Below are 57,671 nucleotides of genomic sequence, written 5' to 3'. Positions count from 1 at the left end.
AATTGGACGGCAAAGGTAAGTGTGGAGCAGTTAATTCCAAAAAGAAAATCAAAGAAAAATGAGATTTTACTAAGATTAGGTACCTCCACGGTGGAAAAACCCCGCTATTCCCATGTTTTCCGACTGCATTGCTGCTTTGCCGGATGCAAAAGTCAGCATTTTTTACCAGTAAAAAAGTAGAAACACCGTCACCAATAGCAAATTACTGAACCAGTTTACCGCATCGTTGGTCATTAATATCCAGCCCCGCTGCGGAGATTGGGCCTTTGCAAATAGCGGCTGGTCGCTCCAGCTACCATTGGGCATTATGTATTTTGCCTGCCACAAACTGCCCAAAACAGAATCGAGCAGCATGCCGGCAAAACCAACACCTGCAACGAGTATAATTTGAGAAAAGGAACTATCTGTTCCAATCCATGCCAACGATGCTATGGCCGCCGCCCCCAAAGCACCGCCTACGGTGCCCTGCCAGCTTACACCACCCGATACTCCGGCAGTTAGTTGTTGCCAGCGTACAATATCCACCACCCTTCCGCCAGCCCACTGGCCTATTTCACTGCTCCAGGTATCGGCATTGCTCATGGCCAGCGAAATCCATGCTGCCCACAATAGCACCTCTTGTCCTGTGGTGGCGTGTAGCAGCAGTAAAATGGCCGCAATGCCTCCGTTGGCTATTACCTGAACCCAATCACGTGGCTTACCCATTTTAGCGTCGCTATGGCTGCTACGGGGCAGTTTGCCTAAAGCCGTACCTGAAATGAAAAAGAACAAGAGCCCAACCGATAACCAAAGTCCGCCCTGCCACCAAAAAACCCAACCGAGCATGGCCGCAGCTGCCGCTCCGGATAAATTCAGCCAGCCCTTGCTATAAGCCAGCCAGCCGGCTAAACAACCCAGCAAAACGCCAATCCAAATATTGGGTACGTACTCCATCATAGGCATACCACAATGCTACAGAAATATTTGGCGAAGTACATGAGGGCTAATAACGAAAAAGACGCCCCTTTGGGAGACGTCTTTCTTATTTGGTTAAACATTTTTATTGAACCACTTAGGCAAAAAGAAGGACTAAGCAACATGAAAAAGTTTCGCCTGTTGCTTCGTGAATTTGTTGCTACACACCAAACATCCAGCCGTGTGCATCGGCTTCGTGGCCGTAGCGGATGGCGTTGAGTTTGTTGAGCACAGCAGTTGCCACGGGAGCGTCTTCGGGGTTGAAAAACATGTCGGTTTCTTTGTAGCGCAGTTCTTTTATCTGACTGATAGTAGCAGCAGTACCTGCACCAAATACTTCGGTGAGTTGGCCCGCCTGATAGGCTTCCAGTAATTCTTCAATGGCAATGGGGCGTTCTTCTACTTCGACTCCCATTTCTTTCAGCACGGTGATAACACTGTTGCGGGTTACACCGGCCAAAATGGTACCTGCTTCCAGGCTTGGGGTAAGTGCTTTGCCATTGACAATAAAAAACACATTCATTACCCCAATTTCCTGCACATAGCGGTGCTCCAGTGCGTCGGTCCACAGCACCTGGTCGTAGCCTTTGGCACGGGCCTTGGCTGTAGGATACATAGAAGCCGCGTAGTTACCAGCAGTTTTGGCATAGCCTACGCCACCGGGTACTGCACGTACAAAATATTCTTCCACATATATCCGCATAGGAGCGGTAAAATATGGTCCTGTAGGGCTCAGAATAATCATAAATGTGTACTTCTCCGAAGGGCGTACGCCAATGGCATCGTCGCTGGCAAACATGAAAGGGCGGATGTACAAAGCATGGTCAGGGTACTGCGGCACCCAAGCTTTGTCAATCTCAATCAGCTGGCGCATGCCTTCAATGAAAATTTCTTCCGGCACGGTGGGCATTTGCATTCTTTCGGCGCTGATGTTGAAGCGGTGAAAGTTGTCCATGGGCCGAAAAATGGCCACTTCGCCACCCGGGGTCGGATAGGCTTTGATACCTTCAAAAATGGACTGACCATAATGCAACGCCGCGTTGCTGGGGTCGATGGAAATAGACTGGTATGGTTTGATTTCGGGCTGTTGCCAGCTACCATTTTCATAGTGCACAATGAACATGTGGTCGGTAAACATCCGGCCAAAAGGGATTTTTTCGAGGCTTACACCTTCGAGTTTGCTTTTCTCTGCAAGGGTTACTTTTACATCTAATGCTGCAATCATCTTTCAGCGTTTATTTTTGTCAAAGAAACAAAATGCCTACCAACCAGCCGTCATGAGTGAGTCAAAGAGTGAATTTCAAGAGATAAGATTGCCAGACATGATTCTGGCTGACATGTTTGGTCAGCACCTGGTTTCGATAGAGGGCGACTACCAGCCCGTAGCCCGTGCCAGCACAGCCGCCGCAGTAGCACCACCGCCTGCCGCCCCCGCACAAAAGTCTGTGCTGCCTGTGCCGCCTGCACAAGCAGCCGTTCCAACAACCGAGGATCCCAAACCTGCTCCTGTGGCCCTGCCAATGCCTGTTGCTGAGCCGGAGCCAACGCCCGTTGAGGTTACACCCGCATCATTATCATTGCCGCCGCATGCCGTGCTGGGCAATTTTAAGCAGCAGGTATTGCTGATACTGAACGAGCCAAATGCCGTGCATTGCAAAGACGCAGACCTGGAGTTTTTGCAAAAAGTAATTGCCTCTGTGAAACTGAGCATGGATCATATTGCCATCCTCAACACCCATGGCAAACAGGTAACCTACCCCGAACTGAAAGCACAGCTACCGGCCAAAGTGGCCCTGTATTTTGGGGTAGAGCCGGTGAGCATTGGTGTACCCATGCGCATTCCCTACTTTCAGGTGCAACCATGGGATGATTGCCGCTTTTTGTATGCGCCTTCACTGGCAGAAATCAATGGTAACAGCCCCGCACAGGTAGAACTGAAAAAACAATTGTGGATGGCTTTGAAAAAGATTTTTGGATAACGAATGAAAAGACTTGAGACATTACATAAACCTGTAAACGTTACTCCCGTTACCTCAAATATTGTTTTGTAAATTTTCAGCAGTCATTTTAAAGAACCAGCCGTTTTCATGCAACTCATTTTCGCCACCAACAATGCCCATAAAGTAGCCGAAATACAACAGGCCATTCCTTTTGGTATTCAGGTATTATCGCTAAAGGAAGCAGGCATTGTGCAAGACATTCCTGAACCGCACGACACACTCCAGGGCAATGCCAGCGAAAAGTCGGGGGTGATATTGGCCCTTACGGGAAAAGATTGTTTTAGCGAAGACACCGGACTGGAAGTTGATGCACTGCATGGAGCCCCCGGCGTACGCAGTGCCCGCTATGCCGGCGAAAAAGCCAGCTTTGCAGATAATGTGACTCTGCTATTGCAAAAAATGCAAGGTGAAGCCAACAGAAAAGCCCGTTTTCGTACCGTTATTTCACTCCGCTGGAAAGGCGAAGAACATTTGTTTGAAGGCATTTGTGAAGGACAAATAACCACAGCAGTGCAAGGTTCCGGCGGCTTTGGTTACGACCCTGTATTTGTGCCCGATGGCGACAAGCGCAGCTTTGCGCAAATGACCTTGGAAGAAAAAAATCAGTATAGCCACCGTGCAAAAGCCGTGGCCAAATTGTTCGAATTTTTAGCTCATCTGTAATTGCCTGTTATGCCCCGTATTAAAATTCCGCAACTGAGCCACTACCCTTTTAGTGTGGATATACCCGTTCGCATCAGCGACCTCAATTATGCCGACCATGTAGGCAACGATTCCTTCCTGTCTATCATGCATGATGCAAGAATGTTGTACCTGATGTCGAGGGGCTATTCGGAAATGAATGTAGAAGGATTTGGACTGATTATGGCCGATGCCTGTGTAGAATACAAGGCGCAATTAAAGTATGGCGATGTAGTAAAAGTTGAAGTCGGCCTCGACGATTTCTCCAGTGTTGGTTTTGATGTGTATTACCGCCTTACCGTGCAGCGCAATGGCCAGCCGAAGATTGCTGCACTGGGCAAAACAGGCATGGTGCTGTTTGATTTTCAGGCACAAAAAATGGCCCCCATCTCCGCAGAATTGAAGGCCAAATTGATTGGTTAATTTTTTACTTCAGGGCATTATGGTTCATTCCAAATGCGCCAGGCAGCTTCTGCCTGACCTACGAGCATGTCGTAGCCATTTTTGGTAGCAGCACCACGAATGGCTCCTTCTTTCATAAACTGCGTTTGCTCGGGGTTGTACACCAAATCGTACAATAAATGGTTTGCACCCACCGCATCGTAAGGAATCACAGGCTTTTCCAACACATTCGGGTATGTACCCAACGGTGTTGTATTGATGATGAGCGGATGTGAATGCACTACTTCAGGCGTCAGCCGGTCGTAAGTGAGTGTAGATCCATCATGCAATTTGCGGCTCACTACTTCGAAAGCAATGCCCAATTTGCTCAGCACATACATCACCGCTTTTGATGCACCACCATTGCCCAATACCAATGCCTTTACGTGCTGCTGTTGCAGCAAAGGCTGCAAACTATTTTCAAATCCAATGTAATCGGTATTAAAACCTTTCAGCCTGCCTTGCCGTATGCGAATGCAGTTGCATGCCTGCAAGGCAGCAGGCAATCCACTGGTATCGTGCAGGTATTGCAGCACTTCCTGCTTGTACGGAATGGTTACATTCAAACCTTCCAGCTCCGGGTGATTTTGCAACAACTCTGGCAACTTGCCAATACTGGAAATTGGAAATAGTTCGTAGCGGCAATCTATTCTCCTTTCTATTTCAAACTTGCGGGTGAAATAATTTTTGGAGAAGGAATGTGACAGTGGATAACCAATTAGTCCGAACAGGCGCATCAGGCTTTTTCCTTATCGAGGTAGAGGTTAAAAGTATCGCCCCGCAAACCAATCCGCATGGCTTCCAAAGGAATTACTTCAGAAGGCGCAATATTGCCGAGGTTTACGTTGCAGCCAATAAGTTCGAGGAAGTATAATTGCTGTGCTTTTTGCGGCGCTTCCCAAATGATTTTTTCGGCAGGAATCTGTGTCAAAATTTCCTGCACCAAACCTTCACGTACTTCGCCACTGCCGCGGTAAATGCCTACGTTACCAGCCTCACGGGCTTCAGCAATTACATAGCTGCTGCCAGCTTCGAGTTCGGCCCGCATCAGTTCAATCCACTTGTACGGAGGAATGATATGAGCAGCATCTTTGCTACCCACTTCGCTCAGCACTTTGCCATGCTTGGTGAGCTTTTCAATGTAACCGCATTTTTCAGCATGCGGAATGGTAATGCTACCATCAGAAACTTCAATCCAATCGATACCATAATCTTTAATGACTGAAATGTAATCCTCGAACTGATTGCGAATGGCAAATGCTTCGAACAGCGTACCACCAAAGTAAACAGGGATATCGTAAGACTTATAGGTTTCAATTTTCTTGCGCAAATCAGGTGTAACGTACGAAGTGCCAAAACCGAGTTTCACCACATCTACATGCGGGTAGGCAACACTCATAAAGTTTTTCACTTCTTCTATACTCAGGCCCTTGTCCATGACCATGGTAATGCCGCAGCAACGAGGTTTTACAAACCGGTCGGGCATTTGTGAAAGGGTAAAATTCATACTGGTTGTTTTAATTTGAACGGCTGCAAACCTAAGCCAAAAACGGGGTGCGGCCGCATGACAATCATCAGGGTTTATGCACACAACAATGCCCCCATAACGAATGAAATATGCGTTAGAATGCAGCCTCATTTAGCGTTTCCCTTTTTTCTTGAGATAGGTATTTGCCAGATCTATCACCTTATTCATTTGCAATAAACCCGGCACCAGATCGGTCATTTTTTTAAACCCCTGTGGGTGAACGGATAAAGCGTTTTCTAATTCAAGCAGGGCTTCTTTTGTTTTACCCAAACCAAAAAGCGCCGCACTGGCACTGTATAAAAACTGTGCATTGCCCTTCGTTAATTCATAGGCCGCCCGGCTTTGTGACAGTGCTTCTTCAAAAAATTCTCCCTGCAGCAGCACACCAATTAATGCCTCCTGACCACGCAGGTTTTTGGGTTTGGCTTTTACTACGGCTGCATAGTGTTGCGCCGCTTCTTTCAGCTTATCAAGTTGCAAATAGCAATCGCCCAGCAGCAGATTAAAATCGGGCTGGTTGCGATGAATACGCATCACCGAATCCATTTGCCGGATGGCTTTATCAAACTTCGATTCGCGGTAATAAGTGATGGCTATTTTGTAGTGAATACGGGTATCATCGGCATTGATGTGACTGGCTTTGCGATAGTTGAAACGGGCCAGTGGAAAGTTGCCGAGCTTGTGGTAGCAGTGGCCGATGGCTTCATAAATTACATCTTCAGGTCTGCTTAGCTCCAGCACTTTTTCTAAACTCTCAATGGCATCCTTGTATTTGCGAATGCGGATATAGGCATCGCCCATATTGCGATAAGCAATGTCCAGTTTATCATCAATAGCCAGCGCATATTGATAAGCGTCGATGGCTTTTTCGTAGAGTTTTAGCCCTTGATAGGCAGCTGCCAAATTGAACCATGCCAGTTCATTAAAAGGATGCTCATCGGTAATCCATTGGTGCAGGCGAATGCTTTCTTCGCTGCGGCCGGTAAAGTCGGCCCAGAAGCAAATTTTGAGCAGGGCCTCTTCATTGTTAGGATCCTCTTCGAGTATCAACTTCAAACAGTCGAACACCTTTTGAAAATCTTCATAATCATCGTACACATCAGCCAGTTCAAACAACAATTCAATTCGTTCTTCGCCACTGAATAATGCCAGACTTTCCTCCAGCAGTCGGGCTGCTTTTTCGGGCTGCTCCAGTGCCAGATACGCATCTGTTTTCAATATGTACAAAGAGATGTCGTTGGCATCGTACAACTCCGCTTTTTCCAGCACTTCCAGTGCTTCTTCCACCCGCTGCTCGGCTATCAGAAAATCGGCCTTGCGAAACATGAGCGGTGCGGCAAAAGGAAAATGTTCGAGGCCAATGCTGGCGGCTTCCAGCGCTGCGGGTACATTTTCCTGGTCGTCGAAATAATTGATGATGCGTTCGAAATCCTCCTCTTCTAAAAATGAGGCAGCCCGGCCCAGCTTAAGGTTGTTGTATGCCTTCAGCAGTTCCTGCATTTCTTCTCGTTCTCGACGGCTGGAAAAATTGGCCATAGGGGTTGAAGTAAGTTGTTTTAAAGCTACAGGTAAGCCTTTATAATATTCAGCGGCCTAATTTCAGTTTTATCCACTTTCTCACAACAATTTCCAGCGGGTGACGTTATGTTAATTGACATATTGCTAACTTTTCACTTACTTTTGCCGAAATGCGCCTGAAACTAAATATTACCAGCAGCTTTGCACTCTCAGCAGTTTTACTGTTGGGCATGGCTGTTTGCTCTCAGTTTCATTTGTACGCTGCCAAGGGCGGAAGCAAAGAGAAAAAAGGCTATGTATTGAAATTCAAGACGTTTGATACAAAAACAAACTTCCAGCGCCAGTTCACCCTTCAGCCCGGAGTGCAGTACAAAGGCAGTTTCAATCAGGTAATTAAAACGCCGCAATCCACTACGCTGCAGTCTATTATTACTTACCAAAGAGGAAACACAACATTCATTTATCCTTATCAACATAAGGTTTCGGTGCCGAAGTTTAAAACACCAGAACCAGTAAGAAATTAAAAAGACCGCTGTTGCGGTCTTTTTTTATGAGGTGCAGTTAATTGAATTACTGTTCAAATGTCAGCAGTTTTACCCCCGACTTAGGCATTTCAAATTGTGCCGCATTTACCATGGTCATTTGTACACTTTGGGCCTGATAGCTTACTGTAACACCATTGGGATTGGTGATTTCGTATTCCAACACCAGCCCCGGCAGGCTGACAAACAGAGGGTCGTAGCCGTGGGCCATCATGGTAAGGTCGGTGCAATAATAGACAACCACTTCGCTGCCATCGGCCATTTTACCGGTAGCTTTTTTACAGGTGTATCCGGCTATTTGCTTCAGCGTTTCTTCTTTAGTAAATACAATGCCATCATACCTTTTGTGGTACTTTTTCCAGTTGGCCCCCGCCAGTTCCAGCAGGTATTTTTCGTTGCCGCTTTGTTTAATAATAAAGCCATTGCCTGATTGTGCATCGTACACGGTACTTTGGCTGCGCAGCGGGCTTTTAAAATCGAGCTTGGCTTTGTTTGATTTTACAAGCAGGGTTTGCGTAGCGCCGTTGAAAGCGCTGGCTACTGAAGGATTATCGCCACCTTTCAACACCGATACAGAATATTGAACAACGCCTTCGGTCATTACTTTTTGCGCCCACAGTATTTGTGTACACATCAGAGCCAATCCCAAGGTTAGGTACTTTTTCATGAATAGTATTTATACAAGTAGACAGCAAATTAGGGAAAATGTAAAACGGCATCTTGCCAATTAACATGCTATCAAGAAAAAGCCGCAGCAAGTATACTACCCGCTGCGGCTTTCCTATTTGTAGAACAGGTTTATTTTTTACCCTGTTTTTTCTTCATTTCTTCCATTTTTTGCTGCGCTTCCTGCATGCTGGCTAAGCGTTCCTGCCACTTCGATTGCTTTTTGGGCTTGGCTTTATTGGCGGCTATTTGTGCCAAAATTTTATCGTGATTGATAACATAATTCTGAATCACAAATTGCAGAATAAGCGTAATAACGTTGGACACGGTATAGTACCAGGTAAGGGCCGAGGGCAGCTTATTGAAGATGAACAACATCATGAACGGGAAGATGTAGGGCATGTACTTCATCATGGGGTTGCCGGTATCGGGCGTGGTGCTCATACTATAAATACTGATGAGCAGACTGGTGATGGTAGCTGTAATGGTAAACAAGCTTACATGTGCTCCGTAAAAAGGAATACTGAAGCCCATATTAAGTACAGAATCATAGCTACTTAAATCGCTGGCCCACAAAAAGGGAATGCCCCGCATGTCGATATTGCTGTTGAAAAAGCTGTACAGCGCAAAGAAGATGGGAATTTGAAACAGGGCCGGAATACAACCACCCAGCGGGTTTACACCGGCTTCGCGGAAGAGCTTCATTTGCTCCATGCTGATGGCCTGCTGATCGCCATTGAGGCGGGCTTTCATGGCATCAATCTCGGGGCGGAGGGCTTTCATTTTGGCACCACTCAGGTAGCTGCTGTAGGTAAGCGGTACTATGAGCAAACGGATAAAAATGGTGAGGAGCAAAATAGTCCAACCACCGTAGCCGCCCATGGTGCTGCCCAAAAAGTCGAACACCGGCAAAATGAGCCAGCGGTTGATCCATTTTACAAAAGCAAATACACCACTGCCAAGGTCTACAATATTGTGCATGCCATTATCGTAAGCTTTGAGCACTTCGTAATCGTTCGGGCCATAATATATTTCCAGCGGAATGGTAGCTGTAGCACCGGCTGGCACCGATGCCTGCGCCGTCATTTTCATAGTAGCCACGGTGTTGCTGTCCTGGCCTTCGGCAGGAACTACCACATCTGCTTTTACATTTTTTAGTGGTTGACTGGCCAGTATAGTGCTATTAAAAAACTGCTGCTTCAAACCAAACCACTGGGCCGGCAGTTCCAAGGCTTCACTGGCTCCTTGCATGGCACTCGTATAGTCGTACTCACCCTCGGTTTGATACACCAGGCGGGTTTGTGTTCTTTCATAATCTGCTTGTGCTTGCTGGCGGTGTGCCACAGTGTTCCACTGTAGATTGAGCGTTTGGTTCGACACCAACTGATTGGCTCCATTCAGTACAATCTCTGCTTTGATGCGGTAATCGCCGGGGCGAATGGTGAACTTATGGGTAATACTGGTATTGGTAGCGCTGCTGGCAGTAAATGCTACTGTTTCGCTGCTGTCGGCATTTTTACGAACCGCTACCTGACCAAAATAAAGTTTGTTGCTTTCGGTAGACTGCCCGGGCAATGTATTGATGGCGTAACCGAACGACTCATCGGCAGTACCGCCCATTTGTACAGGCTTGCCATTGGGTCCGGCAAACTTTTTGAGTTCAACGGCACGTACCCAACCGCCCTTGCTGCTAAAGCTGGCTTTGATAACATCGTTTTCTACCACTACCAAACTATCTCTGCTGCCGGCTGCAGCAAAAGCACCTGCGGAAACGGAATCCCTCATTTGTGCCATGCGAACACTGTCGGCTTTCCACTGAGCGGTATCAACTTTTGGCTTCAGCGCAGCAATACTGTCTTCCTGCCGTTTTTTAAGTTCTGTAACTGCTTGCTGATTGCTGCTGACATACCAGAAGTAGCCCATGAACAACACCGCCAGTAATGCAAAACCGATGACGGTATTCCGATCAAATCCCATATTCGTTTATTAAAATGAGCGGCAAAGGTAACGGCTGACACCCACATAATGATGACCACCCAAACCTTAACCTTTGGTAAAAAGAAAACCGGCCGAAGCCGGTTGTTATTGCTGTAAAAGTTTGCTCAACAGTTTATGCTTCCTGTTTTTTAGCTGCAGCCGGCCGGTTGGCCTTGGTTTCGCTAAACTCTTTGGCGGCCGCCACAAAATGAACGAACAAAGGCGCTGGTGCTTCCACTGTACTTTTTAGTTCGGGGTGATACTGAACGCCGATAAAAAACGGATGCCCAGGCAACTCTACTACTTCGACCAGCCCGGTTTCGGGGTTGAGGCCACTCAGCGACATACCCTTTTGCTCAAAAGCATCGGCATATGCACTGTTGAACTCCCAACGGTGGCGATGCCTTTCACTTATCATTTCTTTACCATCATAAATTTTGGAAGCCAAAGAACCTGCTTTGAGCTGGCAGGGGTAAGCGCCAAGTCGCATGGTGCCGCCCATGGCTTTAATTTTCTTTTGCTCCTCCATCATGTCGATTACAGGGTCGGTGGTGGCAGGCATCATTTCGGTGCTATGCGCATTGGCAAGTCCGAGTACGTGGCGGGCAAATTCTATCACGGCCATTTGCATACCGAGGCATATGCCAAAGAAGGGCAAACCACATTCACGGGCATATTGTATAGCTGTGATTTTACCTTCGATGCCCCGCAAACCAAAGCCCGGTGCCACCAGCAATCCATCGAGATGGCCCAGCTTTTCTGCAGCATTGGTTTCGGTCAGGTGTTCGCTGTGGATATTCACCACATTTACCTTGCACTCATTCATAGCGCCGGCGTGTACAAATGCTTCCAATATTGATTTGTATGCATCCTGCAGCTCTACATATTTGCCAATCAGCCCAATGCTTATACTGGCTTTGGGATATTTCAGTTTATCGAGAAACTCTTTCCAGCGGCCCAGCTCGGGCTCTTTGTACTCGGTGATTTGCAGTTTTTTCAAACAGATTAAATCCAGTTTTTCCCGCATCATGGCCAACGGCACTTCGTAAATGGTGGGTGCATCAGCTGCTTCAATGACGGCTTCTGTTTTTACATTACAAAACAGGGCAATCTTGCGGCGCAGTTCAAAGTTCAACGGCTTTTCGGTACGGCAAACAATGATATCCGGATGCACACCTTCCTGACTTAGCAGACGTACGCTGTGCTGTGTAGGTTTGGTTTTCAACTCCTTGGCAGCCCGCAGATAAGGAATGAGCGTAAGGTGAACTACCAGACAATCTTCTTCGGGCAGCTCCCATTGCAGTTGGCGAACGGCTTCAATAAACGGCAGGCTCTCAATATCGCCCACGGTGCCACCTATTTCAGTAATTACAATATCGTATTCGCCTTTTTGCCCCAGCAGCAGCATGCGGCGTTTTATTTCGTCGGTTATGTGTGGCACTACCTGTACGGTTTTACCCAAATAATCGCCGGCACGTTCTTTATTAATTACCGTTTGGTAAATACGGCCTGTGGTAACGTTGTTGGCCTGGCTGGTAGGAATATTGAGGAAACGTTCGTAGTGGCCAAGGTCAAGATCGGTTTCGGCACCATCGTCGGTTACAAAGCACTCGCCATGCTCGTAAGGGTTGAGTGTGCCCGGATCTACGTTGATGTAGGGGTCAAATTTTTGGATGGTTGCCCGTAAGCCACGTGCCTGCAGCAATTTGGCCAAACTGGCAGCAATAATGCCTTTACCAAGAGAGGAGGTTACGCCTCCCGTTACAAAGATGTACTTCGCCATAAAAAAATATTGCCCATCACCTGTTGGTACATTTTTGCAAAAAAGAATGTGCCGCGAAGTGTGGGGTTCGCTAATAATGATTTCAAACTTGACCCGGGGGAAATATTAGAGGTCGTGCAAACATACACGATAAACCTGCTGGTACAAAATGACGAAACAGCCACTACCCTTTTGATGTGTGAAAAATGTGTGTTGAACCATTTGAATAGTTGCGAAGAATAACGCAATGCCATTTTCAGGGTGAAAAAATTCTGTTGACTACAGTTATTCCAAACAATTATAGCCGGGTGGCTGTATTGTGCATCTAAAACGTTTACTAATGAAATATCTCCTGCTGAGTGGCGCCTTGTTTTTTGCCGCCCTGTTGCAACAAGTGTTTATGCCGAAGGAAGAAAGTCCGCAAGCCATACTCGATCGGGTGGCGGCTTCGGTGGTTTGCTGTGGCCCCGATGAACCGATCCAAAATACAGATGCCCGTTTTATGGCCATGGTAAATGACCCGGGATTTGCCGGCCTGCACCAAAGCCCCGCAGCTTTTACCTACGAAAATGCGTTGGGCGGCATGATTGAATTTGGCACCGCCGATGGCAAAGCTGCCCAGGCGTACGCCATTGATGCCAAAGTAAAAACCAATAAATACCTGATTGTAATTCAGGAATGGTGGGGGCTCAATGACCATATTAAAAAAGAAGCAGACAAATATTACACCGCATTGGATGGTAAGGTAAATGTTTTGGCCGTAGACCTCTACGATGGTAAAATTGCTGCTACTCCAGACAGTGCCATGAAACTCATTCGGGCTGCGCTGAGCAATACCCGCAAAGAAGCCATTATCAAAGGAGCACTGGATTTTGCCGGGCCTGCTGCAGAAGTTTACAGCGTAGGCTGGTGCTTTGGTGGTATGATGAGTTTGCAAACAGCCATCATGGCGAGCAACAACATGAAGGCCTGCATTATGTACTACGGCACGCCAGAAAAAGACAAAGCCAAACTGGCCAGCATTCAGTGTCCTGTGTTGGGCATTTTTGGCACACAAGACAAAAGCATACCCAATGAAACTGTGGATGCATTTGCCAGCAACATGAAAGAAGCCGGCAAAAATTTCAGCCTGCTGCGCTACGATGCAGTGCATGCATTTGCCAACCCCAGCAACCCCGGCTACAACAAAACTTTTGGAGATGAAGCTTTTAGCAAAAGCGTTGCCTTTTTGAAAAGCAATATGTAACGGACATGTATGTACGAAAAGCGGCGAACAAAGTTTGTTCGCCGCTTTTTTATGTTCGAATGATTGAATGTCTACTTACCTATTTTTTCATAACTGGTGATGATACCCCGAATGAGTGATGAGCTGAAACCCTGATGTTCCATTTCATTCAACCCCACAATGGTGCAACCTTTGGGCGTGGTTACCTTATCAATTTCATGCTCCGGATGATTGCCAGTTTTCAACAATAAATCTGCCGCACCCAATACCGTTTGTGCGGCAATGAGTGAAGCTGTTTTGGCATCAAAACCAATTTCGATACCGCCCTGAATATTGGCACGAATGTAACGCAATGCATACGCCGTACCACAGGCGCCCAGCACGGTGGCGGCATCCATCAGTTTTTCATCTATCACAACTGTGCGGCCCAGCTGATCAAATAACTGTTGTACATAATTGAGTTGTTTGGCATCGGCACCGGCATTGCTCAGGCAGGTCATGCTTTGCTGTATGGCAATGGCCGTGTTGGGCATAGCCCTAATAACAGGCACGGGCTTGCCAATAGCTTTTTGCAACTGCTCCGTCCACACACCGGTAATAACAGAAACCAGTACATGTTTTTTGGCATTGAGTACCGATTTAAAACCTGCCAACACTTCGTTGTAGTTGTACGGCTTTACGGCCAGTATAATGATGTCGCTTTGCTGTACGGCTTTTTTATTGTCGCTCAGCACCTGGCAGCCTTGCTCTTGCAAAGCTTTCAGCTGTTGTACATTTCTTCGGGTAATGCTGATAGCCGATGGCTTACAAAAGCCACTGCTAACGAGCCCTTGAGCGATGGAACCTCCCAGATTGCCGCCGCCGATGATGGCGATTTTCATAAATCGATTGCTTGTGATTGGTGATGGCCAAATATACTGGCTAAAAAAACAAAGCCCGGCTGACGCATCAGCCGGGCCTGTGTAAAGCAGCAAAATGAGATTAATACAAGTAAGCCAAGGCTACCTTATCGTTGGCGTTGAACGGACGGTTTACATTTTTGCCGATGCATGCCAGCATCCAGCTGTTAGGATCGGGGCCGCTTGGTGTACCAGGAATGAGGATAGCACCCACAGTTGATGCACCTTCATTTACAGCAGAACCACCGCAGCTGTACTGACGGCTCATGTAATCGGTGTGGCGGAAACCAATACAGTGACCAATTTCATGCGCCAATACAGATGTAATTGAATTGATATCCCAGGCATTAGTTTCAAGATAGTTGCTGTTGACCAATACACTGTTATACGGATTGCCCTTAGAAGTTGGGAAGCCGGCCGAAGCAAGGTAGGAAGCACTGTTTGGAGCCTTGCTAATAACAATATTGCCGCCCGATGTTACACGGCTGAAGGTGATCCGCAGTCCTTCAGCATTGTACCGACTAATAACATTGTTAATAGCGGTTACATAGCGGCTGGGTAAAGTGGTTGCAACCCGAATGGTAATGTTGCGGGGCAAGCCGGTTACTAAATTGGTGGTACGGTACTGTTCTTCGTTGGCTACACGCAACAGCGAACCGCCTTTACCAGCATTGTTCAGTTGATCGTTGGTAAGTACAATGTCACCTTCTACCAAAAAGCCTTCTTCATGCTTTTGTACATTGGAAGTACCAAAACCAAGAGCGGCAATTTTGGCCAGCGTGGCATCACCAATAGGTTCATCAGGGCTGTTGAGTGTGTTGTCTTTGGCGCAGGAGGTAAGGAGGCCGGCCATGAGGCCCAGCGTCAGCAGTCGGGATGTTAACTTCATACGTGTTGTAGTTTTAGATTTCCAAAATAGGCATCTCGCCAGCGGAAAAAAACTTTAGAAAAAAAATTAAAAAAAGCAATATCCCCTTCCGTGTATCGCTGAAAATTATCGAAGTGAATGGCATCAAAAATCGGGTTCATTAAAATTTCGTTAACACCCCTTTTCAAGTTCTACACATTAAGAAAATGCAACTAAGTATCGATAAATCAATAAGTTGCGAAATGTCAAATTTTGATTTTTTCGTATGTATTTACGAACACTCTCCATTTTTGGAAAAGGGTAAGGATGCGTTTGGCGGGTAAATGGAAAACCGCATCTTTGGAAGAACACATGCGTCAATACCGGTCATATATACTTTCACTCCAGCTCTTGCTTACCCTGCTGATGACAGGCCTGGCAGACAGCATGGCACAAACATTTTTGCCCGATACGCTGGCCGAAACAAAGCCGCTGAAAAAACTGTCGCAGGCACTGCAACAACGAAGTAAACTAGATGGAGCTGTACTTATTTATGTTCAATACAATCAAGCGGATAGTTTGCTGCGTTGGTTCGCCGATAAGCCAGTGCAAATGCTGGCACACGATACCAGCTGGAAAGTAATGACCTTGCAAATGCCTGCTTACTTGCTTATTTCATTATCAAAGCAGCCATCAGTTCAATTTATACAAGCAGCCAACAGAAGAGCCAAACCCGAACTGAGTGTGCCCGGCTTCGATCCATCGGCCAATGGCATAGCACTGGCTGCCACCCGTTTTGCATCGAGTAATGGTACAGGCATTCGAGTTGCCATTAAAGAAGAACGTTTTGATACACTGGACATAGACTTTAGCCAACGCTTTTTTACCACAGCAAGAACGGCTACCCGCAGCACCAACCATGCCAGCATTATGGCCAGCATGCTGGCCGGCAGCGGTGCATCTTCCATCACAGGAAAAGGGGTAGCTCCTGCAGCGACTATTACCAGTACCAACTTTGATGTGCTGATCCCGGAGCCACTCGATTTTTACAACACAAATAAAATCAGCATTCAAAACCATTCCTATGGTGTAGGTATCGAAAACGAATATGGTATTGATGCTGCTGCTTACGATGCCAGCACCGCAGCACTGCCTTACTTGCTGCATGTATTTAGTGCAGGTAATTCGGGTACACAAAGCTCCGCATACGGCCAATACCAAGGCATTGCCAATTGGGCCAACCTTACTGGCAGTTTTAAAATAAGCAAAAACAGTTTGGTATTGGCCGCCACCGATTCTTTCAACAAAAGAGAAATAGCCAGCTCCCGTGGCCCTGCCTACGATGGCCGTATCAAACCTGAATTATCGGCCTTTGGCGAAGATGGCAGTTCGGGCTCTGCTGCACTGGCAGCTGGCGCTGTGGCTGTATTGCAGCAATCAATTCAACAACAATTAGGAAGCCTGCCAGATGCAGCGCTGGTGAAAGCCATCCTCATCAACAGCAGTACCGATGTTGGTGCAGAAGGCCCTGACTTTAGTGAAGGCTACGGACAGTTGAATGTATATAACGCACTACGCATTGCTGCCGGCAAGCAGTACTACACAGGCACCATTCTTGCTGGCGACACAGTTCGTATGAAGATACCCGTAGCTACCAATGCACAACGCCTGGCTGTTACCCTTTGCTGGACAGACCCCGCAGCAACACCTGGCAGTACCAAAGCACTGCAGAATGACCTGCAATTAATGCTTCGCCAACCCAACCAACAGGTTGTACATCCGTGGATATTGAATAGTGCGGCACATGCCGATTCGTTGCAGCAACCCGCCACACGTGGTATTGATAGCCTCAATGTAGTAGAGCATATCAGTCTATTGCAACCAGCTACCGGTGAATATGAAGCCATGATTGTAGCACCAACCAACGTATCCGGCACACAAACATTTGCATTGGCATGGCACAGCAATAGCAACAACGAGTTGGAATTTACGCATCCGACGAATACTTACCATGCCGACAGCCGAAATGGCGTAACCATTAGATGGGAGCACAGTTTTCCGCAAGGCCAAACAGGGGTGTTATCGGTAAAAAATTTGGCTACGCAAAACACCAGCCTTATCAATAACAACATAGCTCTCGATAGCAGATTGCTCGTTTGGCGACCTGCTGCGAATGCAGTTTATCCTGCACAATTACAGCTGCAGGTTGGCCAGCAAGTGCTGTTGTCCGACAGCTTTTGGGTGCATAAGGGATTACAGCCACGCATTGGTTATGTATGTGGCGATACGCTGCTGCTCTATTGGCAACACATTGCACTAGCCAGTAGTTATCGCATTTACCATGTACAAAATGGCCAAATGCAAGTGCTTAGCACAACTGCAGATACGTTATTTCGCATCAGGCGTTCTTCATTGGAAAAGGACTGGCTGGCTGTGGCGCCGGTTTTTGGCAACCAGCAAGGCAACCGCAGCTATGCCATCAATTATCTCAATCAGCAGGTGGGTTGTTATATTCAGCAGTTTACAGCTACGGCAGGCAATAACAATGTGCTGCTCCAAGTACAACTCGGCACCAACTTTGGCATTCAACAACTGCAATTTGAAAAAGTAAAAAACGGCCAAGTGACTGTGCTGTCCAGCATTGCCAATATCAGCAGCAATAATTTTACAGCTGAAGATGCACAACCGCTGAGTGGAGAAAATTACTACCGCATCAAAATTACTTTGAGCAATGGCAACGTAGTTTACTCCGCTATTGAAACCGTGTACATGCCGGAAAGCAATGGTTTGGCAGTGTACCCCAATCCGGTGTTATTAGGCCAGCCCATTCGCATCATCAATACCATGAGCGGAGAATTTCCTATAGCTGAACTTTATGATTTTACCGGCAGAAAAATCAGCAGCACTCAATTAGAAAGTTTTATCAATACCATCAATACGGCATACTTGCATCGTGGTATTTATCTCCTGAAACTTACCCAGGCCGGCAAAACCATCAGTGTAAAAAAGATAACGGTATTGTAGTGCTGTTACAACCTACGAAGATAGTTCCGCACATAGTCACCCACGCCTTCTTCTAATGAAGTGAACGGTTCATCATAACCGGCTTTGCGCAGCTTATCCATATTGGCTTCGGTAAAGTATTGATACTTGTCGCGGATATCTTCCGGCATATCTATAAAGACAATATTCGGTTCCAAATCCATCCCCCGGAAAGTAGCCGCAGCCAAATCGTAAAAACTGCGGGCCTGCCCGGTACCAAGGTTGTACAAGCCACTGCCTAAGCCCCCTTTAGGGGGTTTGGGGGTTTCTAACATCCACGCAATCACCTTCACCACATCTTTTACATAAATAAAATCCCGTAGCTGTTGACCGTGCTCAAAATCGGGGCGATGGCTTTTAAATAATTTTACCTGCCCGTCTTTTTTTATCTGATTGAATGCATGCCAAATCACCGAAGCCATGCGGCCTTTGTGGTATTCATGCGGGCCGTATACATTAAAAAATTTGAGGCCTGCCCAAAAGGGTGGCGCACCTGCAGAGTCCGGCGTATGGGCGCCATCATCTCTCACCCAGCCATCTTCATCCTGTGTATTCAATCGCACATCGCCTACTTTTTCCAACACCCACTTGTCAAACTCATTTTTACTGACGCCATAAGGATTCAACGGCTTCAGCAAAAAAGGCAATTCATGATTGTCATCGTAGCCTAACTCGCCAGATCCATACGTAGCAGCACTCGATGCATAGATAAACGGAATTTGCTTTTCGGTACAGTATTGCCACAGCATTTGGCTATACTCCACATTCAATTCTTCATGAATGGCATAGTTAAATTCAGTGGTATCTGTACGAGCACCCAAGTGAATGACTGCCGCTACTTCCGGCTGGTGCTCATTGAGCCAGAATGCCAGGTTGTACCGCTCCACCACATGGTCATAAGCAATGCTTTCCCAGTTGGCCCGCTTGTCTTCTCTGCCAAAATCATCCACCAAAATCAATTCTTCGTACCCTAAAGTATTGAGGTAACGAGCCATTTCGCTGCCGATAAAACCAGCGGCACCGGTAACAATGATGTATGGAACTTGCATAGAGATGTACAATTAATACGGACAGCAAAAATGAGATTAAGTTTTGATACAGCAGACATACTACCAAATACGTATTTTACAGCATTCTGTAGCCACTACTTTTGAAGCATGACGAACACACCCAAATCCATTTGCATAGTGGAAGACAAGGATGACCTTCGGGAAGCGCTGAGCATGATGATAAAGCTAACGGATGGCTATCAAATGGCTGGGGCATTTAAGAATGCAGAAGAGGCGTTGCTGTACATACCAGAGGTGCATCCGGCAGCGGTACTTATGGATATAAACCTGCCCGATGCCAGCGGCATACAGTGTGTGGTAACCTTAAAATCAAAACTGCCAGAAATGCTTTTTTTGATGTGTACGGCATACGAAGACAACGATAAAATTTTTAGTAGCCTGAAAGCCGGCGCCAGTGGGTACATTTTAAAAACCGATGGCCCAGCAAAAATTGTAGAAGCGCTGGACGAACTATTTGCCGGTGGCAGCCCTATGAGCAGCAGCATTGCCCGCAAAGTGGTGGCCAGCTTTAGTGGCTTGCCGGCAGGCAATCATTTGGTACAACGCTTATCCGAAAGAGAAGAAGCTGTGCTGCACTGCCTGGCTAAAGGATTGATGAATAAAGAAGTAGCCGACAGTTTACAAATCAGTCAGGGTACAGTAAAAAAGCATATCCAACACATTTATGAAAAGCTACACGTAAACACCCGTGTAGAAGCCGTGAACCTGTATCTTGGAAGAACACAATAAACATTCAACAGCGTATAACCATATTACGTATTTGCAGTATTGTATTACTGGCCTGTTGCAGCAGCATGCTTGCATGGCCGCAGCCATCAGCTACTGATTCGCTTCGCAAAGTATACATGCATTGCGCCGACAATACTTGCAAAACACAAGAAGCCTTACAACTGGTGGAGGTATGGATGGATGTAGACAATATGGACTCAGCACAGCATTGGGCCAATGAGTTGTTTTCCATTTTACCAGCCGATAAGCAAGACGTAGTGCATTACTACTACAACAGCCGGCAAAGCGAAATTTATTACTACAACAACTTTCCCCGATTGGGATTGCAAAATGCTGAACGAGGTTTACAAATAGCCATGGCGCTTCGCGACAGTATTTTTATTGCAGATGCCTACAACTTCAAAGGGTTGTTTTTAATGAACCTCAACCGGCTGAATGAAGCCATCGCGTCTTTCAGGGAGGGGCTGCAATGGTCAACGGGAAAAAAACATCCGCCAACCTATTTATACCTCACACAACACTACCATTTGTTGGGCAACATTGCAGAAGCATTGCTCAAAAACAATGAAGCCGCCACATCATTACAATTTGCCCATGCCTCATTAAAAGAATCCATACTTAACAATCGGCAGCGGGCCATCAGCATTGCAGAAAATCAGTTAGCTGCCTGTCACGATGCGTTGGGTAATGCCGACTCTGCATTATACTACTACAAAGCCTGCATTGCCGGCATCGATAATGATACAGATGTGTTGCTGTTGAACTATGCCACCATGGGCAAACATTTTAGCCAACAGCAACAATTTAAAGATGCTAATCAAGCGTTTCAGGAAGGCCTGTTGCTGCTCACGAAACACCCAGATATCAATAGCTATTTCAGCATTGAATTTTTGGATAAAGCCATTGCATTTTATACCTATAGCAAACAAGATAAACCGCTACAGGACTGCATCCGAAAGAAAATGCTCATCCTCGAAAAAGCGCAGGCTAACTATAACGTACAGATAAACGAAGTGATGGAAGCTGCGTTGAAAAATGAAACGCAACTGCTCAATCTCAGAATAGCCAATGAAGCTCGTAAAGTAAAACTCGATCAGTATAAAATCATTGCTCTGTCAACACTGCTTGTTTCGGTTCTACTCATCTTTTTATTGTACCGGAACCGGTTGCTGAAAAAACTGGAACTGGCCAAGCTACAAAACAACATTCAGCAAGACCTGCATGATGAGTTGGGTGGTAGTCTTAGCATCATTCGCATATTGAGCGACCTGATGAGCAGCAAAAAATTATCGCAGGAAGAGATCGCCAGTCTTTCACAAAAAATAAGTGGCACCGCCAGCGAAGCAGCCCAAAAAATGAATACGCTGATTTGGGCACTCAACACCGAAAACGACTCAGTCGCCAACCTGTGCGAATATACCCGGCAGTATAGCATTGCCTTTTTTGAAGGCACAACCATCGATATTCATTTCGAAGAGAAACTGTCGCAACCCAACAGTAATATTTACGGTACTGCCCGCAAAAACATTTTCCTCTGTATCAAAGAATCACTGCACAATGTATTGAAACATGCCAACGCCAGTGCAGTCCATATCCGATTTGAAACTACCAATGCTCAACAGCTGATTGTAACCGTATCAGACAACGGAAAAGGGATGCAACAAAACAATCAATTTGGCAACGGCCTTAAAAATATGCAGCAGCGAATGGCTGCCATCGGGGGTACTGCCAGCTTCACCAACAATGCTGGCTGCACCGTTGTGTTTGAGTGTTCCTTGCACTAAAGTACTCACTAGGTAAAGACATCACCCCTACGCATACTCCCTATTACGTATTGCCAGCGGGCACACAATACAGGATTTTTACAAGAGACTTTTTTACCCTTTATCCTGAATACCCAAGCCAACGCACCGCACATGAGACTTCTTTTACTCCTTTCCGTTTTGATGGTTCGTTTTTCAGCCATTGCTCAATCCAACTTTAGCAGCACCAACTTTCGGGTAAGCCAAAGTACTTACACCGACATTAGCAGCACCGGCACCGCCATTGCTATGACCAACAATGAAGCTGGAGTGAGTACCACCCCTCAAAACATTGGCTTCAATTTCCAATTCAACGATTCTGTATTTACGCAGTTTCGCATACACGCCGATGGCATACTGCGCCTTGGTACCGAAGCACCTGCTGCCGCTACCAATATTAGTGTAAGCCCGGCCAATTCTCATGCCGCAGTGTTCACATCTACTGCTGACAGTTTTCAATACGTCATTCTTCCATTTTTCACCAACCTCGTAGCTGCAGGCTCACCGGCATTCCATGTACAAACCAGCGGTGTGGCCCCCAACAGAGTATGCACCATACAATGGAAAAACCTGCGGGATGCCGACAATTCGAACGGCGCTGTGTTGCATCAATTTACGCAACTGGAGTTTCAGGTAAAACTGTATGAAGGAAGTAACGATATTGAATTTGTGTACGGCAGCTTTATCCCATCTGCCAACACCCTCAGCACCCGCAATGCAGCCGTGGGTATAAAAGCAGGCAGCAATAGTTTTGCAGCCAATTACAAAGGGGTAAATACAGCCCCATTTAGTGCCATGGTTTCTTTTAACCAACGCAACAATGCCCGGCTGGCCAATGGCGTGTTATTCAGAAGAGATGTACCGCCGGCTAACGGATTTACACAGCGTTTTTTTGGCAGAATAGTGAATGACATTTCGGTGGCCAACTTGTATGCAGACAGCGTAAGCCAGGTCACCAATCAATCGGGCAATAGAATTGAAGCATTGGTAAAAAATGAAGGAACTGCTGCAGCCAGCAACATTGTTGTAAGTCTTCAAATAAGCGGATCCAATACGCATACAGCTTCGGTAAATATTACCAGTCTTGCAGCAGGTGCTACACAATTGGTAAGCTTTCCTGCATTTAGTACCAGCAACCCTGGTATGCAGCAAATACAAGTTTCTGTAACGGCAGATGCCGATGACAGAACAAGTAACAACATGCTTGCTGCTTCGCAAAAGATTTCGGCTGGTCACCAACAAACTCCGAATCTGAATAACGCAGGATTTGGCATTGGCTTTAATGGTGGCACTGGCTTTATGGCCACGAAAATTTATGGAACCGGCACCAGAAAAATCAGACAAATCCGCATCCCATTCAATACCTACCGAAACATTGTAAACATGCGGGTATATGAAGATGGAGGTGCTGGGGGTTCTCCATCATCCTCCGCACTTATTAGCAGTAGCAACTTTTTTACTACCAACGAAAACAGCATCATTATTTCATTTACCAACGCTGCAGCAAGTGTAACTGGCGATTATTACATTGCTGTACAGCAAACAAGCACCAGCAATATGGGATGGCGTAGCACGGCTGCACCTCCCATTCGTACCAACAGATTGTACACCAGCTCCACAGGCGCAGCATGGGCTGCTCAGGTAGACACTTTGCCCTGGCAGCAACTGTTGGAAGTATATGAAGAAACCACCGGTCCCGATGTAGGTATTGAATACCTCACAGCACCCGGCTGCAACTACAGCAATGCAGCTGACGTGACAGTAACGCTACGAAATTTTTCAACTAGTGCAATTGATTTTGCAGCTACACCAGTTACAATAAGTGGCAATGTTCGCAACCCACAGCAAACGGAGTCGCCTTTCTCATTGATCAAAAACACCGGCACATTAGCAGCTGGTGCCAGTGAGCAAATTACGGTACTGAGTAACTATGATTTTACCAAGCGGGGCTACCATTTATTTAGCGCCAAAACAACACTGCCCGGCGATGTAGAAAATGGCAATGATAGTCTTCGTTTCTTTTTGGGTAATCATGTGCCTGTAACCAGATCCATTACCGATTCTGTGTGTCCGTTGACGCCCATCACACTTACCGGCCCTTCTTACCTCGCCAATCTTCAATGGACCTTGAATGGTACGCCTTCATTTGGCACAACGCTTAACGTGAGTCCTATACAAACAACTACTGTGTATGTGCAAGGCACAGACTATCGTGGCTGTGTATTGCAAGACAGTGTAGTGCTGTTGGTAAAGAAAGATTACGGTGCTGCCGCAAAGCCTGTTATCCTGTTTGGCGACACACTGCTCAGCCATCGCAATGCATTTAAAGACACTTTGCGTGTAACCAAGCTGGCTGGCCATAGCATACGTTGGCTGGGTGGTTTTGGTACCGTTTCTGCAGATAGTTCATTGCTGCTTACACAGGTTGCGGGTTTGCAAAATGCCAAAGTATCCGTTGCATACATCCGCGATAGTGATGGCTGCGGTACACTGGGCGATACTCTCACCTACCGCTATGCTACAGGCCTGCTGCACAATACCAACGATATGCAAGTTGTATGTGATACCAGCTATTACGATGCAGGTGGTAGCACCGGTATCACTGGCAATAGTATTACCAAAGTATTTACACCGGCTACTGCTGGCAAAAAAGTGAAGTTCACCTTGTACAATACCGATTTGGCAGACTTTGCCAGCATCATGGTGTATGACGGAAGTTCAACAGCTTCTCCACGCATAACAGCAATTGATGGCAGCAAAAACGGAAATACAGTGATGGAGTTTATTGCCTCCAATGAAACAGGAGCACTTACCGTTCAATTTACCAGAGGAACATTCAACACCAGTGGTTGGTGGGCCGGTCTCACCTGCCACACACCCGAAGTGTACCGCAGTGTACAAAACGGTTTGTGGACTGCTGCCAACACCTGGGAAAAGAAAATACCCGGCGGCAATTTTGTACCTGCAACGAGAGCACCATTCAAAGCTGATGACAGCATTTTGGTACGACACGAAGTGTTGCTCAATGAGAGTGTACAAACAGATCAGCTGATTATTGAGCCAACGGGTCATTTACGTTTTGAATCGCCAACCAGCAATTTCATTTCGATGAACCTGTTTAAAACAAATGAACAGCCCCCTATTGAAGTAAAAGGAAAGCTGTCAACAAATGCCCCTACACAAATTTTTGGCGCCGATAAAATGATTGTAACCGGCGAACTGGCCAACGAAGGAAAGATTGATCTTGATTCGGTAATGATGGTAGGCACCAGCTTGCAGACCTTGGGTAAAAGCGGCGGCGGCGCAGGCATCATCAAACGATTACACCTGAACAATGCAGCTGGTGTACAAGTAGCAGGCACCCAAAATGTACTGAGTATTCGCTTTGTGCAAGGCTTACTCAATACCACAGCACAAGCATACATTGATGTTACAGGCACCGTGTTTGATGCAAGAGATGCTTCGCATATCAACGGCCCTGCGGGTGTTACCATCTTTGGATCCGGCGATCGTTTCTATCCCATTGGCAGCAATGGTCAATATCGGCCTGTAACCATCACCAACAGCAACACCAACAGTTTTGATAATTCAGAAACCATTGTGGTAGAAGCAAAAGCTGGGGGTCCTGCAGCAAGAACATTGCCTGCTGGCATCAGCAACGTTTCGCAAGTGCGGCATTATCGCATCACCCGCATTGGCAATAACGGCAGCGATTATCAGGTTACATTGCCGTATGGAAGTGATGACGGCGTAAATGATCCATCCAACCTCACCATCTTAAAAGATGACGGTGCAAATGCATGGATTGACATTGGCGGTACGGCTACAGGTGCTGCACCAGGCACCATTACCAGTGGTTCATTCAGCAGCTTTAGCGATTTTGTATTGGCCAATAAAACAGGTGGCACCAATCCGTTGCCCGTTACATGGGTAAGTTTTTCTGCAATAGCCAAGCAAAAAGATGTACAACTGAAATGGCAAACAGCTAACGAAAGCGATTGTAAAAAATATATCATAGAAAGAAGCAACAACGGCAATCAATTTGTAGCTATCAGCCAGGTTGTGTGCAACAATAATAGTAGCAGCACATACGAGTACACCGATGTACAACCCGGCAATGGTACATGGTACTATCGCATTCGCCAGCAAGATGTGGATGGAAAGCAGTTGTTGTCGCAGGTACAAAAAGTACAGCTCAATGCCAACAGTAGCATACAGGTGTATCCTAACCCTGCTAATGCATTTATCCGGATTGCAGGATTATCTGGTACTGAAAAAATTACGCTGATTGATGCTGCCGGTAAAATTGTATTTGCAACAACCGTAGCAGGAAACGCACTGCAAATACCTGTATCACACTTAAGCGCCGGGCATTACAGCCTGCACATGCAAAGCAAAAACAGCATAGAAACACAAAAAATAGTGATTGTCCGATAACAAACAACCCACACCATTTTCATGCACACTACACCTGTAGTAGCAGCAAGCATGCACAATGCTTATTGCTACTACAGGATGCTTACCCGCCAATATTTTTCCTGCTGATTTTTCAACTCCAACACTCTTTTACCATGCGTACATTTTGGTTTGCATCCTTCTTGTTGTTGCTTGTCATCAATAGTATTGGTCAAATACCACAAGTATTAAAAGACATCAACAACCGGTCATTTTCATCGGGGGCTTCTAGTTTTACCACTGTTGGCAATGTGGTGTTTTTTGTGGCGGAAGATCCAGACAGAGGACGATGTTTATTTAAAACAGATGGCACCGCAGAAGGCACGGTGCTGGTAAAAGATTTGATACCGACCCAAACTACCGACCCCAATATTCAATCGTTGACAAACGTAAACGGAACATTGTTTTTTACGCAGAGTAGCCCAACGAGTTCGATACGATTATGGAAAAGTGATGGCACAGAAGCAGGAACAGTAATTGTAAAACAATTTACCGGCGTTGCGCCATCGCTTCTTACCAATGTAAACGGCACACTTTTTTTTAGAGCCACTACCTCTACTACAGGACAAGAATTGTTTAAAAGTGATGGCACCGATGCCGGAACCGTAATGGTAAAAGACATTACAGCCGGCAACATCGGCACTGCCATGGACAATCTGGTGAATGTAAACGGCACATTATACTTTACTGCCAGCACTACTGTCAATGGCAGAGAAATATGGAAAAGTGATGGCACAAGCGCAGGAACCGTTATGGTAAAAGACATTATTGCCGGTAGCACCACGTCTAATCCGCAGAACCTCACCAACGTAAATGGCACTTTGTATTTTTCTGCTACCAACGGCGCTACAGAAAATGGCCAAGAGCTTTGGAAATCGGATGGTACAGAAGCAGGAACAGTGATGGTGAAAGACATACAAACAGGCGCTAATTCCTCATCGCCAGGAGCACTTACTGCCGTATATGGCTTACTTTATTTTGCAGCCAACGATGGCATCAACGGCAATGAACTTTGGAAAAGCGATGGTACAGAAGCTGGTACAGTTTTGGTAAAGGACATCAACACTGCCGGCGGCAGCAATCCAGACAGAATAACAGTAGTCAACAATCACATCTTTTTTACAGCTACAGATGCAGCCGCCAACAATAGTCTTTGGAAAAGTGATGGCACAAATGCAGGAACGATACAATTACCGGTTGACGCCGTTGTCAACACTTCCCCTTCATTTCTTATCAATGCTGGTGGCACTGTTTTCTTTCGGGCCACTGTGAGTGCAGCTATCGGGCAGGAGTTGTGCAAAAGTGATGGCACTGTGCAAGGCACCGTATTAGTGAAAGATATATACACTGGAACTACAACAAGTAACATAACGCCTATGACTGCATTGGGTAGTAACGTAATATTTGGCGCCAACGATGCAGACTTTAATATTGAACCACGCATTAGCAACGGCACTGCACAGGGCACTACATTATTAAAAGACATCAACGCAAGAACAGATCAATCTGCAGCAAATCAACTTATCACCCTAGGCAATGAAGTATTTTTTATTGCAAATGATTATCGTAAAGGCGCTGGTGTTTGGAAAAGTGATGGCACAGAAGCCAACACCCGTTTTGTAAAAGAACCTGCTGTATTATCCCCACCTCAAATAAACTTCAATACGCCTTCCTTCATTACCAACATCAATGGTACTGTATACTTCTCTTGGACTGGCGAAGTACAAGACATGGAACTCTGGAAAACAGATGGTACCAGTGAAGGCACGGTTCAGATTAAAAACATCAATCCATCCGGACATTCAGAGCCGAGAGAATTCTTTGCCTTCAATGGCGCAATTTATTTTTCTGCTGCTACTGCTGCAGAAGGCAGAGAGCTTTGGAAAACCGATGGCACAGATGCAGGAACCGTATTGGTAAAAGACATCAATCCGGGTACAGCCAACAGTACGCCCATCAGTTTTACCATACTCAACAATCAGCTTTTTTTGTAGCAACCTCTGCTGCCAATGGCCGTGAACTTTGGAAAACAGACGGCACCAGCAATGGCACTGTAATGGTAAAAGACATGAACGAAGGAACGGGAGACGGCATTTCATTTACATCAGGAAAAGTATTGTACGATTTTCAGGGAGCCCTATACTATACGGCTACCAATGGTGCGGCCAATAGCGGATTTGAAATATGGAAATCGGATGGCACAGCCAACGGCACCATTATGTTGAAAGATATCAATCCAGGAACCGCATCTAGTCAGCCGGGACAGTTTCTTGCAGCTAGCAACGTATTGTATTTTTCTGCTACCGAACCCACTACAGGCAGCGAATTGTGGAAGACAGATGGCACAACTGCAGGTACCGTTATTGCACTAGATATGATACCCGGAACAGGCAGTGGTGGTGCAGGATTAAAGTTGATTAGAAACGATACTTTATATTTCACCACATCTAATGGCACCAAAGGTTCAGAACTGTTCAAAACAGATGGCACACCTGCCGGCACTTTTTTGGTAAAAGATATTGTTCCCGGTGCCACAGGTTCTTCGCCAGATCTGTTGACCATTGCGGGCAACGACATTTATTTTATAGCCACCACAACTGCCGAAGGCCGGGAGCTTTGGAAAACTGATGGCACTGCTGCAGGCACCAATTTGGTGCTGGATATTTTCCCCGGCAGCTCCAGCTCCAACATCAACAATATGGTTGCTACAAATACTCATCTTTTTTTTACTGCCAATACGCCGCAATACAGCCTTGAAGTATGGACAGTACCCTTTGCAGCCAGCAACGACGAAACACAATGGACAGGCAATACAAGTACCAACTGGTTTGACGCCAGCAACTGGAGCAATGGCCTGCCCGACGCTGGAAAGCATATTGTGATTCCTGCCGGCAGACCCCGCTATCCCATTATCACAGCAAACACAACCATCAAAAAAATGACTGTGTCGCAAGGTGCTTCCGTACAAATTGCAGCGGGCATTCAGGTACTCTTCGGCAGTAATTAGTATACCATGCTACAACGGGTAGTTGGTACATTCGCTGCAAAAGGAAGCTCCTATGGAATTGTGCCCGCATCGTTATTTCATCATCCACAAACCCCGCAACATGGTTTCGCAATTTGTGAGCAGCCATGATGTGAGGCTGTTGGGCGATTTAGATTTCGATTTTCCTGAAGGCACCCACGCCATTGGCCGCTTAGATAAAGACTCCGAAGGCCTGCTGCTGCTCACCACCAACAAACGCATCACCAGGTTGCTGTTTGAAGGCAGCACCCCGCATACACGTAGCTATTTGGTGCAGGTAAAGTATGAAGTGCCCGATGTAAAAATTGAACTGCTGCGGGATGGCATTGGCATAAGCCATACCAACGATAGCATTTATACCACACAACCCTGTTTGGTAGAACGCATTGCTCATCCTGAAATTTACATCAGCAATGCAGGTGAGTTATCCTTTTATATTCCGCACAGTTGGCTGCTCATCACCCTCACCGAAGGCAAGTTTCACCAGGTACGCAAAATGGTAAAAGGCATTGGGCATCCTTGCAAGCGACTCATCCGCATCAGCATCGAAAACCTTACGCTGCAAGGTTTACAGCCCGGCGAAGTAAAAGAACTGACTGAAGAGGAATGCCTGGAAAACCTGTGCATTCAACTATAAAAAACGCCTGTCACTTTACAGCAACAGGCGTCATTGTTTTACCAGTTCATATTTTACAACGCACTCAATGCATGCTCACTCTCGTGCCCCTTCAGCAGGTTGGCAATAGCATTGTCGTATTTTTCTTTCCAAGCCTCAATAGTACCCCAGCTGGCGGCGTCAACAATTATGTCGCCGCTGGTTACTTCACCAATAACCTCGTAGTGCTGGCCATGGCTTTGCAGGGCTTCTTCCAGCGTAGCCAAAGCATCCTTTTTTACGGTTACCGCTACACGGCTTTGTGCTTCACCAAACAGGAAAGCATCTTTGCGTACTGATGCATTTGTGTTGACATCAAAACCAAGATTGTTCCAGAAAGCACTTTCGCACAAAGTGATAAACAAACCACCTTCACTCACATCATGTGCACTGCTAATGAGTTTGTTTTTGATGAGGTCGGCCAATACTTTTTGCAAATGGAATTCTTCTTCCAGCTCAAACTGCGGTGCAGGACTAAACTCTACGCCATGCATTTTATGCAGGTATTCGCTGCTGTTGATGTCGTTGCTGCTTTTACCCAGCAGTACAATCACATCGCCTGCCTGCTTAAAGTCAAGCGTCATTTTATCGTTCACATTTTCCAGCAGGCCTACCATACCAATGGTGGGTGTTGGATACACCGGTCCGTCGGGGTTCTGGTTGTAAAAGCTCACGTTGCCACCCGTTACCGGTGTATTGAATTTTCTACAAGCATCGCCCATGCCTTTAATGGCGTTTACAAACTGCCAGTACACTTCGGGGTCATAAGGATTACCAAAGTTGAGACAGTTGGTGACACCCAACGGCTCACCACCACTGCACACAATATTGCGGGCAGCTTCGGCTACGGCAATCATGGCTCCTTTGTATGGATCGGCAAACACATAGCGGCTGTTACAATCCGTGGTTACTGCGAGTGCTTTATTACTTGGCTTGGCCAGTACCACAGCCGCATCACTTGGCGCATTGGTTTGGGTATTGCCCGTACCTACCATGCTGTCGTACTGTACGTACACGGCACGTTTGCTGGCAATGTTGGGGATGGTCACCAGCTTTTCTGCCACCGCTTTCAAATCAGCAGGTTCGGCTACAGTTGATTGATCAAAAGCATTGACCTGTGCCAGGTATTTTGGCTCGGTGTATTCACGGGTGTATTGTGGCGCACCGCCGCCCAGTACCAATATTTCCGCTTCAATCTGTGCTTCCAGCTGGCCATGCATGTAAAAGCTAAGCAAACCATCGTCAGTCACTTCGCCAATATTGCTGCAGGGCAGGTCCCATTTTTCAAACACCTTCAAAATGGCCTCTTCCTGACCTTTTTTTGCCACCAGCAACATACGTTCCTGGCTTTCGCTCAGCAGCAGTTCCCAGGTTTTCATATTGGCCTGGCGGGTAGGCACTTTGTCGAGGTCGATGCGCATACCGCTTTTGCCCTTGGCACTCATTTCGGCCGTAGAGCAAATAATGCCAGCAGCACCCATGTCCTGCATGCCTACCACGGCACCGGTTTTTATTACTTCCAGGCAGGCTTCCAGCAATTTCTTTTCCTGAAAGGGGTCGCCCACCTGCACGGCCGGCAGGTCTTGAGCACTCTCTTCGGTAATGTCGGCACTGGCAAAGCTGGCACCACCGATGCCGTCTTTACCCGTAGCGCTACCCACAAAAAACACGGGGTTGCCCACGCCTTCTGCTGTGGCACTCACGGTTTCACCCGCTTTTACAATGCCCACACTCATGGCATTTACCAGCGGATTGGTGTGATATTTCTGCTCAAAATAAATTTCGCCGCCTACGGTAGGTACACCAAAGCAGTTGCCATAGTGTCCAATGCCATGCACCACGCCGCCCAGCAACCATTGGGTTTTCTTCTCGTTCAGGTTGCCAAAGCGCAGGCTGTTCAGCGCAGCAATGGGGCGTGCACCCATGGTAAAAATATCGCGGTGAATGCCGCCCACACCTGTAGCAGCTCCCTGAAAAGGTTCGATGGCACTGGGGTGGTTGTGGCTTTCTATCTTAAACACCACGCCCCAATCATCGCCAATGTCCATCAGACCGGCGTTTTCTTCACCCGCAGCTACCAGCATACGGCCACCGTCGCGGGGCAGGGTTTTCAACCATTTGATGCTGTTTTTGTAGCTGCAATGTTCGCTCCACATGCCGCTGAAGGCGCAGAGTTCATTGAAGTTGGGCGTACGGCCCATTTTTTCCTTAATCAGTTCATATTCCGCTTCCGTAATCCGGAGTTGCTGAAGCGTGGCGCTGTTTATTTCCATGAAAAAGTTTGTGAAGGCTCGATAATGAGCCGCAAATGTAACCCATGCCAGCGGGAATGCCGAAGGGTAATTCGGCGGGGCTGTGGACAGCTGTGCATATCCCGGCTGCGGTTCGCTCCCTTTCACACTCCGCTTCGCTGCGGCCCCGACCGAAGCGTCGGGGCTGGCCCCTGCGGGGCCATGTTTCAGGCAGCGCAGCCCTTGGGCACAACCGCAATACCGGACCTCAGAAAACTAAGCACTCCTTTTTTGTGAGGAACAAACCCGATTCGATTCTTGCAAATAAAATTCCAACAATTGGGCTCTTAGCCAAGGTTTAATACCCATGTACTGGAAAACAGAATTTTATAGAATGTACCTTTTTTTGTCTTCTAAAGACTTTATGTAGGCGACTATCTGGCCAATCTGTTCGGTGGAAAAATCATTATTCCAAGGACGCATGCCTTTTTCAGTTTTTCCGAAATAGATTGTAGTTAAAATTGCCTTATCACTACCTCCGTGAATCCAAATATTGTCTGTTAAGTCAGGGCCGATGGAATTCCCCTCTCCTTCTCTTCCATGGCAGGGAGTACAATTGTCTTGAAAAAGTATTTTGCCTTTTGCCACACTCCCTTTTGCTTTTATTACCTTATATACTTCGGTGTTTGGGTCTTCAATCATTATTTTCCACTGTTCTCCTCTTTCATTAGATTCCTTTTCCCACTGTGCTATTTTTAGTTGCAATGCTTCACTTGGTGGTATTTGATTTAAATATGCAATCAATGCCAATATTTCTGGCAAACCCTTTAATCGAATAAAATCCTTTGCCAAAGCATCTTTAACTGTATTTGCCTCACGAATCAGTTGCCACCAGTCATCTGGATTTTTCTGTGATACTTCGTACATAAATGTTGACTTATTCAAAGCGGCATTTTCCAGATGATCAAGTGAAATTTTTATTGAACCCGGCTTAATCGCCTGAGGAGTAGTTAGATAGTTATACAGCCAAGACAAAGGATACTTTCCTCCAAATCCATCCAAACTAATGATGCCAGGCAAATTACTCTGTGAAAATGAATGGCACTTAATGCAATTGTCTCTTCGAAACACATATTCTCCATAGCTAACCAAAGGATTAGCTGAAGAATCAGAAACACTGATGCCATTTCCAGCACCCTCAGATTTATTGATGAATCCAAATGACATGGATATTCCACCAATAAAGAGTATTACAAAAAGGAACTTTGCCATACTTCAAATATATATCAACATTTCAGTGATGCCCCACAGTCAAATACCCTACAAGCAAAAGAGTTTATAAATATTGTCTGGTCTGCTTTAATATTGTTTTGATTTCAAAAAAAAGTGTAAAACTCCTATTATGTTTTTCGGCGAATACAGCTTGTATTACATCATAACCATAGTGCTGCAAGCCGTTTGTGTTTGGCACTCTATCAAAAAAGGCACCCAACAAAAATGGTTGTGGATCATCATTTTTCTGCCGTTCATCGGGGCACTCATTTACATTTTTTCAGAAATGTTTAGCCGCGGAGATTTACAGCAAGTTCAATCTGGCGTTGTTACCGTCATCAAGCCTACTGGCCATATCCGCAAGTTAGAAGAACGGCTGCGCTTTGCCGACACCTTTCAAAACCGCATTTTGCTGGCCGATGCTTATCTGCAAGCCCGCATGACGGTTAAAGCCATTGACATTTACGAAGCCAGTCTTACAGGTAACTTTTCAGAAAACGAGCATGTACTGATGCAGTTGTGCCTGGCCTATGCCAGCATACAGCAATACGACAAAACCATATCTGCTGCTCAAAAAATTTTACAGGTTCCTCAGTTTGCACGCAGCAGCGCCCATGTGGCCTATGCCATGGCACTTGGTAAAGTGGGACAGGTACCGGCAGCAGAAGCAGAGTTTAAAAAAATGAGCGGCAAGTTTGCCAACTACGAAGCCCGCTATCAATACGGCATGATGCTCAACGAGCATGGCAGAGAGCAAGAGGCCCGTCAGATTTGGCAACAAATGGCAGATGAAAAACAACACCTCTCCGGTACGGAGAAGAAATTTCAACGCCAATGGATCAATGCTGCGCAACAAGCACTTCGATAGTAAGCAGTCAAACACATACAAAAAAGAGCAACCGATATGGTTGCTCTTTTTTGCTGATTAGCGTTTCATCAGTTTGAATACTTGAATTCGGCCATCGGTCTGCAGCACTTGCAACAGGTAAAGCCCTGCAGGTAGCTGTGCCACATCTATCGTCATTTGCGCAGCGGTTACCGTATGTTTTTGCAGTACGGCACCGGCAGCATTGCTCAGCAGCAATTGCCTTGCATTAGCTAAACCGGTTACCAGCACTTTGGCTGTAGCCGGGTTGGGCAATATTGCTATCTGACCAGCATTGCCATTACCCGAAAGCACCACCACATTACTGTAGCTCACTTTGCCATCTTTATCCACCAGCTTCACTCTATAGTACCATTGGGTGCCGGCAGGTTTGCCAGTCACGTATTGGTATTTACGCAGTGTATTGCTGTTGCCAGCGGCAGCAACCTGTGTCAGTTTTGTAAAGCTGGTACCGTTGTAGCTCAGTTCTACTTCGAAGTAAGCTGTTTGCTGCTCCGTAAGCGTAGACCACTGCAGCAATACCTGCTGGTTGTTTACGCTGGTCTGCAGTTGTAAGCCCGTAGCGGGCAGCGCAACACCTAATACCATGTTGTAAATTACTGCATCGCCCGGTACACCTGCTGCATCTATTGCAGTGTAACCAAAACTGGTAGACAATACGCCCAGCTGGTTGAAACGGATGTTCAACTTGGCAGGATCATAATTGGTAATGACAAAATTTGGTGTGGTTATGTCTACACCGTTATAGTTGAGTGTAGCATCGGCAGCAGGTGGCAGTGTAGTAATCATAAATGTGCTACCCGTTCCTAATGTACCATCTTCAGCATCGGTGGCCGCCAGTGGGTTATTATCCAAATCGTAAGTTTCACCCACATCGAGGCCTACACCAATCAGGTCGTTTTGTGCCGTTGCTACAGGCTTACGATCGAGGCCGAAAATGAAGTTGCCGAAACCGGTAGTGCTTGCCGTAAATGGAAGTTCTGCATTGTTCACAACATCGGCAGCGCCACCATAACCGTTTTTGTTTTCACCCGTTGCTGCCCAGCCGGTTGGCAGTGTAGTAGCAGGTTTGGCATTGCCCACAACTCCCATGGTTGTGCTCAGTTGGAACTCAAGGTTGGCAGCAATAGCAGGCACAGTAGTGACACTGTACGAGCCATCGGCTTGTACGGGAGCTACGGCCACAACATTGCCATCGGGGCCAATCATATTTACATACAATACAGCACCGGCCAATAATCCGCCACCACTGTTGGTGCCATTCAGCACCGTTTCACTTCCGGTGAGGGTTTTGGTACCATCATAGTCGTTGATAACAGAACCTGAAATGGTTACGTAAGTCAGGGTTTGGCGCCAGTCTTTATCACCACCGGGGTTTTGAGCATCGGGGTAGCTGGCAGGTGTAGTACCATTGGATGGATTGATGAGTGCATCGTTGCTGTCGTATTCATCCAGCAGGCCATCGCCATCGGCATCAGTGGTACCTGTGTAGGCCGTTTCGCTACCATCAATAATGCCGTTGCCATTGGTATCCCAACCTTCGAGGCGGTCGGTGCGGCCATCATCGTCGGCATCTGCATCCAGATAATCGGGGTTGCCGGTACCATCGGTATTTACAGGTGTAATACCATTGCCGCCAAAGCCTACGGTGTTATCAAAAGCGTCTGCAATACCATCACCATCCGTATCTGTAGCTGAGTAAGCAATATAACCAGCGGTACTTTGTCCTTCAATGTTGTCTACAATACCATCATTGTCGCTATCAATATCAATGTAGTTGGGTTTAGCATCAGCATCGCTGTTGGTTAATGGTAAAGCAGCACCGTCCACGACATCGGCCAGCCCATCATTATCAGTATCTGTAATACCTGTGCCGGTGCCGGTACCAATTTGTCCATTGCCATCGGCATCGGTTCCGCCGGCTTCTATCACGTCGGTAATGCCATCGTTGTCGCTATCCAAATCGAGGTAGTTTACAATGCCATCGCCATCGCTATCGGGTGTTGGCAGAGGGGTGCCGCCCGATCCAGCATGGACGTCCGTTAAGTCAGAAATGCCATCGCCATCAGTATCTGTGATTGGACCAGTGCCAATTACACCATCTCCGTCGGCATCGGGGCCACCGGCTTCAATTACATCTGCAATACCGTCGTTATCGCTATCGCGGTCGAGGTAGTTGGCGTTGCCATCGGCATCAGTATCCAACACGGTAACAGCAGTGCCACCAGGCAATGTGCCCCCGTAAGAAAGGCTATTGATTTCATCGGCCAAATCGTTAATACCATCTGCATCAATATCGATAAAGATATCTGCACCAATTTGCCCATCACCATCCGCATCGGCAGTGGGGCCAAAAGCTTCTACTACATCGGCAATACCGTCGTTATCGCTGTCCAAATCAAGAAAATCTGGCAGCAGGTCGCCATCAAAATTAGCTGGTGAAAGCGGTGTACCACTGAGTACCAGTGGCAAACCGTTGGCATCTACCAATACAGCATAAGCCGCACCATTCACGGTTGATCCATTGTATACACCCGGGAATCCGTCATCATCCGGATCTGAACCGCCAGCTTCCAGTACGTCGGGTATACCATCATTGTCGCTATCCAGATCGAGGTAGTTGGGCCAGCCATCTAAATCAGTATCGACTGTGCCTTCTACGGTATCGAGTATGCCATCGTTATCGTCGTCCAGGTCTATGTCATCGGTAATACCATCCAAATCGCTATCGGGTGCTTCCCGCCAGTCTCTGTTGCTGCCTGCTGCAGGGTTTTGCAGGTTGGGCATGCTGAGGGGCGTTTGGTTGTTGTTGATATTGTTGGCTGTACCAATGCCAGATACCAAATCGAAAATGTCAGCAATACCATCATTGTCTGCATCGGTAAATGCGGAAAGATCAAGTACGCCATCATTGTTAGCATCAATTTCGCTGGGGTCTAACACGCCCGGCGGCACTTTGCCATCACTGCTTGGTCCGAGGAAGTTTTCACGGATGTCGCGGAAACCATCGTTGTCAGCATCAGTATCAGCATAGTCGGCAGCACTACCACCATCGGTATTTACATACCCGGCCGGATGGCTGCTGGCACTAAAATCAACATCATAGGCATTGTCCACTCCGTCACCATCGTGGTCGAGGCCGGTTGGAGCTACCCAGCCTTGGGTAGGTTGCCCTTCGATGTTGTCTACAATACCGTCGTTATCTATATCAAGGTCGTACACGTTGATGAGTCCGTCACCATCGCGGTCGGCATTGTATGGAGTATTAGCGGTTGTAGTAACGTTGATTTTACCCGGTGTATACTCAGCGTTGGTGAGGTCATTCCATGGGTCGAGGGCATCTCCAAGGCCATCACCATCAGTGTCTACAAATACGCCGGCCACATCCAATTTACCATCCTGATTCGGATCGGACAGGCTATAGAAAAGTGCTTCCCAGTTGTCGAGTACACCATCATTATCGCTATCCAGATCGAGGTAGTTGAGTTTTCCATCGAGGTCTTTATCGCCGGGAGAGAGTGCCGTACCACCGTTGCTGGCATCAGTCAGGTCGCTCCAGCCATCGCCATCGGTATCGGCCCAGGCACCGCCACCAGCAGGGTTTATTTCACCATTGCGGTCGCTGTCGGTACCGCCCATTTCTATAACGTCTACCAGGCCATCATCATCACTATCGATATCGTAGGGGTTGGGGCGGCCGGTACCGTCAATATTATCATTGGGGTAATTATCAGGTGCACCATTGTTGTTGGCATCGGGGCCGGTGGTAAGTAGTGCATTGGCTGTGTTTTCGGCAGTGCCATCATTGTTGGTATCACCATCTACGTTTTGGCTAAAACCATCTGCATCGGTGTCAGTAAATCCATCTACTCTACCATCGTTGTTGGCATCAGTACCGCCGGCTTCTTTAATGTCTTGAAGGCCATCATTGTCACTATCCAGGTCGAGGTAGTTGGGCAAATTGTCTCTGTCGCTGTTGGCTTTTGTAACTATGGGGTAGCTATCGGGCACACCGTTGCTGTTGGCATCGGGGCCGGTAAGGAGCAATGCGTTGGCTGAATTTTCTGCAGTGCCATCGTTATTGGTATCGCCATCTACCTGCTGGCTCAGACCATCGCCATCGGCGTCGGTAAAACCATCTATGCGGCCATCGCCATTGGCATCGGTGCCACCGGTTTCTACCACATCGGGTATGCCATCATTATCGCTGTCTAAGTCGTAAATATTTTTAATGCCATCGCCATCGCTATCGGCATTGGCAATCGCATTACCACCTGTTGATACATCGTACAAGTTGGCAAGGCCATCGTTATCACTATCAGCAAATACATCCACACGGCCATCGCCGTTGGTATCTACACCACCTGCTTCTACAATATCGGGTATGCCGTCGTTATCACTATCCAAATCGAGGCTATTGATAACGCCGTCTTTATCGGCGTCATACGCATCGTTGATGCCGTCGCTATTTGCGTCAACAAATGCGGGCAAACCCGTGCCCGGTGTGGTATCGAGGTAATTGGGAATATTGTCGCTATCGCCGTCGGCAAAAGGATCGTAGCCGCCATTTTCTGTTACGTCAGGAATACCATCGTTATCGTCATCAATATCAATATTATCTGCTAATCCATCATTGTCTGAATTACAGAAAGCAAAAACCGTTACATCATCAAAAGTGGTTTGGCAGTTAGGGGCAACAATGGTCCAGCGGAAAACATAGGTTCCGAATTTAGCACCGTTGACTGCTGTCGTTGCAAGATTTGCATTGGCAAAAGAAGAACCAGTGGGACCGCTGATAAAGGTCCATGTTCCCACTCCGGAGGCGGGTGTATTACCAGCCAAAATAATGGCAGTTGGACAAGCAGTAATATCTGAACCGGCAGCAGCAGTTGTAGCTACCAGCGATGAAGCTCTTGTGTATGTTGTGCTTAGGCCACTGGCTCCTCTGGTAGCACCGTTAGGTGTAAATTCTGTAACGCCATTTGAATTAGTAATTCCGTTGGCTGCACCTGCAATATTGCGGGTAGGTGTACCAGCTGTAATGGCAATATAGCCACCGCCACCACCACCACCGGGGCCTTCGCTTTCGTCGTTGGTGATGAGCTGATTACCACCGGCACCACCGTTGGCTGTGAGTGTAATGGTATTGGCCACTGACCCAGTGGTAGCGTCAATTACAATGGAACCGCCGCCGCCGCCACCGCCCGGAGCATCATTGTGGCTACCCGTGGTACTGCCACCTGCATTACCACTGGCTACAATACTACCAGTTCCGGTTACTCCTCCGCCTGCTTTTATTATTACCAGTCCGCCGCCAGCACCACCGGCACCACCGGCACTATTATTGGCATCGCCGGCACCGCCGCCGCCGCCCAGGAACAAACGGTCGCCAGTTACACTCAAAGGCCGGCCGCCGAGGCCACCTACATTATCTCTGTAATCGCCACCCCAACTGCTGTTGCCGGGTGCTACGGTTAATGCATTCTGATTGCTTGACGCAAAAGAATAGCCACCGCGGCCACCACCGCTGGAGGTAGAAGTTGCAAAACCTGCAGTTTCGAGGTTCCAGGCATTGGCCCAGTTGGCCGTTGATGTACTAGGGTTGCCCATACCTGTCCATGTAACGCTGTTGTTACCATTAGCACCACCACCACCACCGGCATTGTGGCCATTACCACCGCCGCCGCCATTGGCTGCCGCACCGCGGCCGTAACGTCCGTTCAATCCATCATATTCTGTTTGAAAGCCAGCAATACTTTCTCCTTTTTCGGCACCATCATTACTACTGGCGGTTCTGTAGGTACTGGTAACAATAGCACCATTAGAACTTGAATTATTATCCAACACACCTCCTCTGAAACCTAAGCCCGTTACATTAATTGCTGGTGAAGTAGATAATGTAACCAATCCCGTTGTTTCTAATGCCACTATACCACCCGTATTGCCATTCCATGCAGGTGCGGTAATGCTACCGGAACCACTTACAGTAAGTGTAGTAAACCGAGGTATACGCACCACTTGAGTATGCCCGGCTGCAGTGTAGCTATTAATCAAAGGAGTAGTTACATTGATGGTTGTGCCATTGGGCACCGAGGCAACGCATACAAACTCATACAAGCCTGCACTGTTATAACTTAAAATGCTCCCATAGTCTACCGTATTTCCGGTATTGATGGTAGCCCCCTGCATTTGCATGATCATAATGTAGTCTCCGGCGGCAAGGTTACCTGCAAAAGCACCACCATTGAGGGCACTACTCGCTACCGTGAGGGTAGTAGTACCAGCTGCTGCGTTGGCAGAAACCCGGGTGTAGGTGTTGAGCACCGTGTTAGCGGTGGTTACTGTTCTGGCACCTTCTTTGCCAGCTTGGGCGTAGCCCTGCATAACAGTACTGAAGAGTGCTATGAATAGCACCCAAAAAAAGGAGCGTTGATGTTGATTTCGCTTCATACAATTCAATTTTGGATTACAGGCCCTGAAAACTCGATGGCTAAATATTATTTTGTACATCATGATTCTTTTTTCATTATCAATCTCAGCAACTACATCCCATAAAAAGCAGAAAAACCATACTTCGGCCTCCGGCTGATATGAGTAACCTGCTGACTAGAGTGTGTATATTGCTTTTTTTACCGGGGAAGTTGCAATACGAAAAGGGGGTTTATTCATCCTCCTTTTACCGATAGTGCAAAAAGTGCATCATGTATGCAGGTCAGTATTTTGCTAACATAACATTACGATGCAAACATCCCCCCTCTTTCCATTTCAATACATGACATTGGTCAGCTTTGGATCGTGATCTTCAAACACCAATTGCCCAACTACAGGCAGGCTAAGTTTATTTGGAATAGCCTGCCCTCTTCACAAGCTGTCAAGCGTTGCTTTATTGCTTGTATAGTTTCACTACTTCTTTACTACCATCGGCAAAAGCTACTTGTAGTATGTACACACCAGTAGCCAATGCTGAAACATCTACCTGCATGTTTTCGGCAGTAACTGCTATTCTTTTCAATTGCATACCATTCATGGCCAGCACCGATATTTCTTTTGCTTTTGCAAGCCCCGACACCCACACGGACTGACGGGCAGGATTGGGCAACATGCCTACCTTGGCAGAAGCGGTTGCAGATGCAGTCAGGCTGATAATATTGCTGTAGCTCACACTACCATCCGCATCGGTGAGGCGTATGCGGAAGTACCATTTTTGTCCGGCAGGTTTGTTGGTATCAAACTGGTATTTACGCAAGGCATTGCTGTTGCCAGCTGCAGCTACAAGGCCTGCCTGCTGAAACAAAACACCATCGTAACTCATTTCTACTGCAAATGAACGTGTTTGCTGTTCGGTAAGTGTTTGCCAACGCAGCTGCACTTTCCCATTTGCATAACTGCCCGATAGTGTCAAACCGGTAGCAGGAAGCAATACAGAGAAAGTCATATTCACCTGAGCTGGTATAGCATTGTCAAAGCCTGCATTGTCTCTCACCAGAAAACTAAAGGATACTGTAGTAGGCCCAACATTTGCTGTAGGATCAATGTACACATTGTCGTTATTAAAATTGCTTATGACAGTAGCACTTGTAATCGGCACATATAATGATCCATCGAAATAATACAAAGTACCTCCTACTGCAGGATTCAGCGTAACTGTACGCCCGTTGAGGTTGTTGGCATAGGTGCCATCTTCAGCATCACTACCAGAGAAAGCTGAACTGGGCACATTTTCGAGGGAATTGCCAGGAGGCAGACTCCAGCCACTGGTGTTGTAGTTATTGGCCACCGGCCGACGGTTGATGCCGTAGTTCAAATTGGTTAGTGCTGCACAAGATGTTGTGCTGATAATGATGCCATTGATAGTTCCATCTCCTGAAGAGGCACTGCCTTCTGCCGTATTTACAACGCCTGCTGGCAGCGCAGTAGTAGCCTGTCCTGATGCATTATTATGTAACACAAAGTTGTACGTACCAGGTGCCAGAGCAGCAAAACTGTAAGTGCCATTTGCCTGAACAGGTACTGTAGCTATTACAACTGCACTTTGCACTGCAGAAATGTATAAAGCGCTGCTCAGATTTGTACCAGTTCCATTTACGAGTGCATCCGTTTGTCCGTTGGCATCGTTAAACACGGTACCACTTACAGGTATAAATAAACTACCTACAGGTGTGTACGTAAGAAGAGAGCCCCCAGCACCAACGGTAGCACCATTTGGGGTAAATTCTGTAACCGAAGTAGATGTAGTATTACCATTTGCACCACCAGCAACAGTACGGGCAGGTGTACCTGAGGTAATGCCAATGTAACCACCACCGCCGCCACCGCCGGGGCCTTCACTTTCATTGCTTGTAATAAGTTGGTTGCCACCGGCTCCGCCATTTGCCTGTAATGTGATGGTATTGGCTACGCTACCTGCACGGTTGTAAATAACTACAGAGCCGCCGCCGCCACCGCCACCGGGGGCATCGTTGTGGCTTCCGGTAGAATTGGCACCGGCTGCACCATTGGCAGTAATAGCACCCGCACCGGTTACATTGCCTCCGGCAATTAGAAAAATGGCACCACCACCAGCGCCACCGGCACCACCAGCATTGCTATTGGCATCGCCGGCACCACCGCCGCCGCCAAAGAAAATGCGGGTACCAAAATCGGTGAGCGGACGGCCACCAAAACCGCCTACATTCTGCCTCCTGTTGCCACCCCAAGCTGTCGCTCCCGGTGCTATCGTTAATGCATCCTGATTGGAATTACCATAAGTATAGCCACCACGACCGCCACCAGAGGAGGCAGATGTTGCAAAGCCAGCTGATTCAAGATTCCATGCATTTGCCCATGAGGCTGTGCTGGTGCTTGGGTTTCCGTTTCCGGTGTAGGCAATACCATTGTTGCCGTTGGAGCCACCGCCGCCACCAGCGTTGTGGGTATTGCCACCGCCGCCGCCATTGGCAGGGGCACCCCGGCCGTAGCGTCCGTTTAAGGCATCATATTCTGCCTGAAACCCTGCTATACTTTCCCCCTTCTCTGCACCGTCGGTAGCAAGGGTAGACCGATAAGTGGTAACAATAGCCGTTGATGATGCGCTGGAGCTGTTGTCCAATACTCCTCCTCTGAAACCAAGACCATTTACATTAATAGATGGAGTACCGTTTAGGGTAACTGCACCCGTGGTTTCTATGGCTACTACACCACCGGTTGTACCGTTCCAAGCCGGGGCTACAATAGAGGCCCCTGCGTTTACAGTAAGCGTTGTATATCGGGGAATACGAACCACCTGTGTTTTACCCACTGTAGTGTAGGCATTTGCCGTAGGCGCAGCCAATGTAATTGTAGTGGCGTTGGGTACCGCACTTACACAGGCAAACTCATACAAACCTGCACCGTTGAAAGCCAGCACTCCGCCATAAGCCGCTGTATTGGTCGCATCAATTGTTGCTCCTTGCGGTTGAATAATTAATATATAGTCTCCTGCAGATAAAGCGGTAGCACCAAAAGCACCGCCGGTAAGGGCACTATTGGCCACCGTTATAGAGGTAGAAGCGGCTGCAATGTTAGCTGTTACATTGGTATACGTATTTACCGTAGTACCGGCAGCAGTAATGGTAGCTACACCATTTTTTCCTGGCTGAGCAATTGCATTCTGACTGCTCAATAAACCGAGCATTAAGATGCAAAGCGCCTTGTTGAGCAAGACGTTTTCTTTCATAGGATGTAGTTTTATCTGTGTGACTTTATAGGGTATTATAAAGGGTCGCCACTTTCTTTGCCAGCTTTCATTTCACCATACAACAACGAGTCAAGACTCTAGTCTCTCATAAAGTGCTATTGCTGAAGCAATACCATTGAGAGATGAACAGTAAAAAAAGAAGCTTACAAAAGATTGTGCATTTGCTGCAAAAGGCAGCACAGATGTGGGTGTAGGGTAAACCGGCCTACCATTTCGCGGCCGTGATAGCAAATTTGTGTATAATGTACATACTCTGGCGGGGAAGTTTTTCACAGTACCCGTCAGAATGTGTATAACCCTCACTTGTACTACTTAATTTGCTGACGCTTAAGCCTGCTTAAATGGGTAGGAGTAATGCGCAGATAGTTGGCAATCATGTGCTGAGGCACACGTCTTAAAATATCGGCATGGTGTTCGGCAAACCGGATAAACCGCCGTTTGGCATCGCCGGCAAAAAGATGGGTGAAACTATCCAGCAATCTAACGTAATAGTTTTGCAGCATTTGATGATTGAATTGCCCCATAGCAGGTACACGGGCATATATTTCCTGAAGTTGGCTTGCCTGTAACCTGTACAGCTCGGCATCTTCTAGGGCCTGTATAAATAATTGTGCCGGTTCTTTTCTGATAAAGCTCCTGAAGTCTGTCAAAATCTCCCCTTCTTGCCGAAAAAACAGGGTGTATTCTTTCCCGTCTTCTTCCATGTAACACCTGAAAAGACCTGATTCTATTACAAACATTTGCTCACATACTTCACCTGGTACCCCTATCAACTGCCCTTTTTTCACAAACAACCGTTCAACCTTAGACATGATAAACAACAAATCAGCAGTGGAAATATCGGTGCCGTTGTAGAGGGAAAGTAATCGTTGCATGGGAGTTTGATCTTCTGGTATGTGAGTAGGAAGGCAGCAATAGACAAAACCTTATTGATAGCATTTATCCAATTGCCAACGCTATCGGGGCAGGAATTGTATGGTATCTTTCCAATGATAAAAGGCTCAATAAAATTAAGGGATAAAACAGAAACGGTTATTTTCTACGCCTGAGTTGAATGATTTTTTCAACAAAACTGCCCACTTTTCAAAAAATAAAGCAACCTATGGGCATAGAGAGGATGACATCTCAACAAATGTTGAGATACTAAAGACTAGAGCAGTAATCATTACTCCATTGTTTTGCATTTCATGGCAGCCATCAGCACAGCTTTGTAACTGTCCGATACGGGTACTCTTTTGCCGCCCACTATTACAACTCCGTTTTCTACCTTTTCTATAAATGAAATTGCTACCAAATAGCTGCGGTGAACCCTTATAAAACCAACATAACGGAGCTTTTCTTCCATGTGTTTCATGGTACTCAGGATGGTATAAAAACGCCCATTTATGTGCAACTTCAAATAATCTCCCAAAGCTTCTACCAACCTTATTTCGCTGATGTCGATATTCAACAGGTCTTTATGATCTCTCACCATGATATAAGTATCGCCTGACTCAGCAGCAGCATGTTCCAATTCAATTTTTTGGTGGAGCTGATCAAGCGCCTGCATCAAAGTGGCTGAGTCTAAAGGTTTTTGCAAAACTGTGATATAGTTTGACTGTATTTGATTTTTTGGTGTTGATGAAAGCAGCAATATGTAGGGTTGGGGCAACAAGGTTTCAAACCATGCCCCACCGCCAGCATCCGGCATATCATTGTTCACTATCAACACTTGTACGGGCTGATGATGGAAAGCTTGTACTGCCACATACACCTCTTCGAATTCAGCTTTTAAACATAGGCAAGGCCTGTCCGATATGTATTGTCGAAGATTATGACGAGATACAGAATCATCGTCTACAACATAGCAGGTTAATACACTCATGACAGGCTTCTTGTAGTAGAAATTCAACCTTTGTTGACTACTTCTTTCAGGGTTTAGTGCAATGTAGATATTACCGATATCACACCAAAAAAATTTCGACCAATTGCCAATTTCATACACTGAAGTTGATAGCCTTTTTTGCATGATTATGCGCTGCAGTTTAAAACTGATTGAACTAGCAGCAGCCAAATAATAGCAACACGCATAAACCGCCAGCCAAAATCCATCTCTGTACTAGAGTAATAACTATAATCAAACTGACACAAAGGAACACCTGTTGCCACTAATATATTGTGCTGTACATCACAGAAAAATACCAGTTGGCCTTTAACGGTAAAAGGTGTGCACCGCTGGCAAAATGGCCAATGAGGAAATGATGCTGCCGGGCGGCCAAAAACCAATGGCAGGCAAGGGCAAATACGGTTGGCCGTGCTTGCTTTCGTGTAAACCCTTACTTTCACGCCAACTTTATTTTGCATGCTTAAAGTGTAGTGGCACTTATGAAAAACAAACTGACGATTTATATTCTCATCGCCATGGTAATTGGTGTAGTGGTTGGCTCTCTCATTCACAACACCGCCGATACCGACCTCATCAAATCTTTCAGCACCAACATAAAGTTGCTGGCTACCATTTTTATAAGGTTGGTACAAATGATAATTGCCCCATTGGTATTTAGCACACTGGTGGTAGGCATTGCCAAGCTCGGCGATTTGAAGGCAGTAGGCCGGGTGGGTGGCAAAGCCTTGATGTGGTTTATAACTGCCTCACTTATTTCGCTGCTCATAGGCATGCTGGTGGTAAATGTAACGCAGCCGGGCGTAGGCATGAACCCTGCCGGTGTAGATGCCAGCGGCGTGGCAGATGTGGTAGGCAAAACCAAAGGCTTTTCGCTGCAAAATTTTGTAGAGCACATTGTACCCAAAAGTGTATTTGAAGCTATGGCCACCAACGAAATTTTACAGCTGGTGGTGTTCTCCATCTTTTTTGGCGTAGCCATGGCCGGCATGGGCGAAAAAGCAAAACCGCTCATTAAAGCCTTGGATGTACTGGCACATATTGTACTGAAAATGGTTGGCTATGTAATGCTAACGGCCCCATTGGGTGTATTTGGTGCAATTGCCGCCGCCATTGCTATCAACGGCTTAGATATCTTGCTTGTCTACATCAAATATTTTGGTGCTTTTCTGGCAGGCATTGCCTTACTCTGGGTGTTTTTATTGATTGTAGGATATGTTTTTCTCGGTAAAAGATTGGCGCCATTGGTAAAGCGTTTGGGCCAGCCCATGCTTATTGCTTTTAGCACCACCAGTAGCGAAGCAGTATTTCCGAAACTCACCGAAGAACTGGAACGCTTTGGCTGTAAGGATAAAATTGTGTCGTTCATTTTGCCATTGGGTTACTCCTTCAACCTCGATGGCAGTATGATGTACATGACATTTGCCAGCATTTTTATTGCGCAGGCCTATGGCATACATCTCGATTTGGGTACGCAACTTACCATGCTGTTGGTGCTAATGCTGAGCAGCAAAGGCGTAGCAGGTGTGCCCCGTGCCAGCCTGGTGGTAGTGGCTGCTACCTGTGGCATGTTCGATATTCCGGTGGAAGGCATTGCATTGATTTTACCCATCGATCACTTCTGCGATATGTTTAGAAGCGGCACCAATGTGCTGGGCAATGCATTGGCCACCACTGTGGTGAGCAAATGGGAAGGCGAACTGGCCGAGGAAGCTGTAGAGGTAGTATAACTGGTTTTAGTTAAACAGGTCTTAACAAACCGTCGTGTAATAAAGCCTTTAATTTGCCCCCTTAATGTAATACCTCATGTTGCTCAGCTCACTCAAAAGATTATTCGTTGCATTGGTGTTGATGATTGTTTTTAGCCCGGCACTCATGGCCCGGCAAGATTCGGTGTATGTAGTAAATCAATACAGCCCCGTTAAAAACACATCTGTAACAGTGAATGGCACCGTTATGGAAACCAACGGTATCGGCCTTATTGGCTTCGATACATTTCCGGCAACAGATAGCCTTCGATTTGAAGCCAGCCATCATGATGCATTGTCGATTGCCACCAAAGACATCAGCAATGGTCAGAAGATTACATTGAATAAACATTTCACCTGGCAAGACCTGCTCACCCCCATGTTCTACATCATTAATGGTGGGTTGTATCTGTTATTGCTCATCATTTTTGCAGAAACAGGTTTGTTTGCCGGCTTCTTTTTACCGGGCGATAGCTTATTGTTTGTAGCAGGTATTTACAGTACCGAACTCGCATCCGAATTCCCCATTCATGGTGGTGGCGATGTGGTAAACCTCTTGTTGCTTTGGATTCTGATTTCTGCCTGTGGCATTTTGGGGAATATGGTAGGCTACTGGACCGGCCGCAAAGTGGGCCCGGCTATGTACCACTGGAAAGAAAATTTCTTTTTCAAAAGGAAATACCTCTACGAAGCCCACGACTTTTTTGAAAAGCACGGAGGCCTTGCCATTATTGGTGCCCGTTTCCTGCCATTCATCCGCACATTCGCCCCCATTATTGCTGGTATAGTAGATATGAGCCGACCCAAGTTTATGTTTTACAACATTACCGGTTCGTTGTTGTGGGTGTTCAGCATGTTGTTTGCCGGCCATTATCTGCAAAAGTTTGTGCTCAGCCAGTTTGGTTTCGATCTTAAATCTCATCTCGAAGTAATTGTAATAGGTATTGTACTGGTAACAACAGCGCCTGTTATCTGGAAGATTTTTTTCAGCAAAAAGAAAGCAGCAACCCCGTCAGATTCCGCAACTAAACAATAGATTGCGATTTCTAACAAACTGATTGCTGTGAACGCTTCTCTCTCCAACAAACAAGCCGGTATTTTTTCCATTCCGGTGCTGGTGGCTGCATTAGGATACTTTGTTGATATTTATGATTTGCTGTTGTTCAGCATCATACGGGTGCCGAGCCTGAGAGATTTGGGTCTTACCGACGAACTCATTAAAACCGATGGTGAACGGATCATCAGCTGGCAAATGGCCGGCCTCATGATTGGCGGTGTGCTATGGGGTGTGCTTGGCGATAAGAAAGGCAGGCTGAGTGTACTCTTCGGTTCCATCCTCTTGTATTCATTGGCCAATATTGCCAACGGCTTTGCTACCACAATCGATCAGTATGCCATCATTCGCTTTATAGCGGGCATTGGCCTGGCAGGCGAGTTGGGTGCCGGTATTACACTGGTAAGCGAACTCACCCCAAAAGAAAAACGCGGCGTGGCTACCTCACTGGTGGCTGGCATTGGATTAACCGGTGCCGTAGTGGCCTTTATTATGAAGGAAAACTTTGGCTGGCGTACCTGTTATTTTATTGGTGGCGGGCTTGGCTTTTTGCTGCTTATACTCCGCATCAGTGTGTTTGAGTCGGGTATGTTTCATGAAGTAAAAGGCATGAAAGTGCAGCGAGGTAATTTCTTTATGCTTTTTAGCAAAGCGGAGCGGTTGAAGCGGTACATTCTTTCCATCCTCATTGGCTTGCCCACCTGGTTTGTGATTGGCATTTTGGTTACTTTCTCAAAAGAGTTTGGCGAAGCCTTTGGTATTAAAGAACCTATCGACAGTGGCAAGAGCATCATGTTTGCGTACGCAGCCATTGCTATTGGCGATATACTGATTGGCCTTATCAGCCAGTGGTTTAAGAGCCGCAAAAAAGCATTGTACCTTTTTTATGGTATCACCATTGTATTTATGATACTCTTTTTTACCAGCCTGTGGAATGGCAGTGCCAATGCGATGTATTGGATTTGTGCCGGGCTTGGTTTTGGTACGGGCTTCTGGGCCATTTTTGTAACCATGGGTGCCGAGCAGTTTGGCACCAACATACGGGCCACGGCTGCTACCACCATACCCAACATGGTAAGAGGTATGCTTACCATTATGATATTGCCGATGTTCAAGTTTTTCCGTTTTCAAACAGATTATGTAACCGGCGGAATGATTACCGGAGCCATCACCATGCTCATTGCAATAGCAGCGGCTATAATGATTAAGGAAACATTTCACAAGGATTTGAACTATGTAGAGGTAGAAGAAATGATGCCTTAGCATCATTTTTGCAGTTGCACGTTGCCCCTACTTCTACACATACCTTTTAAAAGCATAGCGTCTTGGCAAAATTTCTGATCATCCGTTTTTCTTCCATCGGCGATATTGTTTTAACCACCCCCGTTATCCGCTGTTTAAAAACACAGGTGCCCGATGCCGAAGTGCATTTTCTCACCAAACAATCTTTTAAGTCTATACTGGCACACAATCCCTACATCCATCAGTTGCATTTGGTAAACGACGATTTGGGAGAAATGATACAACAGCTGCAAGCCCTTCAGTTCGATTACTTAATTGATTTGCACCATAACCTCCGCAGCCTTCGGGTAAAAAGAGGCTTGCAGGTAAAAAGCTTTTCTTTCAATAAACTGAATATTGAAAAGTGGCTGCTCACCAATTTGAAAATTAACCGCATGCCAGCGGTCCATATTGTAGACCGATACCTGCAAACTATCAGCAGCCTGGGTGTAGTAAATGATGGCAAAGGATTGGATTATTTTATTAGCAAGGCCGACCATGTACCCACTAATGATATACCCACAAGCCATAGCGCCGGGTATGTAGGCCTGGTGATAGGGGCTGCGCTGGCTACCAAAAAACTCCCACTCGATAAGCTCAAAGAAATATGCGCAGCCATCAATCATCCTATTATATTATTAGGAGGCCCGGAGGATAAAGCCGAAGGTGACAAGATAGCCGCCATCGACCCGATTAAAATTTACAATGCCTGCGGTAAGTTTAAGCTCAACGAAAGTGCCGACCTGGTGCGGAAAGCCAAACTCATTATTACCCACGATACAGGATTGATGCACGTAGCAGCAGCTTATCAAAAACCCATCATTACTATTTGGGGCAACACGGTTCCTGCACTGGGCATGGGACCATACTTTGGCACTCAGCCTGGCTTGCAACATTCCTTTGAAGTAGCCGGCCTTCGCTGCCGCCCCTGTTCCAAAATTGGGTATGCTGCCTGCCCAAAGGGTCATTTTAAATGTATGAACCAGCAGCAGGTACCCGCTATTGTGGCTACCGCTCACCAAATGCTCGGCCATCTGTAGTCAGAGGGCCCCAAGGTTGTTAACTCCATTTAACAATCTGTAAATCAATACGTTAATGAAAGTTAATGGTATGCATTCCCGGAGATCGGCTTGCCGTTCGTATGGGCGTAATGCATTTCATCAGGCAAAAGCCGCCATTCCTCACTCGCCAATTTTAGTACTATGTATTGTATAGTACTTTTACATCATCAAACAAACACAAACACACACTATGAAAACGATCATGATTTCTCTGATGGCATTGACCCTGGGATTGGGTAGTGCAAAAGCTGAAAAAACAACAACCGTAGCCAGCCACAAAGCCAGCCACGCCGTAGCCGCCGCAGAAGCATACAAAACGGTATTAGAAGAAAACCGCCGCCTGAAGCTGCAACTGGAAGAACTGGAAAACCAACAAGCCGAGCTGGAAAGCACCATTGCTTACAATCAATTGATGAGCAACATGATGCTGAAACTGAAAAGCCAGAAACTGGAAGAACAGCAGGCAGAAATGGAAGCCACCAACAACTATAATAAAATGATGGCCGCTGCCTTACAGTTTACCAGAAACAAGTAAGCAAAAATGCCGTTCGACAGGGTTTAATGCCGCTGATAAATGAACCACAAAAACGATGTAACTAACCAGACTAACGCCCGTCTGATAAGCACACTACACACCAACAACCCACGCTAATCACACCACACCAACACGCACCAAACACCAACCTAAAAAAAAATTACACCATGAAAAAGATGATCACTCTCCTCGCCCTTGTAACCCTCACCGGCACTGCTGCCCTGGCTACCGCTACTACCAAAAAAGAAACCGTAGCCAGCAAACCTGAAATATCGAACCTGGCCCCCCCGGCTGCGGTGGCCAGCGAAAATGCTTCGTTGAAAGCCAGCATTGATCGCCTGACCGACCTGCAGGCCGAATTGCAAAGCCAACTGGCTTACCAGCAAACCATGGCCGGCATGTTTCAGCAACTGCAGGCTCAAGAAATGGCCGAAATAACTGCCGAGCTGGAAGCGTACAACAGCTACGACCGCACCATGCAGCAAACCATGCAGTACCTGCAGGCCCAGCGCCAGGCCGACCAGCAGGCAGAAACGGCTGCCAGGGCTAGCTAAGAACAAATGATGGCCAATATGCTGAAGCAGCTGGCTAAATAGAGTATAGCACACCACCCATCCAAGTATATCTAAGGGCAGCCAATGGCTGCCTTTTTTAATGCAAAATGGTTAGTGAATTACGCCCATTATGAGCACTTTCCAGCATTCTTTGTTAAGAATTGGCTAATCCACCCAAAAACAGGCCTTTGAATAAAATTTAATATGCAGTCAATTTTACAATGACAAACACCGAATTAAACACAATCCAAAGGCTGTTCATTAGACAATATTCAACGTTTTCAGATTGGCGTTTCAGGTTAGCTAAACCTATCGACCAGAGTGTTCCAACAACCCGGCGTACTTTTGTGTCATCAACACAAGCAATAAATTCTTAGTTATGAAACGCTATATTTTCACACTGATTCTGATGACAAGTTTTACGGGTTTTACTTTCGCTAATGGCAATAACGGTAAAGCCGCTACTAAATCAACACCAACTGTAATGGTTCCTGCTGAAACAAGTGCAGCCCTCTCCATGAAGCAATTGCAAGAAGAAAACATGTTGCTGAAGCAGCAACTGATGTCTTTGTTCAACGAAAATGAGGAACTGAAAGGAACGCTTAACTTCCAAAGCACCATGACCAACATGTTTAGCCAACTGGGTCAGCAAAAACTCAGCGAACAGCTGGAAGAAATGAATGCTACCCTCAACTACAACCACATGATGGCCAACATGCTGTTGAAAATCAAACAAAGCAGTAAGTAAAAGCCTACTGCCTGTTGCTTCAATCAACATTCGGCTGCATAAAGCAAAAAGAAAACCGGTTGCCTTGGCAACCGGTTTTCTTTTGTAAGTCTGAACCAAATCAGAGCGTTTTCAACACGTCGTTCATATTACGAACAGCATCGGCACTCTTCGCAAAGGCGGCTTTTTCTTCTTCGCTCAGTTCAATTTCAACGATTTTTTCCCAACCATTGCGACCAATTACCACTGGTACGCCAAGGCAAATGTCCTTCTGGCCATATTCGCCATCGAGGTATACGCAGCAGGTTTGCAGTTTCTTCTCGTCGCGGAGGATGGCTTCTACCAGCATGGCTCCTGCTGCACCGGGTGCATACCAGGCGCTGGTACCAATAAGCTTGGTCAATGTAGCACCGCCTACCATGGTGTCGGCTACAATTTGCTGCTGTTGCTCTTCGCTCAGCAGTGTGCTCACAGGAATGCTGTTCCAGGTAGCATGCTTAATCAGCGGAATCATGGTTGTATCACCGTGGCCACCAATTACGATAGCGTTTAAATCGCTGGCGCTGCAACCGAGGTGTTGGCTCAGCTGATAGCGGAAACGGCTGCTATCGAGTGTGCCGCCCATACCAATGATTTTGTTTTTGGCCAAACCAGTGCTTTGTAGCGCCAGATAAGTCATGGTATCCATTGGGTTGCTAATCACAATAATGATAGCATCGGGGCTATACTTGAGAATATTTTCAGCTACACCTTTTACAATACCGGCGTTGGTACCAATCAGTTCTTCGCGGGTCATACCGGGCTTGCGTGGAATGCCGCTGGTAATTACCACCACATCGCTACCGGCAGTTTTGCTGTAATCGGCAGTGCTACCGGTAATTTTTGTATCGAAACCCAGGAGCTGTGCAGTTTGCTGCATGTCTTGAGCCTTGCCTTCGGCCAATCCTTCTTTAATGTCGAGCAATACCAGTTCGTGTGCCAGTTCTCTGCGGGCAATGTTATCAGCGCAGGTAGCACCTACGGCACCAGCGCCTACAACCGTTACTTTCATAATAGTTTGGATTTATAAATGAGGTAAAACAAATTTCGCGGCAAAGGTAGGTGGTAGCAATGGAGCAGCCACTAATATTACAAGGGAATGACGTTCATTTTACTCACTCGTTTGCGGATGCAATCAAGTCTTCCATTTTTACTTTGGAGTCGAAAGATTTTTTGAGCTTTCCATTTTTGCCGTACACAAAAATGCTGGGTATTTCTTTGAGCTCATAAAAGCCGCCGAGTAAAAACTGGGGGTCCATACCTATGGTAAATTGTGGCATTTTGGTTATGCCTTTGGAAGTGGCAAAGGTTTTGATCTCTTCTAAAGGATAGGCCGAAACAAAAAGAAACTGAACATTTTTAAATTGCTTCAATTTTCCTGTCAGGCTTTCTGTAAACTCGATACAATGGCTGCAGGTAGGACTAAAGTACACCAGTGCCAAGGTTTTGCCAGGAGCCTGCACTTTATTGGCCGCAAAGCTTTGATTGCTGAGATTGGTGAGCTGTACGGCAGGAATGGTTTGTTGCGTTTTTACCGTGGTAGTGAGTTTTGGCTGCGCCACACCGGCTACGCCGCACAATAATCCGAGGCAAAGAATCAGGTATTTCATAGCACCAAATGTACATGAACATGGAGCAAACCGATGGCTTTACAGAATGCTAAAAACTACAACCCGGTCGAAAATATGGGCAAAAAAAGACTGGTTGTTTTTGGTGGAAAAGCATTCACCTATATTTGCCGCCCAAACACAAGAGCCAGCACCAACTGCCGGTTCTATGCTTAAAACTAATTTATGGCAAATACTTCCGACATCAGTCGTGGCATCATCCTTAAGCTCGATGGCAGCTTATATAAAGTAGTGGAATTTGGCGAAAACAAAACTGCCCGGGCCGCCGCTAAAGTGTGGGCAAAACTGCAGGGTGTAGACAATAACCGCAGTATTGAAAAAACCTGGAACAGTGGCGATACTATTTACCCCGTACGTGTTGAGCGTCGCAATTTTCAGTACCTCTATAAAGATGATACCGGCTACAACTTTATGGATCAGGAAACCTTTGAGCAAATTGCCATTGCCGAAACCCTGATAGATGCGCCTCAGTTTTTGAAAGACGGCCAGGAAGTAAGTGTATTGGTAAACACCGAGACAGAAAGCCCCATGAGTGTGGAACTCCCCGATAAAATTGTGGTAAGGGTTACTTACAGTGAACCCGGCCTTCGGGGCGATACTGCTACCCGTACGCTGAAGCCTGCCACCGTAGAAACCGGTGCCAACGTAAACGTGCCCCTGTTTGTAAATGAAGGCGAACTGATTCGCATCAACACCAAAACCGGTGAATACGTAGAACGGGTTAAAGAATAATTTCCAGCTTTGCTTAAAAGCTGATTCAAATAAAAAAGAGCCTCTTGTGGGGCTCTTTTTTTGTGCTTTCCCCAGAAATAGCCAAATGTGCAAAAACGATTGATTTTGACTAAAAATGGCCGTTTTTTCCCCATTTTCAAGGTAAAATGATGAAAAATGGCCTCATTTCGACTGCTTACCTTACTTTAGCCGACCCCTTGAAAGAGGGTATATTTTTTCATCTTTAACCGTTGCAGTATGGACATTAAAATCATTCAGGATTTGGTGAAGATTATCAACAAAACCAACATCGCTGAGATCAGCATCGAAGAAGCTGATTTTAAGGTAACCATCAAACAAAAGGAAGACAAAGTAGAAACGGTAGTGGCTGCCCCTGTAGCCTACGCTGCTCCTGCTTTGGCTGCCCCCGCACCTGCACCCGCTGCCCCTGCCGCAGCACCGGCACCAGCAACTGCCCCTGCTGCCCCTGCCGCCAACACCGTTACTATCAAAAGCCCCATGATTGGTACTTTCTATAGAAGCTCTGGTCCTGATAAACCAGCCTTTGTAAACATTGGCGACGAAGTAGCTCCTGGTAAAGTAGTATGCATTGTTGAAGCCATGAAGCTCTTCAACGAAATTGAAAGTGAAGTAAAAGGCAAAATCGTAAAAGTGCTGGTAGAAGACGCCAGCCCGGTAGAGTACGATCAGCCGCTGTTTTTGGTAGAACCAGCATAATGCAGATTGCCCAAAACTTCCTTTAGCTCTTTACTTCAAGCTAATCGCAGAAAATAAAGCTGACATCCTTCACCAAAAGAAGATTAGTGCCATAGTAGTTGTTCAAAAAGTGATAGTAAAAAAGGCAAATATGCATCCGGATTTTTTCCTTATTGATTGTTTCGCATTATCAATAATCAGGAAAAAAATCAGCATAAATGCCTCACATTCTAAGCAGTCGTATTGCCAATTTAAAGTTGAAGTAAACGCTGCATCACCCGGGAACACTGGCACATTTTCACATTAGCATATTTAAGCGCATGTTTAAAAAAATATTAATTGCCAACCGCGGCGAAATTGCCTTGCGCATCATTCGCACCTGTCGCGAAATGGGCATCCGTACAGTAGCTGTATACTCTACTGCCGATAAAGATTCACTGCATGTAAAGTTTGCCGACGAAGCCGTTTGCATTGGCAAACCCCAAAGCAGCGACAGCTACCTCAACATGCCCCGCCTCATAGCGGCAGCAGAAATCACCAATGCTGATGCCATACATCCCGGCTATGGATTCCTCGCCGAAAATGCCCTCTTCTCAGAAATCTGTGCACAGAATGGCATCAAATTTATTGGCCCGCCGCCAGATCAAATCAGGGCCATGGGTGATAAAATCACGGCAAAAGAAACCATGATTAAAGCCGGCGTTCCCGTTATTCCTGGCAGCGACGGGTTGCTCGAAAGTCTCGAACAGGCTTACGATCTGGCCAAAAACACGGTGGGCTATCCTGTCATCCTGAAAGCGACTGCCGGTGGCGGTGGAAAGGGTATGCGGGTAGTGTGGAGAGAAGATGAAATGGAACGGGCCTACAACACGGCAAAAGCCGAAGCCCTGGCCGCCTTCAAAAATGATGGCGTGTACATGGAGAAGTTTGTAGAAGAACCCCGCCACATTGAAATACAGGTAGCCGGCGACCAGTTTGGCACCGTATGTCACCTCAGCGAACGGGATTGCTCTATCCAGCGCCGTCACCAAAAGCTGGTGGAAGAAAGCCCCTCACCTTTCATGACGCCCGAGCTGCGCAAAGCCATGGGTGAAGCTGCCAAAAAAGCGGCCGCAGCCATCAGCTACGAAGGTGTAGGTACCATTGAGTTTCTGGTAGACAAGCACCGCAATTTCTACTTCATGGAAATGAATACCCGTATTCAGGTAGAGCATTGCGTAACCGAAGAAGTCATCAACTTCGATTTGATTAAAGAACAAATCAAAATTGCAGCTGGCATCCGCATCAGCGGTAGAGATTACGAACCCACCATGCATGCCATTGAGTGCCGTATCAATGCAGAAGATCCGTACAACGACTTCCGCCCAAGCCCCGGTAAAATTACCGTGCTGCACACTCCGGGTGGCCATGGTGTACGGGTTGATAGCCACGTGTATGCCGGTTACACCATTCCACCATACTACGACAGCATGATTGGCAAGCTCATCACCATTGCACGTACCCGTGATGAAGCCATAGATACCATGTACAGAGCGTTGAGTGAATATGTGATTGATGGCATTAAAACCACCATCCCCTTCCACTTGCAGCTTATGAAAAACGAACAATTCAAAGCCGGTGATTTTAACACCAAGTTTTTGGAAAGCTTTGAAATGAAATAACGGACAGCTATTGCTGTTGATATTAAAAAGCTACGCTGATGCGTAGCTTTTTTTATTGCTCATTCGTAAACTGAATATTACTGTTGAGTAATAGCAGGCACAGTAATTGGAGCATTTACACGAAAGGTTTTGCCATTTGCCAATATGATTT

The 57,671-nt window shown here is 46.6% G+C and carries 44 protein-coding genes (1 of these 44 running past the window's edge); 23 read left to right on the top strand and 21 right to left on the bottom strand.

The features are described from left to right. Window positions 1-162: 162 nt before the first annotated feature. Both V7Q13_RS13095 and V7Q13_RS13090 read right to left on the bottom strand, forming a co-directional pair. On the bottom strand, window positions 163-936 hold the full coding sequence (locus V7Q13_RS13095; protein ID WP_333801126.1) for a DUF92 domain-containing protein: 774 nt from the start codon (window positions 934-936) through the stop codon (window positions 163-165). Between the two features lie 178 nt (window positions 937-1,114). After that, the gene (locus V7Q13_RS13090) at window positions 1,115-2,179 is read right to left on the bottom strand and encodes a branched-chain amino acid aminotransferase (protein ID WP_333801125.1); all 1,065 of its coding nucleotides are present in this window, start codon (window positions 2,177-2,179) and stop codon (window positions 1,115-1,117) included. A 52-nt stretch (window positions 2,180-2,231) separates the two neighbouring features. Between V7Q13_RS13090 and V7Q13_RS13085 the strand changes: the two genes are divergently transcribed. From V7Q13_RS13085 to V7Q13_RS13075, 3 genes are all read left to right on the top strand, one after another. After that, on the top strand, window positions 2,232-2,933 hold the full coding sequence (locus V7Q13_RS13085) for a hypothetical protein (RefSeq protein ID WP_333801124.1): 702 nt from the start codon (window positions 2,232-2,234) through the stop codon (window positions 2,931-2,933). Window positions 2,934-3,041: 108 nt separating this feature from the next. Next, window positions 3,042-3,617: an RdgB/HAM1 family non-canonical purine NTP pyrophosphatase gene (gene rdgB / locus V7Q13_RS13080; protein WP_333801123.1), complete on the top strand. Its 576-nt coding sequence runs from the start codon at window positions 3,042-3,044 to the stop codon at window positions 3,615-3,617. Window positions 3,618-3,626: 9 nt separating this feature from the next. Beyond that, window positions 3,627-4,058 carry an acyl-CoA thioesterase gene (locus V7Q13_RS13075; protein ID WP_333801122.1) on the top strand — a complete coding sequence of 144 codons (432 nt, stop codon included), beginning with the start codon at window positions 3,627-3,629 and terminating at the stop codon, window positions 4,056-4,058. Between the two features lie 17 nt (window positions 4,059-4,075). Here the strand turns inward: V7Q13_RS13075 and V7Q13_RS13070 are convergent, their stop codons facing one another. From V7Q13_RS13070 to V7Q13_RS13060, 3 genes are all read right to left on the bottom strand, one after another. After that, entirely contained in the window at window positions 4,076-4,813 is a 738-nt protein-coding gene (locus tag V7Q13_RS13070) for a shikimate dehydrogenase family protein (RefSeq protein WP_333801121.1), read from the bottom strand. Next, window positions 4,813-5,583: a phosphosulfolactate synthase gene (locus V7Q13_RS13065; protein ID WP_333801120.1), complete on the bottom strand. Its 771-nt coding sequence runs from the start codon at window positions 5,581-5,583 to the stop codon at window positions 4,813-4,815. Before V7Q13_RS13065 ends, V7Q13_RS13070 begins: the two co-directional genes overlap by 1 nt. Window positions 5,584-5,715: 132 nt before the next feature. Beyond that, window positions 5,716-7,140, bottom strand: a complete 1,425-nt coding sequence (locus V7Q13_RS13060) for a tetratricopeptide repeat protein (RefSeq protein ID WP_333801119.1) — start codon at window positions 7,138-7,140, stop codon at window positions 5,716-5,718. 152 nt (window positions 7,141-7,292) lie between these two features. Between V7Q13_RS13060 and V7Q13_RS13055 the strand changes: the two genes are divergently transcribed. After that, window positions 7,293-7,646 carry a hypothetical protein gene (locus V7Q13_RS13055; protein ID WP_333801118.1) on the top strand — a complete coding sequence of 118 codons (354 nt, stop codon included), beginning with the start codon at window positions 7,293-7,295 and terminating at the stop codon, window positions 7,644-7,646. Window positions 7,647-7,692: 46 nt separating this feature from the next. Here the strand turns inward: V7Q13_RS13055 and V7Q13_RS13050 are convergent, their stop codons facing one another. The 3 genes from V7Q13_RS13050 to V7Q13_RS13040 all read right to left on the bottom strand — a co-directional run bounded on the left by V7Q13_RS13050 (window position 7,693) and on the right by V7Q13_RS13040 (window position 12,090). Beyond that, window positions 7,693-8,331 (bottom strand): hypothetical protein, encoded by a 639-nt coding sequence (locus V7Q13_RS13050; RefSeq protein ID WP_333801117.1) that lies wholly within the window; start codon window positions 8,329-8,331, stop codon window positions 7,693-7,695. 131 nt (window positions 8,332-8,462) lie between these two features. After that, window positions 8,463-10,307, bottom strand: coding sequence for a membrane protein insertase YidC (yidC, locus tag V7Q13_RS13045; RefSeq protein ID WP_333801116.1), 1,845 nt, complete (start codon window positions 10,305-10,307; stop codon window positions 8,463-8,465). 133 nt (window positions 10,308-10,440) lie between these two features. Continuing rightward, the gene (locus V7Q13_RS13040) at window positions 10,441-12,090 is read right to left on the bottom strand and encodes a CTP synthase (protein WP_333801115.1); all 1,650 of its coding nucleotides are present in this window, start codon (window positions 12,088-12,090) and stop codon (window positions 10,441-10,443) included. Window positions 12,091-12,409: 319 nt separating this feature from the next. Here V7Q13_RS13040 and V7Q13_RS13035 point away from each other — a divergent pair, with 319 nt between their 5' ends. Beyond that, a complete protein-coding gene (locus tag V7Q13_RS13035; protein WP_333801114.1) occupies window positions 12,410-13,315 on the top strand; it encodes a dienelactone hydrolase family protein in 906 nt (301 codons plus the stop codon). A 71-nt stretch (window positions 13,316-13,386) separates the two neighbouring features. Here the strand turns inward: V7Q13_RS13035 and proC are convergent, their stop codons facing one another. Further along, window positions 13,387-14,175 (bottom strand): pyrroline-5-carboxylate reductase, encoded by a 789-nt coding sequence (gene proC / locus V7Q13_RS13030; RefSeq protein ID WP_333801113.1) that lies wholly within the window; start codon window positions 14,173-14,175, stop codon window positions 13,387-13,389. Between the two features lie 100 nt (window positions 14,176-14,275). Next, window positions 14,276-15,082, bottom strand: a complete 807-nt coding sequence (locus V7Q13_RS13025; protein ID WP_333801112.1) for a M57 family metalloprotease — start codon at window positions 15,080-15,082, stop codon at window positions 14,276-14,278. A gap of 285 nt (window positions 15,083-15,367) precedes the next feature. On the opposite strand from V7Q13_RS13025, the gene V7Q13_RS13020 reads away from it, so the two are divergent. After that, window positions 15,368-18,064: a S8 family peptidase gene (locus V7Q13_RS13020; protein WP_333801111.1), complete on the top strand. Its 2,697-nt coding sequence runs from the start codon at window positions 15,368-15,370 to the stop codon at window positions 18,062-18,064. A 5-nt stretch (window positions 18,065-18,069) separates the two neighbouring features. On the opposite strand, the gene V7Q13_RS13015 is transcribed toward V7Q13_RS13020, so the two are convergent. Next, window positions 18,070-19,131, bottom strand: a complete 1,062-nt coding sequence (locus V7Q13_RS13015; RefSeq protein ID WP_333801110.1) for an ADP-glyceromanno-heptose 6-epimerase — start codon at window positions 19,129-19,131, stop codon at window positions 18,070-18,072. A gap of 108 nt (window positions 19,132-19,239) precedes the next feature. On the opposite strand from V7Q13_RS13015, the gene V7Q13_RS13010 reads away from it, so the two are divergent. From V7Q13_RS13010 to V7Q13_RS12985, 6 genes are all read left to right on the top strand, one after another. Next, window positions 19,240-19,881: a response regulator transcription factor gene (locus V7Q13_RS13010; protein ID WP_333801109.1), complete on the top strand. Its 642-nt coding sequence runs from the start codon at window positions 19,240-19,242 to the stop codon at window positions 19,879-19,881. A gap of 65 nt (window positions 19,882-19,946) precedes the next feature. Beyond that, window positions 19,947-21,665, top strand: a complete 1,719-nt coding sequence (locus V7Q13_RS13005) for a tetratricopeptide repeat-containing sensor histidine kinase (protein WP_333801108.1) — start codon at window positions 19,947-19,949, stop codon at window positions 21,663-21,665. A 132-nt stretch (window positions 21,666-21,797) separates the two neighbouring features. Further along, complete coding sequence (locus V7Q13_RS13000; protein WP_333801107.1) at window positions 21,798-26,120, top strand: T9SS type A sorting domain-containing protein; 4,323 nt, start codon at window positions 21,798-21,800, stop codon at window positions 26,118-26,120. A 134-nt stretch (window positions 26,121-26,254) separates the two neighbouring features. Beyond that, window positions 26,255-28,132, top strand: coding sequence for an ELWxxDGT repeat protein (locus tag V7Q13_RS12995; protein ID WP_333801106.1), 1,878 nt, complete (start codon window positions 26,255-26,257; stop codon window positions 28,130-28,132). 62 nt (window positions 28,133-28,194) lie between these two features. Further along, a complete protein-coding gene (locus tag V7Q13_RS12990; protein WP_333801105.1) occupies window positions 28,195-29,145 on the top strand; it encodes an ELWxxDGT repeat protein in 951 nt (316 codons plus the stop codon). A 52-nt stretch (window positions 29,146-29,197) separates the two neighbouring features. Continuing rightward, window positions 29,198-29,800 (top strand): pseudouridine synthase, encoded by a 603-nt coding sequence (locus V7Q13_RS12985; RefSeq protein WP_333801104.1) that lies wholly within the window; start codon window positions 29,198-29,200, stop codon window positions 29,798-29,800. A 53-nt stretch (window positions 29,801-29,853) separates the two neighbouring features. Here the strand turns inward: V7Q13_RS12985 and purL are convergent, their stop codons facing one another. Together purL and V7Q13_RS12975 are read right to left on the bottom strand one after the other, a co-directional pair. Beyond that, a complete protein-coding gene (gene purL / locus V7Q13_RS12980) occupies window positions 29,854-32,091 on the bottom strand; it encodes a phosphoribosylformylglycinamidine synthase subunit PurL (protein ID WP_333801103.1) in 2,238 nt (745 codons plus the stop codon). 345 nt (window positions 32,092-32,436) lie between these two features. Then, window positions 32,437-33,321 carry a c-type cytochrome gene (locus V7Q13_RS12975; RefSeq protein WP_333801102.1) on the bottom strand — a complete coding sequence of 295 codons (885 nt, stop codon included), beginning with the start codon at window positions 33,319-33,321 and terminating at the stop codon, window positions 32,437-32,439. A gap of 130 nt (window positions 33,322-33,451) precedes the next feature. Between V7Q13_RS12975 and V7Q13_RS12970 the strand changes: the two genes are divergently transcribed. After that, entirely contained in the window at window positions 33,452-34,189 is a 738-nt protein-coding gene (locus V7Q13_RS12970) for a hypothetical protein (RefSeq protein ID WP_333801101.1), read from the top strand. A 57-nt stretch (window positions 34,190-34,246) separates the two neighbouring features. On the opposite strand, the gene V7Q13_RS12965 is transcribed toward V7Q13_RS12970, so the two are convergent. From V7Q13_RS12965 to V7Q13_RS12945, 5 genes are all read right to left on the bottom strand, one after another. Further along, on the bottom strand, window positions 34,247-40,657 hold the full coding sequence (locus V7Q13_RS12965; RefSeq protein WP_333801100.1) for a T9SS type A sorting domain-containing protein: 6,411 nt from the start codon (window positions 40,655-40,657) through the stop codon (window positions 34,247-34,249). Between the two features lie 433 nt (window positions 40,658-41,090). After that, on the bottom strand, window positions 41,091-43,901 hold the full coding sequence (locus V7Q13_RS12960; protein ID WP_333801099.1) for a T9SS type A sorting domain-containing protein: 2,811 nt from the start codon (window positions 43,899-43,901) through the stop codon (window positions 41,091-41,093). A gap of 329 nt (window positions 43,902-44,230) precedes the next feature. Continuing rightward, on the bottom strand, window positions 44,231-44,797 hold the full coding sequence (locus V7Q13_RS12955) for a Crp/Fnr family transcriptional regulator (RefSeq protein ID WP_333801098.1): 567 nt from the start codon (window positions 44,795-44,797) through the stop codon (window positions 44,231-44,233). 290 nt (window positions 44,798-45,087) lie between these two features. Then, window positions 45,088-45,930, bottom strand: coding sequence for a LytR/AlgR family response regulator transcription factor (locus V7Q13_RS12950; protein WP_333801097.1), 843 nt, complete (start codon window positions 45,928-45,930; stop codon window positions 45,088-45,090). A 2-nt stretch (window positions 45,931-45,932) separates the two neighbouring features. After that, window positions 45,933-46,265, bottom strand: coding sequence for a hypothetical protein (locus V7Q13_RS12945; RefSeq protein WP_333801096.1), 333 nt, complete (start codon window positions 46,263-46,265; stop codon window positions 45,933-45,935). Window positions 46,266-46,286: 21 nt separating this feature from the next. Here V7Q13_RS12945 and V7Q13_RS12940 point away from each other — a divergent pair, with 21 nt between their 5' ends. From V7Q13_RS12940 to V7Q13_RS12910, 7 genes are all read left to right on the top strand, one after another. Next, the gene (locus tag V7Q13_RS12940; protein WP_333801095.1) at window positions 46,287-47,534 is read left to right on the top strand and encodes a dicarboxylate/amino acid:cation symporter; all 1,248 of its coding nucleotides are present in this window, start codon (window positions 46,287-46,289) and stop codon (window positions 47,532-47,534) included. Between the two features lie 76 nt (window positions 47,535-47,610). Further along, window positions 47,611-48,588: a DedA family protein gene (locus V7Q13_RS12935; RefSeq protein WP_333801094.1), complete on the top strand. Its 978-nt coding sequence runs from the start codon at window positions 47,611-47,613 to the stop codon at window positions 48,586-48,588. Between the two features lie 27 nt (window positions 48,589-48,615). Next, window positions 48,616-49,869 (top strand): MFS transporter, encoded by a 1,254-nt coding sequence (locus V7Q13_RS12930; RefSeq protein ID WP_333801093.1) that lies wholly within the window; start codon window positions 48,616-48,618, stop codon window positions 49,867-49,869. A 62-nt stretch (window positions 49,870-49,931) separates the two neighbouring features. Continuing rightward, the gene (locus V7Q13_RS12925) at window positions 49,932-50,927 is read left to right on the top strand and encodes a glycosyltransferase family 9 protein (protein ID WP_333801092.1); all 996 of its coding nucleotides are present in this window, start codon (window positions 49,932-49,934) and stop codon (window positions 50,925-50,927) included. A 211-nt stretch (window positions 50,928-51,138) separates the two neighbouring features. Continuing rightward, window positions 51,139-51,483, top strand: coding sequence for a hypothetical protein (locus V7Q13_RS12920; RefSeq protein ID WP_333801091.1), 345 nt, complete (start codon window positions 51,139-51,141; stop codon window positions 51,481-51,483). 167 nt (window positions 51,484-51,650) lie between these two features. Next, entirely contained in the window at window positions 51,651-52,037 is a 387-nt protein-coding gene (locus tag V7Q13_RS12915; protein WP_333801090.1) for a hypothetical protein, read from the top strand. 379 nt (window positions 52,038-52,416) lie between these two features. Continuing rightward, window positions 52,417-52,785 (top strand): hypothetical protein, encoded by a 369-nt coding sequence (locus tag V7Q13_RS12910; protein ID WP_333801089.1) that lies wholly within the window; start codon window positions 52,417-52,419, stop codon window positions 52,783-52,785. Between the two features lie 100 nt (window positions 52,786-52,885). Here the strand turns inward: V7Q13_RS12910 and mdh are convergent, their stop codons facing one another. Both mdh and V7Q13_RS12900 read right to left on the bottom strand, forming a co-directional pair. Then, window positions 52,886-53,815, bottom strand: coding sequence for a malate dehydrogenase (gene mdh, locus V7Q13_RS12905; protein ID WP_333801088.1), 930 nt, complete (start codon window positions 53,813-53,815; stop codon window positions 52,886-52,888). A 103-nt stretch (window positions 53,816-53,918) separates the two neighbouring features. Beyond that, window positions 53,919-54,413: a TlpA family protein disulfide reductase gene (locus V7Q13_RS12900; protein WP_333801087.1), complete on the bottom strand. Its 495-nt coding sequence runs from the start codon at window positions 54,411-54,413 to the stop codon at window positions 53,919-53,921. 183 nt (window positions 54,414-54,596) lie between these two features. Between V7Q13_RS12900 and efp the strand changes: the two genes are divergently transcribed. From efp to accC, 3 genes are all read left to right on the top strand, one after another. Further along, window positions 54,597-55,163, top strand: coding sequence for an elongation factor P (gene efp, locus V7Q13_RS12895; protein WP_333801086.1), 567 nt, complete (start codon window positions 54,597-54,599; stop codon window positions 55,161-55,163). Between the two features lie 237 nt (window positions 55,164-55,400). After that, entirely contained in the window at window positions 55,401-55,880 is a 480-nt protein-coding gene (gene accB / locus V7Q13_RS12890) for an acetyl-CoA carboxylase biotin carboxyl carrier protein (RefSeq protein WP_333801085.1), read from the top strand. 299 nt (window positions 55,881-56,179) lie between these two features. Then, a complete protein-coding gene (accC, locus tag V7Q13_RS12885; RefSeq protein WP_333801084.1) occupies window positions 56,180-57,520 on the top strand; it encodes an acetyl-CoA carboxylase biotin carboxylase subunit in 1,341 nt (446 codons plus the stop codon). 77 nt (window positions 57,521-57,597) lie between these two features. Here accC and V7Q13_RS12880 read toward each other — a convergent pair whose 3' ends face one another. After that, window positions 57,598-57,671: the 3' portion of a hypothetical protein gene (locus V7Q13_RS12880; protein WP_333801083.1), read on the bottom strand. Its footprint extends 2,647 nt past the window's final position; 74 of the gene's 2,721 nt are visible here — the last part of the coding sequence; its start codon lies off the right edge, out of view — the gene reads right to left on this strand; its stop codon occupies window positions 57,598-57,600.

Origin of the sequence: Phnomibacter sp. (assembly GCF_036803085.1) — a bacterium.
GTDB lineage: Bacteria > Bacteroidota > Bacteroidia > Chitinophagales > Chitinophagaceae > Phnomibacter.
This window is presented reverse-complemented; position numbering and strand designations above follow the sequence as displayed.

Coding starts and splice junctions, on each gene's coding strand:
- V7Q13_RS13095 (WP_333801126.1), bottom strand. CDS start 936: ATGATGGAGTACGTACCCAATATTTGGATTGGCGTTTTGCTGGGTTGT.
- V7Q13_RS13090 (WP_333801125.1), bottom strand. CDS start 2,179: ATGATTGCAGCATTAGATGTAAAAGTAACCCTTGCAGAGAAAAGCAAA.
- V7Q13_RS13085 (WP_333801124.1), top strand. CDS start 2,232: ATGAGTGAGTCAAAGAGTGAATTTCAAGAGATAAGATTGCCAGACATG.
- rdgB (WP_333801123.1), top strand. CDS start 3,042: ATGCAACTCATTTTCGCCACCAACAATGCCCATAAAGTAGCCGAAATA.
- V7Q13_RS13075 (WP_333801122.1), top strand. CDS start 3,627: ATGCCCCGTATTAAAATTCCGCAACTGAGCCACTACCCTTTTAGTGTG.
- V7Q13_RS13070 (WP_333801121.1), bottom strand. CDS start 4,813: ATGCGCCTGTTCGGACTAATTGGTTATCCACTGTCACATTCCTTCTCC.
- V7Q13_RS13065 (WP_333801120.1), bottom strand. CDS start 5,583: ATGAATTTTACCCTTTCACAAATGCCCGACCGGTTTGTAAAACCTCGT.
- V7Q13_RS13060 (WP_333801119.1), bottom strand. CDS start 7,140: ATGGCCAATTTTTCCAGCCGTCGAGAACGAGAAGAAATGCAGGAACTG.
- V7Q13_RS13055 (WP_333801118.1), top strand. CDS start 7,293: ATGCGCCTGAAACTAAATATTACCAGCAGCTTTGCACTCTCAGCAGTT.
- V7Q13_RS13050 (WP_333801117.1), bottom strand. CDS start 8,331: ATGAAAAAGTACCTAACCTTGGGATTGGCTCTGATGTGTACACAAATA.
- yidC (WP_333801116.1), bottom strand. CDS start 10,307: ATGGGATTTGATCGGAATACCGTCATCGGTTTTGCATTACTGGCGGTG.
- V7Q13_RS13040 (WP_333801115.1), bottom strand. CDS start 12,090: ATGGCGAAGTACATCTTTGTAACGGGAGGCGTAACCTCCTCTCTTGGT.
- V7Q13_RS13035 (WP_333801114.1), top strand. CDS start 12,410: ATGAAATATCTCCTGCTGAGTGGCGCCTTGTTTTTTGCCGCCCTGTTG.
- proC (WP_333801113.1), bottom strand. CDS start 14,175: ATGAAAATCGCCATCATCGGCGGCGGCAATCTGGGAGGTTCCATCGCT.
- V7Q13_RS13025 (WP_333801112.1), bottom strand. CDS start 15,082: ATGAAGTTAACATCCCGACTGCTGACGCTGGGCCTCATGGCCGGCCTC.
- V7Q13_RS13020 (WP_333801111.1), top strand. CDS start 15,368: ATGCGTTTGGCGGGTAAATGGAAAACCGCATCTTTGGAAGAACACATG.
- V7Q13_RS13015 (WP_333801110.1), bottom strand. CDS start 19,131: ATGCAAGTTCCATACATCATTGTTACCGGTGCCGCTGGTTTTATCGGC.
- V7Q13_RS13010 (WP_333801109.1), top strand. CDS start 19,240: ATGACGAACACACCCAAATCCATTTGCATAGTGGAAGACAAGGATGAC.
- V7Q13_RS13005 (WP_333801108.1), top strand. CDS start 19,947: ATGCTTGCATGGCCGCAGCCATCAGCTACTGATTCGCTTCGCAAAGTA.
- V7Q13_RS13000 (WP_333801107.1), top strand. CDS start 21,798: ATGAGACTTCTTTTACTCCTTTCCGTTTTGATGGTTCGTTTTTCAGCC.
- V7Q13_RS12995 (WP_333801106.1), top strand. CDS start 26,255: ATGCGTACATTTTGGTTTGCATCCTTCTTGTTGTTGCTTGTCATCAAT.
- V7Q13_RS12990 (WP_333801105.1), top strand. CDS start 28,195: ATGGTAAAAGACATGAACGAAGGAACGGGAGACGGCATTTCATTTACA.
- V7Q13_RS12985 (WP_333801104.1), top strand. CDS start 29,198: ATGGAATTGTGCCCGCATCGTTATTTCATCATCCACAAACCCCGCAAC.
- purL (WP_333801103.1), bottom strand. CDS start 32,091: ATGGAAATAAACAGCGCCACGCTTCAGCAACTCCGGATTACGGAAGCG.
- V7Q13_RS12975 (WP_333801102.1), bottom strand. CDS start 33,321: ATGGCAAAGTTCCTTTTTGTAATACTCTTTATTGGTGGAATATCCATG.
- V7Q13_RS12970 (WP_333801101.1), top strand. CDS start 33,452: ATGTTTTTCGGCGAATACAGCTTGTATTACATCATAACCATAGTGCTG.
- V7Q13_RS12965 (WP_333801100.1), bottom strand. CDS start 40,657: ATGAAGCGAAATCAACATCAACGCTCCTTTTTTTGGGTGCTATTCATA.
- V7Q13_RS12960 (WP_333801099.1), bottom strand. CDS start 43,901: ATGAAAGAAAACGTCTTGCTCAACAAGGCGCTTTGCATCTTAATGCTC.
- V7Q13_RS12955 (WP_333801098.1), bottom strand. CDS start 44,797: ATGCAACGATTACTTTCCCTCTACAACGGCACCGATATTTCCACTGCT.
- V7Q13_RS12950 (WP_333801097.1), bottom strand. CDS start 45,930: ATGCAAAAAAGGCTATCAACTTCAGTGTATGAAATTGGCAATTGGTCG.
- V7Q13_RS12945 (WP_333801096.1), bottom strand. CDS start 46,265: ATGCAAAATAAAGTTGGCGTGAAAGTAAGGGTTTACACGAAAGCAAGC.
- V7Q13_RS12940 (WP_333801095.1), top strand. CDS start 46,287: ATGAAAAACAAACTGACGATTTATATTCTCATCGCCATGGTAATTGGT.
- V7Q13_RS12935 (WP_333801094.1), top strand. CDS start 47,611: ATGTTGCTCAGCTCACTCAAAAGATTATTCGTTGCATTGGTGTTGATG.
- V7Q13_RS12920 (WP_333801091.1), top strand. CDS start 51,139: ATGAAAACGATCATGATTTCTCTGATGGCATTGACCCTGGGATTGGGT.
- V7Q13_RS12915 (WP_333801090.1), top strand. CDS start 51,651: ATGAAAAAGATGATCACTCTCCTCGCCCTTGTAACCCTCACCGGCACT.
- V7Q13_RS12910 (WP_333801089.1), top strand. CDS start 52,417: ATGAAACGCTATATTTTCACACTGATTCTGATGACAAGTTTTACGGGT.
- mdh (WP_333801088.1), bottom strand. CDS start 53,815: ATGAAAGTAACGGTTGTAGGCGCTGGTGCCGTAGGTGCTACCTGCGCT.
- V7Q13_RS12900 (WP_333801087.1), bottom strand. CDS start 54,413: ATGAAATACCTGATTCTTTGCCTCGGATTATTGTGCGGCGTAGCCGGT.
- efp (WP_333801086.1), top strand. CDS start 54,597: ATGGCAAATACTTCCGACATCAGTCGTGGCATCATCCTTAAGCTCGAT.
- accB (WP_333801085.1), top strand. CDS start 55,401: ATGGACATTAAAATCATTCAGGATTTGGTGAAGATTATCAACAAAACC.
- accC (WP_333801084.1), top strand. CDS start 56,180: ATGTTTAAAAAAATATTAATTGCCAACCGCGGCGAAATTGCCTTGCGC.